The organism is Erwinia rhapontici, assembly GCF_020683125.1.
Classification (GTDB): Bacteria; Pseudomonadota; Gammaproteobacteria; order Enterobacterales; family Enterobacteriaceae; genus Erwinia; species Erwinia rhapontici.
Map to the genome: position 1 here is coordinate 1264369 of NZ_CP085627.1, position 57375 is coordinate 1321743.

The 57375-nt window shown below is 53.1% G+C and carries 57 protein-coding genes and 6 tRNA genes (2 of these 63 cut by a window edge); 22 read left to right on the forward strand and 41 right to left on the reverse strand.

Features of this window, described 5'->3' with window-relative positions; genetic code table 11:
- The 6 genes in view from arnD to fetB are tightly spaced (at most 40 nt apart) and all read left to right on the forward strand, a layout consistent with a single transcriptional unit that may run on beyond the window.
- A protein-coding gene (gene arnD, locus LJN55_RS05945) for a 4-deoxy-4-formamido-L-arabinose-phosphoundecaprenol deformylase (RefSeq protein ID WP_227535851.1) crosses the window boundary here: on the forward strand, nt 1–63 show its end. The gene continues 831 nt to the left of window position 1, outside the view; the window shows 63 of its 894 coding nt (coding positions 832–894); its start codon lies off the left edge, out of view; it ends in the stop codon at nt 61–63.
- Between the two features lie 6 nt (nt 64–69).
- On the forward strand, nt 70–1731 hold the full coding sequence (gene arnT / locus LJN55_RS05950) for a lipid IV(A) 4-amino-4-deoxy-L-arabinosyltransferase (protein ID WP_227535852.1): 1662 nt from the start codon (nt 70–72) through the stop codon (nt 1729–1731).
- Nucleotides 1728–2051 (forward strand): 4-amino-4-deoxy-L-arabinose-phosphoundecaprenol flippase subunit ArnE, encoded by a 324-nt coding sequence (gene arnE / locus LJN55_RS05955; protein ID WP_227535853.1) that lies wholly within the window; start codon nt 1728–1730, stop codon nt 2049–2051. The genes arnT and arnE overlap by 4 nt, the downstream gene beginning before the upstream one ends.
- Entirely contained in the window at nt 2051–2437 is a 387-nt protein-coding gene (gene arnF, locus LJN55_RS05960; RefSeq protein WP_227535854.1) for a 4-amino-4-deoxy-L-arabinose-phosphoundecaprenol flippase subunit ArnF, read from the forward strand. The genes arnE and arnF overlap by 1 nt, the downstream gene beginning before the upstream one ends.
- A 40-nt stretch (nt 2438–2477) precedes the next feature.
- The gene (gene fetA / locus LJN55_RS05965; protein WP_227535855.1) at nt 2478–3143 is read left to right on the forward strand and encodes an iron efflux ABC transporter ATP-binding subunit FetA; all 666 of its coding nucleotides are present in this window, start codon (nt 2478–2480) and stop codon (nt 3141–3143) included.
- Nucleotides 3130–3888, forward strand: coding sequence for an iron efflux ABC transporter permease subunit FetB (fetB, locus tag LJN55_RS05970; protein WP_227535856.1), 759 nt, complete (start codon nt 3130–3132; stop codon nt 3886–3888). Before fetA ends, fetB begins: the two co-directional genes overlap by 14 nt.
- Before the next feature lie 113 nt (nt 3889–4001).
- On the opposite strand, the gene LJN55_RS05975 is transcribed toward fetB, so the two are convergent.
- From LJN55_RS05975 to LJN55_RS05995, 5 genes are all read right to left on the reverse strand, one after another.
- Nucleotides 4002–5345: a carbohydrate porin gene (locus tag LJN55_RS05975; RefSeq protein WP_407647784.1), complete on the reverse strand. Its 1344-nt coding sequence runs from the start codon at nt 5343–5345 to the stop codon at nt 4002–4004.
- Between the two features lie 296 nt (nt 5346–5641).
- A complete protein-coding gene (locus LJN55_RS05980) occupies nt 5642–5995 on the reverse strand; it encodes a carbohydrate porin (protein WP_227535857.1) in 354 nt (117 codons plus the stop codon).
- A gap of 160 nt (nt 5996–6155) precedes the next feature.
- A complete protein-coding gene (locus LJN55_RS05985) occupies nt 6156–6410 on the reverse strand; it encodes a CsbD family protein (protein ID WP_133845634.1) in 255 nt (84 codons plus the stop codon).
- A 205-nt stretch (nt 6411–6615) separates the two neighbouring features.
- Nucleotides 6616–7623 (reverse strand): cytochrome d ubiquinol oxidase subunit II, encoded by a 1008-nt coding sequence (gene cydB, locus LJN55_RS05990; RefSeq protein WP_133845632.1) that lies wholly within the window; start codon nt 7621–7623, stop codon nt 6616–6618.
- 1 nt (nt 7624) lies between these two features.
- Nucleotides 7625–9049, reverse strand: a complete 1425-nt coding sequence (locus LJN55_RS05995; protein WP_133845630.1) for a cytochrome ubiquinol oxidase subunit I — start codon at nt 9047–9049, stop codon at nt 7625–7627.
- A gap of 754 nt (nt 9050–9803) precedes the next feature.
- On the opposite strand from LJN55_RS05995, the gene LJN55_RS06000 reads away from it, so the two are divergent.
- Nucleotides 9804–10427: a LysE family translocator gene (locus LJN55_RS06000; protein ID WP_197931286.1), complete on the forward strand. Its 624-nt coding sequence runs from the start codon at nt 9804–9806 to the stop codon at nt 10425–10427.
- Between the two features lie 25 nt (nt 10428–10452).
- Here the strand turns inward: LJN55_RS06000 and LJN55_RS06005 are convergent, their stop codons facing one another.
- Nucleotides 10453–11541 carry a malate/lactate/ureidoglycolate dehydrogenase gene (locus tag LJN55_RS06005; RefSeq protein WP_227535858.1) on the reverse strand — a complete coding sequence of 363 codons (1089 nt, stop codon included), beginning with the start codon at nt 11539–11541 and terminating at the stop codon, nt 10453–10455.
- 239 nt (nt 11542–11780) lie between these two features.
- Between LJN55_RS06005 and LJN55_RS06010 the strand changes: the two genes are divergently transcribed.
- Nucleotides 11781–12890, forward strand: coding sequence for a hypothetical protein (locus tag LJN55_RS06010; protein WP_227535859.1), 1110 nt, complete (start codon nt 11781–11783; stop codon nt 12888–12890).
- A 223-nt stretch (nt 12891–13113) separates the two neighbouring features.
- Here LJN55_RS06010 and LJN55_RS06015 read toward each other — a convergent pair whose 3' ends face one another.
- On the reverse strand, nt 13114–13359 hold the full coding sequence (locus LJN55_RS06015) for a hypothetical protein (protein WP_133845626.1): 246 nt from the start codon (nt 13357–13359) through the stop codon (nt 13114–13116).
- A 175-nt stretch (nt 13360–13534) separates the two neighbouring features.
- Nucleotides 13535–14296, reverse strand: a complete 762-nt coding sequence (ygbI, locus tag LJN55_RS06020) for a DNA-binding transcriptional repressor YgbI (RefSeq protein ID WP_167864164.1) — start codon at nt 14294–14296, stop codon at nt 13535–13537.
- A 314-nt stretch (nt 14297–14610) separates the two neighbouring features.
- On the opposite strand from ygbI, the gene ltnD reads away from it, so the two are divergent.
- From ltnD to tatE, 11 genes are all read left to right on the forward strand, one after another.
- Nucleotides 14611–15525 (forward strand): L-threonate dehydrogenase, encoded by a 915-nt coding sequence (gene ltnD / locus LJN55_RS06025; protein WP_133845624.1) that lies wholly within the window; start codon nt 14611–14613, stop codon nt 15523–15525.
- On the forward strand, nt 15525–16787 hold the full coding sequence (gene otnK / locus LJN55_RS06030; RefSeq protein WP_320443517.1) for a 3-oxo-tetronate kinase: 1263 nt from the start codon (nt 15525–15527) through the stop codon (nt 16785–16787). Before ltnD ends, otnK begins: the two co-directional genes overlap by 1 nt.
- Nucleotides 16784–17407, forward strand: a complete 624-nt coding sequence (otnC, locus tag LJN55_RS06035) for a 3-oxo-tetronate 4-phosphate decarboxylase (RefSeq protein WP_227535860.1) — start codon at nt 16784–16786, stop codon at nt 17405–17407. Before otnK ends, otnC begins: the two co-directional genes overlap by 4 nt.
- 2 nt (nt 17408–17409) lie before the next feature.
- Nucleotides 17410–18186 (forward strand): HPr family phosphocarrier protein, encoded by a 777-nt coding sequence (locus tag LJN55_RS06040; RefSeq protein ID WP_133845618.1) that lies wholly within the window; start codon nt 17410–17412, stop codon nt 18184–18186.
- 146 nt (nt 18187–18332) lie between these two features.
- Entirely contained in the window at nt 18333–19688 is a 1356-nt protein-coding gene (locus LJN55_RS06045; protein WP_133845616.1) for a GntP family transporter, read from the forward strand.
- Nucleotides 19689–19785: 97 nt separating this feature from the next.
- Nucleotides 19786–19869, forward strand: a complete 84-nt coding sequence (locus LJN55_RS24115; RefSeq protein ID WP_017346848.1) for a small membrane protein YohP — start codon at nt 19786–19788, stop codon at nt 19867–19869.
- Between the two features lie 836 nt (nt 19870–20705).
- Nucleotides 20706–21275: a lipid IV(A) palmitoyltransferase PagP gene (gene pagP, locus LJN55_RS06050; RefSeq protein ID WP_133845614.1), complete on the forward strand. Its 570-nt coding sequence runs from the start codon at nt 20706–20708 to the stop codon at nt 21273–21275.
- 150 nt (nt 21276–21425) lie between these two features.
- Nucleotides 21426–21635, forward strand: a complete 210-nt coding sequence (cspE, locus tag LJN55_RS06055) for a transcription antiterminator/RNA stability regulator CspE (protein WP_004156612.1) — start codon at nt 21426–21428, stop codon at nt 21633–21635.
- Between the two features lie 401 nt (nt 21636–22036).
- Nucleotides 22037–22462: a GNAT family N-acetyltransferase gene (locus LJN55_RS06060; protein WP_133845612.1), complete on the forward strand. Its 426-nt coding sequence runs from the start codon at nt 22037–22039 to the stop codon at nt 22460–22462.
- 25 nt (nt 22463–22487) lie between these two features.
- A complete protein-coding gene (locus tag LJN55_RS06065; protein WP_227536354.1) occupies nt 22488–23291 on the forward strand; it encodes a deaminated glutathione amidase in 804 nt (267 codons plus the stop codon).
- 173 nt (nt 23292–23464) lie between these two features.
- The gene (gene tatE, locus LJN55_RS06070; protein WP_133845610.1) at nt 23465–23668 is read left to right on the forward strand and encodes a twin-arginine translocase subunit TatE; all 204 of its coding nucleotides are present in this window, start codon (nt 23465–23467) and stop codon (nt 23666–23668) included.
- 59 nt (nt 23669–23727) lie between these two features.
- On the opposite strand, the gene lipA is transcribed toward tatE, so the two are convergent.
- The 13 genes from lipA to leuS all read right to left on the reverse strand — a co-directional run bounded on the left by lipA (nt 23728) and on the right by leuS (nt 37362).
- Nucleotides 23728–24693, reverse strand: coding sequence for a lipoyl synthase (gene lipA / locus LJN55_RS06075; RefSeq protein WP_227535861.1), 966 nt, complete (start codon nt 24691–24693; stop codon nt 23728–23730).
- 190 nt (nt 24694–24883) lie between these two features.
- Nucleotides 24884–25507, reverse strand: a complete 624-nt coding sequence (gene lipB, locus LJN55_RS06080) for a lipoyl(octanoyl) transferase LipB (protein WP_238337079.1) — start codon at nt 25505–25507, stop codon at nt 24884–24886.
- Nucleotides 25508–25627: 120 nt separating this feature from the next.
- Complete coding sequence (gene ybeD, locus LJN55_RS06085) at nt 25628–25891, reverse strand: DUF493 family protein YbeD (protein ID WP_062745316.1); 264 nt, start codon at nt 25889–25891, stop codon at nt 25628–25630.
- 137 nt (nt 25892–26028) lie between these two features.
- Entirely contained in the window at nt 26029–27240 is a 1212-nt protein-coding gene (gene dacA / locus LJN55_RS06090) for a D-alanyl-D-alanine carboxypeptidase DacA (RefSeq protein WP_133845604.1), read from the reverse strand.
- A gap of 100 nt (nt 27241–27340) precedes the next feature.
- Nucleotides 27341–28495 (reverse strand): endolytic peptidoglycan transglycosylase RlpA, encoded by a 1155-nt coding sequence (gene rlpA, locus LJN55_RS06095; RefSeq protein ID WP_133845602.1) that lies wholly within the window; start codon nt 28493–28495, stop codon nt 27341–27343.
- A gap of 11 nt (nt 28496–28506) precedes the next feature.
- Complete coding sequence (mrdB, locus tag LJN55_RS06100) at nt 28507–29619, reverse strand: peptidoglycan glycosyltransferase MrdB (RefSeq protein WP_133845600.1); 1113 nt, start codon at nt 29617–29619, stop codon at nt 28507–28509.
- 6 nt (nt 29620–29625) lie between these two features.
- Nucleotides 29626–31530, reverse strand: a complete 1905-nt coding sequence (gene mrdA, locus LJN55_RS06105) for a peptidoglycan DD-transpeptidase MrdA (RefSeq protein WP_133845598.1) — start codon at nt 31528–31530, stop codon at nt 29626–29628.
- Between the two features lie 33 nt (nt 31531–31563).
- Nucleotides 31564–32034: a 23S rRNA (pseudouridine(1915)-N(3))-methyltransferase RlmH gene (rlmH, locus tag LJN55_RS06110; RefSeq protein ID WP_056240011.1), complete on the reverse strand. Its 471-nt coding sequence runs from the start codon at nt 32032–32034 to the stop codon at nt 31564–31566.
- A gap of 3 nt (nt 32035–32037) precedes the next feature.
- Nucleotides 32038–32355, reverse strand: coding sequence for a ribosome silencing factor (rsfS, locus tag LJN55_RS06115; RefSeq protein WP_062745328.1), 318 nt, complete (start codon nt 32353–32355; stop codon nt 32038–32040).
- 133 nt (nt 32356–32488) lie between these two features.
- Nucleotides 32489–33145 (reverse strand): nicotinate-nucleotide adenylyltransferase, encoded by a 657-nt coding sequence (gene nadD, locus LJN55_RS06120; protein ID WP_227535862.1) that lies wholly within the window; start codon nt 33143–33145, stop codon nt 32489–32491.
- Complete coding sequence (gene holA / locus LJN55_RS06125; RefSeq protein ID WP_133845593.1) at nt 33138–34169, reverse strand: DNA polymerase III subunit delta; 1032 nt, start codon at nt 34167–34169, stop codon at nt 33138–33140. Before holA ends, nadD begins: the two co-directional genes overlap by 8 nt.
- Nucleotides 34166–34765 carry an LPS assembly lipoprotein LptE gene (lptE, locus tag LJN55_RS06130; RefSeq protein WP_133845591.1) on the reverse strand — a complete coding sequence of 200 codons (600 nt, stop codon included), beginning with the start codon at nt 34763–34765 and terminating at the stop codon, nt 34166–34168. The genes holA and lptE overlap by 4 nt, the downstream gene beginning before the upstream one ends.
- A gap of 14 nt (nt 34766–34779) precedes the next feature.
- On the reverse strand, nt 34780–37362 hold the full coding sequence (gene leuS, locus LJN55_RS06135; protein ID WP_133845589.1) for a leucine--tRNA ligase: 2583 nt from the start codon (nt 37360–37362) through the stop codon (nt 34780–34782).
- A gap of 216 nt (nt 37363–37578) precedes the next feature.
- Here leuS and LJN55_RS06140 point away from each other — a divergent pair, with 216 nt between their 5' ends.
- Complete coding sequence (locus LJN55_RS06140; RefSeq protein WP_133845588.1) at nt 37579–38061, forward strand: zinc ribbon-containing protein; 483 nt, start codon at nt 37579–37581, stop codon at nt 38059–38061.
- 85 nt (nt 38062–38146) lie between these two features.
- Here the strand turns inward: LJN55_RS06140 and LJN55_RS06145 are convergent, their stop codons facing one another.
- The 9 genes from LJN55_RS06145 to miaB all read right to left on the reverse strand — a co-directional run bounded on the left by LJN55_RS06145 (nt 38147) and on the right by miaB (nt 47555).
- On the reverse strand, nt 38147–38872 hold the full coding sequence (locus LJN55_RS06145; RefSeq protein ID WP_133845586.1) for an amino acid ABC transporter ATP-binding protein: 726 nt from the start codon (nt 38870–38872) through the stop codon (nt 38147–38149).
- Nucleotides 38873–39550, reverse strand: coding sequence for a glutamate/aspartate ABC transporter permease GltK (gene gltK, locus LJN55_RS06150; protein ID WP_227535863.1), 678 nt, complete (start codon nt 39548–39550; stop codon nt 38873–38875).
- Nucleotides 39551–39553: 3 nt separating this feature from the next.
- Nucleotides 39554–40285 carry an amino acid ABC transporter permease gene (locus tag LJN55_RS06155; RefSeq protein WP_133845584.1) on the reverse strand — a complete coding sequence of 244 codons (732 nt, stop codon included), beginning with the start codon at nt 40283–40285 and terminating at the stop codon, nt 39554–39556.
- A gap of 243 nt (nt 40286–40528) precedes the next feature.
- Nucleotides 40529–41458: an amino acid ABC transporter substrate-binding protein gene (locus LJN55_RS06160; RefSeq protein ID WP_133845582.1), complete on the reverse strand. Its 930-nt coding sequence runs from the start codon at nt 41456–41458 to the stop codon at nt 40529–40531.
- Nucleotides 41459–41858: 400 nt separating this feature from the next.
- Entirely contained in the window at nt 41859–43394 is a 1536-nt protein-coding gene (lnt, locus tag LJN55_RS06165) for an apolipoprotein N-acyltransferase (RefSeq protein ID WP_133845580.1), read from the reverse strand.
- Between the two features lie 7 nt (nt 43395–43401).
- Nucleotides 43402–44280 carry a CNNM family magnesium/cobalt transport protein CorC gene (gene corC, locus LJN55_RS06170; RefSeq protein ID WP_133845578.1) on the reverse strand — a complete coding sequence of 293 codons (879 nt, stop codon included), beginning with the start codon at nt 44278–44280 and terminating at the stop codon, nt 43402–43404.
- A gap of 128 nt (nt 44281–44408) precedes the next feature.
- A complete protein-coding gene (ybeY, locus tag LJN55_RS06175; RefSeq protein WP_133845576.1) occupies nt 44409–44876 on the reverse strand; it encodes an rRNA maturation RNase YbeY in 468 nt (155 codons plus the stop codon).
- Nucleotides 44873–45934 carry a PhoH family protein gene (locus tag LJN55_RS06180; RefSeq protein WP_133845574.1) on the reverse strand — a complete coding sequence of 354 codons (1062 nt, stop codon included), beginning with the start codon at nt 45932–45934 and terminating at the stop codon, nt 44873–44875. Before LJN55_RS06180 ends, ybeY begins: the two co-directional genes overlap by 4 nt.
- A gap of 196 nt (nt 45935–46130) precedes the next feature.
- Nucleotides 46131–47555, reverse strand: coding sequence for a tRNA (N6-isopentenyl adenosine(37)-C2)-methylthiotransferase MiaB (gene miaB, locus LJN55_RS06185; RefSeq protein ID WP_227535864.1), 1425 nt, complete (start codon nt 47553–47555; stop codon nt 46131–46133).
- A 184-nt stretch (nt 47556–47739) separates the two neighbouring features.
- Between miaB and ubiF the strand changes: the two genes are divergently transcribed.
- Nucleotides 47740–48918, forward strand: a complete 1179-nt coding sequence (ubiF, locus tag LJN55_RS06190; protein WP_227535865.1) for a 3-demethoxyubiquinol 3-hydroxylase — start codon at nt 47740–47742, stop codon at nt 48916–48918.
- 102 nt (nt 48919–49020) lie between these two features.
- Here ubiF and LJN55_RS06195 read toward each other — a convergent pair.
- The 11 genes from LJN55_RS06195 to nagB form a co-directional block, all read right to left on the reverse strand.
- Nucleotides 49021–49095 (reverse strand) — tRNA-Gln (locus tag LJN55_RS06195).
- A gap of 67 nt (nt 49096–49162) precedes the next feature.
- Nucleotides 49163–49237 (reverse strand) — tRNA-Gln (locus LJN55_RS06200).
- A 7-nt stretch (nt 49238–49244) separates the two neighbouring features.
- Nucleotides 49245–49321: transfer RNA gene (locus LJN55_RS06205), tRNA-Met, on the reverse strand.
- 41 nt (nt 49322–49362) lie between these two features.
- Nucleotides 49363–49437, reverse strand: a tRNA-Gln gene (locus tag LJN55_RS06210).
- 24 nt (nt 49438–49461) lie between these two features.
- Nucleotides 49462–49546 (reverse strand) — tRNA-Leu (locus LJN55_RS06215).
- Nucleotides 49547–49556: 10 nt separating this feature from the next.
- Nucleotides 49557–49633, reverse strand: a tRNA-Met gene (locus LJN55_RS06220).
- Between the two features lie 220 nt (nt 49634–49853).
- The gene (gene asnB, locus LJN55_RS06225; protein WP_133845568.1) at nt 49854–51518 is read right to left on the reverse strand and encodes an asparagine synthase B; all 1665 of its coding nucleotides are present in this window, start codon (nt 51516–51518) and stop codon (nt 49854–49856) included.
- A 262-nt stretch (nt 51519–51780) separates the two neighbouring features.
- Entirely contained in the window at nt 51781–52533 is a 753-nt protein-coding gene (locus LJN55_RS06230) for an HAD-IIA family hydrolase (protein ID WP_133845775.1), read from the reverse strand.
- 22 nt (nt 52534–52555) lie between these two features.
- Nucleotides 52556–53776 (reverse strand): DNA-binding transcriptional regulator NagC, encoded by a 1221-nt coding sequence (nagC, locus tag LJN55_RS06235; RefSeq protein ID WP_133845566.1) that lies wholly within the window; start codon nt 53774–53776, stop codon nt 52556–52558.
- A gap of 7 nt (nt 53777–53783) precedes the next feature.
- Entirely contained in the window at nt 53784–54932 is a 1149-nt protein-coding gene (gene nagA / locus LJN55_RS06240; protein ID WP_133845564.1) for an N-acetylglucosamine-6-phosphate deacetylase, read from the reverse strand.
- Between the two features lie 99 nt (nt 54933–55031).
- Complete coding sequence (gene nagB / locus LJN55_RS06245) at nt 55032–55832, reverse strand: glucosamine-6-phosphate deaminase (RefSeq protein WP_227535866.1); 801 nt, start codon at nt 55830–55832, stop codon at nt 55032–55034.
- A gap of 336 nt (nt 55833–56168) precedes the next feature.
- On the opposite strand from nagB, the gene nagE reads away from it, so the two are divergent.
- Nucleotides 56169–57375, forward strand: partial view of a PTS N-acetyl glucosamine transporter subunit IIABC gene (gene nagE / locus LJN55_RS06250; protein WP_133845774.1) — the 5' portion only. The gene runs 740 nt beyond the window's last position; the window shows 1207 of its 1947 coding nt (coding positions 1–1207); it begins with the start codon at nt 56169–56171; its stop codon lies beyond the right edge, outside the window.

Sequence of the window (57375 nt, forward strand, 5' to 3'; positions counted from 1 at the left end):
GTGATTCGGGGTAGCTTCCCCGGCCGTGAAGGTTGGCTGGGATGCCAGCAACTCGCTGAGTGATTGTGGATGAAATACACCCGTTATGCATTATTACTGCCCCTGTTGTATGCACTCTATTACCTGCTCCCTCTTGAGTTCCGGGCGCTGTGGCAGCCGGATGAAGTTCGCTATGCGGAGATCAGCCGTGAAATGCTGGTCAGCGGAAACTGGGTGGTGCCGCACTTTCTTGACCTGCGCTATTTTGAGAAGCCGATAGCCGGGTACTGGATCAATAATCTCAGTCAGTGGATCTTTGGCGGCAACAACTTCGCCGTGCGTTTTGGCTCAGTGCTTTCTGTGTCACTCAGTGCATTGCTGATTTACTGGCTGGCATTCTGTCTGTGGCGTAAGCGTGCGACGGCGCTGTTGTCTGCGGTGATCTTCCTCACCTGCATGTTGGTCTATTGCATCGGGACTTATGCGGTGCTGGACCCGATGATCACGCTATGGCTGACGGCATCGATGTGCAGCTTCTGGCTGGTCGGGCAAGGGGGAAGCCGGCGGCAGAAAACAGCGGGTTGGTTACTGCTGGGGCTTGCCTGTGGTATGGGTTTTATGACCAAAGGCTTTCTGGCGCTGGCGGTGCCGGTGGTGGCGATTGTGCCGTGGATGATCTGGCAGCGCCGTGTGAAAGAGCTGATGTTATGCGGACCGCTGGCCTTACTCAGTGCGGCGCTGATCTCGGCCCCCTGGGCCATCAGCATTGCCCGACAGGAACCGGACTTTTGGCATTATTTCTTCTGGGTGGAGCATATCCAGCGCTTTGCTGAGAATGATGCTCAACACAAAGCGCCGTTCTGGTATTACATTCCGGTAATGATTGTCGGGGCACTGCCGTGGCTTGGGCTACTGCCGGGCGCGCTGCATCGGGCCTGGCGGGAACGGCAGCGGGCTGCTGATTCAGCCTATTTACTCGGTTGGGTGGTGATGCCGCTGCTGTTTTTCAGTGTGGCGAAAGGCAAACTGCCGACCTATATCCTGCCGTGTTTTGCGCCGCTGGCGATGCTGCTGGCCCATCATGCGATGGCACTCTCCGCAGTGGGGCGGCGCGGGCTGAAAGCCAACGGCGTGATCAATCTGGTGGTGGGGCTCGTGCTGCTGCTGGCGATGGTGTTGGTCGTGGCACCCTGGGGCCTGCTCAGGCAACCGGTGTATGCCCGCCATGAGCTGATTAAAGTAGTGCTGGGAGGGATGGCATTTCTCTTTTGGGCACTGGTGGGCGCGGCCAGTCTGGTGGGGGGCGCGAAGCACTGGCGGCTGGCGGCGCTGTGTCCGTTGGGGTTGGCTCTGGTGGTGGGTGCCGCGATCCCCGATAAGGTGATGAACTCCAAACAGCCGCAGCCGTTTATTGCCAATGTGAGCCGGGATTTGCAGCAGAGCCGCTTTGTGCTGTCGAACAATATTGGTATGGCCTCGGCACTGGCCTGGGAACTGAAGCGCAGCGACATTTTATTATTAGAACAACCGGGTGAGCTGGCCTACGGTTTGAGCTATGCCGATGGTGCCGATCGTCTTATCTCTACTGCGGATTTTCCACAGTGGCTGAGCGCGCATCGGCGTGAAGGTAATGTGTCGTTGATGATGAAGTTAACCTCTGAGGACAACAAGGTGGATGAGCGTATCCCGGCACCTGACCGTCTCTATCAGCAAGGGCGGATGCTGTTGTATCTCTATCGGCAGCAGCCGTGAATATGTTGCTGATTGTCCTGGCCAGCCTGCTGAGCTGTGGCGGGCAGTTGTGCCAGAAGCAGGCGACGGTGCGTGAGGGGCGCCGTCATTTTCTGGTGTGGCTGACGGCAAGCCTATTGCTGCTGGGGATGGCGCTGCTGGTGTGGCTGCGTGTGTTGCAGACTGTGCCGGTAGGGGTAGCTTACCCCATGCTGAGTCTTAACTTTATTTTTGTGACCTTAGCCGCGCGCTGGCTGTGGCACGAAGCGATTTCATGGCGTCACGGGCTGGGCATTGTGCTGATTGTGGCTGGCGTGGCGGTGATGGGGAGCTATACCTGATGGGCCTGCTCTATGCTTTTTGCAGCGTGCTGCTGATCAGTGCCGCGCAGTTAATGATGAAGTGGGCGATGGTACAGCTCCCCGCTATCGATCAGCTCGCGCTGTTCAGCGCGGCGCTGCTCAGCCTCTCCTTACCCACGCTGGTGCTGTCGGGCGGGCTACTGGCCTACGCTTTGTCGATGATGTGCTGGTTGCTGGCCCTACAGCGCCTGCCCCTGAGCCGGGTTTACCCGCTGTTGAGTCTGAGTTATCTGCTGGTGTGGACGGCGGCACTGTGGTTGCCAGGGATGAATGAAGTCTTTCTCTGGGGCAAGCTGGTGGGCGCGGTACTGATCCTCGCCGGGTTGTTACTGATATTCTGGCCGGGGAAAAAGGCCCACAGATAATGCTATCATCGCGCGATTCATTACACAGAGTCTGTTAAACATGATCCCTTCACTTCCCCTCCTGCAGGTCAGGGAGGTCTCGTTTGTGCGTCAGGGTAAAACGCTGTTGTCGCCCGTTTCCTTTGAGCTTCATAAGGGGGAATTCCTCTGGCTAACGGGGCCATCCGGGGCGGGTAAAAGTACCCTGCTAAAAATTATTGCCTCCCTGCTTGATGCGTCCGGCGGTGAAGTGAGCTTGAAAGGTCAGCCGATTATTGAGTTGAAACCCGAACAGTATCGCCAGCGGGTATCCTACGTGTTTCAGACCCCCCAGCTGTTTGGCTGTACGGTGTATGACAATCTCTCTCTGCCCTATGAGATCCGCCAGCAGCCCGTAGATCGCCAGCATCTCGGCGATGAGCTGGAGCGATTGGGGCTGCCACCCGCGATGCTGGATACCTCAATTGATCAACTCTCCGGCGGAGAAAAACAGCGCGTGGCGCTGCTGCGCAATGTACAGTTTCCCCCGGATATCCTGCTGCTGGATGAAATCAGTAGCGCGCTGGATGACGCGAATAAACGGAGGGTGACACAGTTGATCGACCAGCAGGTCGCGCAAGGAAGTGCGGCGATCTGGATCAGTCACGACAGCGTAGAAACAGATGATGGCAGACGGCGGCTCCGGCTGTCGCCTGCAGCAACGGAGGGCCAGTATGAACCAGCATAATATTACCAATGAATCACTGGCGCTGGCCTTAATGCTGGTGGTGATTGCACTGCTGGTCAGCGGCAAGGAGCGGCTGGGGCTGGAAAAAGACATCATCTGGAGCGTGGCGCGCGCCATTGTGCAGTTGGTGATTGTTGGCTATGTGCTCAAATACATTTTCGATATTAACAATCAGTGGCTGACTGTGTTGATGGTGCTGTTTATCTGCGTGAATGCCGCGTTGAATGCCAAAAAGCGCAGTCGCGCCATCGACAGAGGTTTTCTGATTTCGTTTATTGCTATCACCTCCGGTACGACGTTGACGCTGACCATTTTGCTGCTCAGTGGCGCGATTGAATTTATGCCCATGCAGGTGATCCCTATCTCGGGAATGATTGCCGGTAATGCGATGGTGGCGGTCGGGTTGTGTTTCAGTAACCTGAATCAGCGGTTTAGTGATAATCGCCAGAAGATCGAGGAGATGCTGAGTCTGGGAGCCAGTGCAAAGCGGGCATCGACGTCTATCGTGCGCGACAGCATACGCGCAGCCATGATCCCTACGGTCGATGCAGCAAAAACGGTCGGTCTGGTGAGTTTACCGGGCATGATGTCCGGCCTTATTTTTGCCGGTATTGATCCGGTAAAAGCCATTAAGTATCAGATTATGGTGACCTTTATGTTGCTCGGCACCGCCAGCCTGTCGACCATCATTGCGGGTTATCTGGCGGCCCGCCGTTTTTATACAGCACGCGTGCAGTTGAAATAATCGTTGGGCCCCGTCGTGGCCGACCATGTGTTCCGGTCAGCCAGTGAAGGCGGCCAGGCCGACCGAAATAGAAGGTCGGCCATAACGCTTCTATGCTGGCAGAGTCGCTGACATCAGAAATTCACATTGGCGCTCAGGCCACCAATAAATGCGTCTTTAACCCCGGAGACCGCGCCGGGAGAGGCGACATATTGCAGATTAGGGCGCAGGTTCAGCCAGTTAGTGGCGTGGACGTTGTAGTAAACTTCGTAGTTCCACTCGGAGCCGTGCTGAACAGGCAGATACATCGGGCTGTTATTATTGTACTCGCCGTTGTATTGATTGGTTTCGCGCTGCATTTTTCCGTAGTCACTGTTGACGTGAATACGCGCGACCCCGACACCGATCTCATCCTGCGCACGGGCCGCAAAAGGTCCTTTCCAGGTGAGGGATACTGCCTGGTAATTATCCGTTTTCGAGGTTTTGTGATCGTTCATCACCGCCTGTACGGTTAAGCCCAGGCCCCGGTTGACATCACCGTCGGTAGCGGTTAACTGCTGTTGCAGCAGCACATACCCACCATACGCCTTCGCCTGACTGTCGTAGCCGCCATTGTGGTAGCTGGCGTATTTATCCCCGTTAACCGAGGAGTAGTAGCCACCGATACGGTAGTTTCCCGGCAGTTTGTTGGGGCCCAGCAGGGGTGTCCAGCCAAATTCAAAGGGGACCAGGTTACCCAGACTCGGGCTGCCGTCGAGGTAGAAGCCGTTACCACGGTCGTAGTTATTACGATTCTGGTTATAAAAGCCCACCTGGAAGAATATGTCGTCCGGCAGGTTCAGTTTCACGCGGCCGCCCCATTGTGAGACCGGCCAGTTAAACCAGCGGTCGCCGCGCCAGTTGCCTGGCTGACCGCTGCCAAAGGCCAGGTTCTGGAATTTGCTGTCGAATGCATCAAAGTCTTCACCCGTGGTCACACGACCGGCTTTGATTTCAACCCGATGGTCAAAGAAACCTTTGTTAACCCAGAACTGGGTCAGACGCCAGGTCTGGCCACGCCCCCAGACTTCTTCTACTGAAGACAAGCCACCGGTACGCGGATCGTTGATATGCTGGGTCAGGTCGCGCCCGTTCCGGCTGGTCATTGTGAACTGGAACTGTGTGTCATCCCAGTTGAGGAGTTTTTCCAGATCGAGGGTGGTGCCGAAGGCCCACTGATCGGTATAACGGGCAGTGGTGGAGGTGTTATACCCTCCGGCAAGATTACTGGCAGACTCCATGGTGTAATTGACCTGGAAATCGACACCTTCTTTTTTTAACTCACTACGGTAGCCACCCCAGTCGCCAAATAAGTAATCAGAATCTATGCCAAGAGGAGCCATATCGGCATTTGCCATCGTGGAGGCCAGCATCAGAGCGCTGCCGCACAGGATAAGGGTTGGGGTAAGTGTTCGTTGGAATACGCAATTATTTTTCATCTGTTATCGCCTTTTTATTATCAATCTGTGCACATCCGGTAGCGTTCTCCTTCATGAGAATGCTGTACAGATTGTTTGAGGTAGAATGCTTTATCACTCCCGGGCGCACTTATTAAATGGCCGGGCGGCTATAACACCATGTAAGGGAATTAACAGGAGTGTATTTTTGTGCTGAAATTAATTAATGGCATTATCTATTTGTATGAAATTAATAACATGGATAAATAAATATTTCCACAAGGGGATTCAGTGAAAAATACCCCTTTATTTCCCTGCCTAAACGGGTATCTCCAGCGTCAGAAGTTAATACCTGCGCTCAGTCCCCCCACAAACAGGTGTGAATTATCGCTCACTGAGCCTGGTTTCGTGGTTTGTTGCAGGTTTGGCCGCAGAATAACGTGAGGCGTTAAGCGGTAGTTGTAATAAAGGTTGTAATTAAATCCATCGCCACGCATAAGCGGCTGCGGTTTATCATTCCGGTATTCTTCGGGAATGGTGGCCGTTTTTTCATCAGGCGTAATAATGTTGGCAGGCGCTGAGCGGTAATGAGGAAACTGATGTGATTGAGCCGCCAGAATTCCAGGCGTAATGAACAGGGCGGCTATGCTGGCGGCATACAGGACTCTTTTCAGACGTGATATTCTTTCCATGATCTCACCTCGTACTGTGATTAACTTTCAGGGTTTTTTATTGACCCGATCAGTACATCACAACTTGCCTTCGCTGTTTCAATGTTTAATGCGAAGGAGGGCATCCCTGTTATTCAGCGAAAAAAAACGCCCACGAGGGGCGTTCAGAGTGAGATCACGTTTAGCGGCGGCCAAAAATCTTGGCGGCCAGGAAGCCTACCCCGGCGGCAATCGCCAGTGAAACCAGGGGGGAATCCTGGGTTTTGCTTTTCACGCAGTCCAGCGCATCATCCACGGCGTAAGAGGCTTTTGCTGCCTGCTGACGTACTTTTCCTCTGAATTCATGCTCCGGCGAGTCCACGGCTTTACCAAACTCTTCCTGCCCTTTGCCGACGGCTTCTTGCGCTTTATCGTTCGCTTTATCAAACAGACTCATTGTGCCTCCTTTTGATGGCATGATTTCCTGAAACGACTTTAAGCGTAGTTCATCTGTCGCGCTTTGCCGGAGCACTTATGTGTAAAAATATGAATGAAGGTGCCAGATACTGACAAAAAAGAGGGCAGATCAACGATCTGCCCTCTTTTGTCGGGAGCGTTAAGCTCCCGTGCTGCCAGTGATATTCTGCATAAGACTCAGGGTATCAATGGTAGCCTTCGTCCGGCTTGATCTTGCCGCGGAACACATAGTAGCTCCAGAAGGTATAGACCAGAATCACCGGAATAATCAGCAGACCACCGACTAACATAAAGCCCTGACTCTGCGGCGGGGAGGCGGCATCCCAGATGGTGATGGAAGGGGGAATGATATACGGCCAGATACTGATACCCAGTCCGGTAAAGCCCAGGAATACCAGCGCCAGGGTCAGCAGGAATGGCGTGTAGTGCGCGTGGCGTTGCAGTGCGCGCCACAGTGCCCAGGATGCCGCCATAACCAGTAAAGGAACCGGTAAAAACCAGAACAGGTTAGGCAGGGTGAACCAGCGTTGCATAATGCTGGTATGTGCCAGCGGTGTCCAGATGCTGACGATGGCCATCACGACCAGCAGGCCGATCAGCAGCGGTTTGGTCAGCGCCGTCATTTTCCTGTGCAGTTCATTCTCGGTCTTCATGATAAGCCATGTGCTACCCAGCAGGGCATAGGCCAGAACCAGACCAACACCGCAGAACAGCGTAAACGGCGTCAACCATGCCAGTGCCGGACCGCTGTACGTACGGTTGGTCACTTCAAAGCCGTTGATAAACGCGCCCAACACCACACCCTGACTGAAGGTTGCCACATAAGAACCGCCGATAAACGCTTTATCCCAGAACGGACGGTGTTCTTCCGTTGCTTTAAAACGGAACTCAAACGCCACGCCACGGAAAATAAGACCGATCAGCATGATGGTGAGCGGGGCCGCCAGGGCGCTGGTGATCACCGCGTAGGCCAGCGGGAAAGCACCGAACAGTGCAGCCCCCCCGAGGATCAGCCAGGTTTCGTTGCCATCCCATACCGGGGCAACGGTGTTAACCATCATATCGCGCTCAATCGGATCTTTATTGAACGGGAACAGGATACCGATACCCAGATCGAAACCATCCATGATGATATACATCAGGGTGGCGAAGATGATGATAGTAAACCAGATAATTGAGAGATCGATGCCCACCTTACTTCTCCTCCTGCGGCGAATGTAATTTTTCCTGCACCGCAGACAGCGGGCGAGACGGAGTATGTGATGTGCCTGGGCCGCCTTCTGGCGTATGGTCACCTTCACCGGCCTGCGGGCCTTTCTTAATCAGGTTCGCCAGATAGCTGTAGCCGACGCCAAAGACGGCGCAGTACACCAGCAGGAACGCGATCAGGCTGATGCTCATTTGCAGCGTGCTGTGCAGCGATACGGCATCACGCGTGCGCAGCAGGCCATAAATAACCCACGGCTGACGGCCAATTTCGGTGGTAATCCAACCCGCCACCAGAGCAATCAGACCGGAAGGCCCCATCAACAGGACAAACCACAGGAAAGGACGAGAAGTATACAGGCGCTGACCGCGACGCATCCACAGGCTGACAACACCCAGCAAAATCATCAGCATACCCAGCGCAACCATCACGCGAAACGACCAGAACACCACGGTGGAGTTAGGACGATCTTCTTTCGGGAAGCTTTTCAGTGCCGGTACCTGTTTATCCAGGCTGTGGGTCAGGATCAGGCTACCGAGGTAAGGAATCTCCAGCGCGTACTTGGTACGCTCTTCTTTCATATCCGGGATGCCGAACAGGATCAGCGGGGTCGCTTCTCCCGGAGGATTCTCCCAGTGACCTTCAATCGCCGCGATTTTTGCAGGCTGATGTTCCAGCGTATTCAGGCCGTGGGCATCGCCAATCATTGCCTGAATCGGCGAGACGATCAGTGCCATCCACAGAGACATCGACAGCATTTTACGCACCGCTGGCGTATCGTTTTTACGCAGCAGATGCCATGCGGCAGAGGCACCCACAAAGAAGGCAGTCACCAGGAAAGCGGCGACGGACATATGCAGCAGGCGATAAGGGAAGGACGGGTTGAAGATAATTTTGAACCAGTCCACCGGTATCACAATGCCGTTTTCCAGCGCGTAACCTTGCGGCGTCTGCATCCAGCTATTGGAGGCCAGGATCCAGAAGGTGGAGATAATCGTGCCCAGCGCGACCATACAGGTCGCGAAGAAGTGCAGGCCACGGCTGACACGGTTCCAGCCAAACAGCATCACCCCGAGGAAGCCAGCTTCAAGGAAGAATGCGGTAAGCACTTCGTAGGTCAGGAGCGGGCCGGTAATACTGCCTGCAAACTGCGAAAATCCTGCCCAGTTGGTCCCAAACTGATAGGCCATCACCAGACCCGATACCACCCCCATACCGAAGTTAACGGCAAAGATTTTTGACCAAAAATGATAAAGGTCGCGATAGACCTCATTTTTGCTTTTCAGCCACAGACCTTCGAGCACGGCGAGAAAACTGGCCAGGCCAATGGTGATGGCGGGAAAGAGAATGTGGAAGGCTACGGTGAAACCAAACTGTATCCTCGCCAGATGGAACGCATCTAATCCGAACATTGCTTACCTCGATCTAACATGAACAACTGCCTTTTATTTTTTTACCCACGGTTAACAAATAGGTGACATATAGCAAAAAAGAAAATGTGTCAGCCGGGGGACTTCTCATCGGAGATTTGATCCTAAGACCAAAGCAGGTGAAGAAGTAGCAACAGTAATAGTGAACTGGCCTATAACAGTAACGATTATTACGAGTAATTGTTTCGTCAACAGGTTAAATCAACGGAAGATAATGTTAATGCAGGATAGAAGAATGATGCTCATATGTGAAAATGCTGTATCTTTCTGTCGTAAAAGCATTTTTTTCGTTGGTGTGTCGGCGGGGTTCGTCAGGTGACTATCGTTATTCTGCGTTGAAAATCTCTGGTGAGGCGTACATCCAATATAGCTAACAGGGCTATAAAAAAGGATGTTTACGCATCATTATTATAATAACCCTATAGTTTTTCATGACTTATGAATAATATGTAGATTTAATGTTATTATTTGGTTCTATTAATTTTAAATGACCTTTTCCCACTATTTGGATTGGCTTATCAATCCCTCTGCGTGACCAATCGTCTCTCTCCTCCCTGTAAATGTTAAGGGTGTAATACACATAAATATGTAAATTGAATTATTTAGTTACAAATTTCTGGCGTTTTTATCGCCGATCGTTGCGGCGAATCAAGAAATCGTCTGAATAATGATGCTTGTGGTGAGTGGGTGCAGTGCGTGCTATAACCAAAAAAACGTTGTCAGCCTCGGGAGTCAAATGGATACCTTTATGATGTTGTTACCCGTATATGTTGCCTATCTGCTGGGCACGGCCAGCCCTGGCCCGAGCAATATGGCGATTATGGGTGTCGCGATGCGCCAGGGGCGCCGTCCGGCATTGATGCTGGCGGCGGGTGTGATCACGGGGTCACTGTGCTGGGCGCTGCTGGTTGCGACCGGTTTATCCACGCTGCTGCTGGCTTACGCTCAGGCTATTGTGGTGATCAAAGTGGTGGGGGGCTTCTATTTGCTTTTGCTGGCGTGGAAAGCGGCACGGAGTGCTGCCCGTCGTGGGGAAGACAGCGTTGTACCGCTGGCGGCAGGGGGGGCAGCCGCTTCCCTCTACCGCCGTGGTTTGCTGCTGCATCTGGGAAATCCAAAGGCGATTCTGGTGTGGACGGCGATAATGTCATTGGGGATTCACCCGGATGCGGCCCCTTCCGTACTGCCGTTGATTGTCGGTGGTTGTGCGTTACTGGGGATAATGGTGTTCAGCAGCTACGCGCTGTTGTTCTCCACCCCGGCGATGAGCCGGGGGTATCAGAAATGCCGCCGCAGTATTGAAGGCATTTTCGCGCTGTTTTTCACGGCGGCGGGCGTGAAGCTGCTGTTTTCACGTTAACCGTACGCCGGGCCTCCGGCGTGCCTTATGCCTGAGGCTGATAACCGGCCAGTTCACTGTCCGGCATTCCGGCATCACGCGCCGCCTGACAAATCTGCTGCCAGCTATTGCCATCAATCGGAATACCGTGCAGGCGGCGTTCGGCGCGCTGTGCTTCCTCCCACTCACCCGGGATCAGGATTGCATTGTCACCCGCCTGCGGTGAGGCTTTCGTCCAGGCAATAAAGGCTTCCGCTTCCTGCTGCATGTCCGGTGCGTCAAATGCTGCCGGGTCAAGTACTACGGTGGTCATGCAGTTAAAGATAGCGTCACTGGTATTTTTCAGTGACTGTGGGTGGGTCGTTTGGCCACCGGAAAGCGCCCCGCCGAGGATTTCGCACATCACCGCCAGCGCATAGCCTTTATGCAGGCCAAAGGCCAGAAGGGAACCAAATGGCGCTTCATGCATCACCGCAGGGTCAATGTCCGGCTTCCCTTGATGATCGATCAGATAGCCAGGCGGGACGTTGACACCTTTATTCCAGGCAACGCGGGTTTTACCGTAAGCAATGCCGCTGGTGGCGAAATCAAGCAGCAGCGGTGGCTGGCCGGGGCGCGGGAAGATGGCGCAAAATGGGTTGGTCCCGAAGCGGCGGTCACTGCCGTTAAACGGCGCAACCATCGGATCGCCAACAACGTTGACGAAATGAAAGGAGATAAAACCGGCGCGTGCGCACTGCTCCGCCCAGTGACCAATGCGCCCAATATGGTGCGAGTTCCGCAATGCGATGGCACACATTCCCAGCTTCTGGGTACGTGCAATCGCCAGATCCATCGCTTCAGCGGCCATCACCTGGCCAAAGCCCTGGCCGCCGTCGACGGTGAGCACCGCCCCGGCGTCTTTAGCGATCCTGAGCTGCTGGTTCTGCTGCAGATGACCCTGGGATTTTGAGAGCATATAACTTGGGATCATCCCAACGCCGTGAGAATCATGCCCGGCAAGATTCGCTGCCACCAAATGCTCGGCGACGCGTTGCGCTTCCTGCTTGCTGCTGCCTGCGTGCTGCCACAGACTCTGCACCATCTGCTGTAAAATGGTGTGATTAATGTAAATGTCACCCTGAATCTGGTTCATTTTTTTTCCTTAAAATAATGAAGGTTACTGCTTATTTTTAAACGAATAATTGGTTTTTGTCCGTTTAATTTTTCTGCACGCCAGGCTTCTTTTTCGATGAATATCGCGACATCCCTGTTCGATATATTGCTAATTTCATCTGTTGCTAAGTATACTATTGCATTGATATGTATTGACTTTTTTAACTAAAGCCAAATTTTCTTTGCTCGGACAGACGCCGCCTGGGGTAAAACAGCCGTATGGAAAGTGAACACACAGAACCCACCAGCACTAACAGTATTCCTTTACTGGATCTGTCTGCGATTTCGCGCGAGATGCTGCTGCTGGGTAAACGGCTGGCAGATACCAAATATAAGATTGATATGCTGGGGAAAGTCGGCTGGGGTGAGCTGACGGCTAACCTGCACGGTCTGGAAGCTAGCGGCGAATGGAATGGCCCGGACGATGCGCTGACTTTTTTCAGTAAGATTTTTCCCTTTGCGATCCTGCCTTCAGAAACTGAGCCGATGGGGATCTATCAGGTGCCGACCGAGCGGGTGATTGGCCGAAGCTGGCGCTGGTGGCCCGACCACCTTAGCGGTAACAGCGAAGAGAAATTGCGTGAGCATCTGAACGGCCCCAATGCTGCCGAGAGTACCTCTTACTATTTTATTTCCGCACTGGCTGTGCTGTTGGCGGTGCAGGGACAGAGCAGGGTGAATTATTGCCGACAACGGCATATTCCGCTTATTACGGCGCGGGTAACGTATCTTTCCTACCCCCCCGCCGACCGTTTCAAGCTCTACCATGTTAGCCGTGGCAACACCCGGCAGAGCTGGATAGTGCTGAATGATCGCTATTTACAGGCGATTCAGTGGCCGCGTATTACGCTGCCGGCACTGAGCAGTTATGGAGTGCATAGCGCCGTCTGGCCTCAGACGTTTCCCTCCACGGAACGAATTTTCGACGAGTTACATCATCCTCAACCCGCCGAGGATTTTGTCGCACCCTGCGTGGATTTACAGGCGCTGCAACAGAAAATAGAAGTGGAAGAACAGGAAGCGTTGCTGGCGGCTAAGCCGGTGAAAATGGCGCTGAGCGATATGGATATCGTGAATCTCTGGCCGGTGACGATGACCCTGACGTTCTTTTTCCTGCTCTCACTGGTGGCAGCAGGCGTGACGGCGGGCGGGGGTTGGTTAGGTCTGATTAGTCTGGTGATCTGCGGGATGTCCGGCGCGCTGCTGCTGCTGCTCGCTGCACCTGTTTTCCTTGTGCGACAGAGTTTACGCAGCCGCAACAAAAAGGAGAGGGAAGAGTCGGCCACTTCTGTGCCAAAAGAGAACCCGGCATCCCCGCCAGCCGTATAAAAAAAGCCCACGTAAAGTGGGCAACTAAAGCTATTCATCTGACTTTGCCATAATAATTACGGCAATAAATCATCGCACTAATCCCACAATAAAAATAAGTGATTATACAGATCGATCTTTAGTGATCGATCGGAAAAACCGATTGATAGTCAAAATGTGAAGCAGGCGATACAAAGATAGAGAGAAATCGCACAATGCGCTTCTAAGTGGCGTCAATAACAGCCTAATGCGGTTGTTCAAATCCTGCTTTAACCATCTGTTCGCGCAGGGCACTGGTGATCACCCGGTTGCCCCCCGTGACCGGAAAGATCACGTTATTGATCACATCATCCAGATAGTGCTCATTAAATTCATGTGCGGTCAGCTGACCACCACCTTCATCGTTGATCGCTATCGATCCTTTAATATGATCGCCCGCATTCTTCGCGGTCAAACTGTAACGACCCATGCTGGTATTTATCGTGCTCATAAGATCTCCTTGTAACATTTTCAGGGGGAAAGGGTAGCAAGTGAGTCCATAAAATGACCTGAATAAGTCTAGCCAGGCTGCGCGCGATCCTCTAAGTCCTGAGCGTAAAGAAATGAAATATCGTGAGCGCGGTCGCTAAATTTTCTGCATGTTGCAGGGCATTATCTGTCCGTCGTTAACCCGCGAGGGTGACGTCAAGTTCAAGCGTAGCCAGTTCCTGACGTGCGGCGGCAGGCAGGTGTGGGTCAGTGATGATGCTGTCAAACTGTGTCAGTGGCAGAGCAAGAAAGGTGGCAATTTTGTTGTACTTTGAGCTATCGGCCAGCAGTACTCGCTTGCGGCTGACTTCACTGACGGCGCGTTTAACGGCGATTTTTTCTTCATCCGGGGTAAAGGTGCCACGCATTCCCCAGCATGAGGCGGAGATAAATGCGATGTCTACGGACAGGCCACGCAGCGCCTGAGCAGCAGCATCCCCTACGCAGGAGCGGTTGTCGCGGCACAGTGTACCGCCAGTGTGGATCATCCGGCACTGGCTGGTGTCGATCAGGAAATTGGCAATCACAAAATCGTTGGTGATGATCAGCAGGTCGTCACGGATGCCCAATTCGCGTGCCAGGGCCAGCGTGGTGGTGCCGGCATCCAGGTAGATACAGCTGTTACGCGGAATATGGCGGGCGGCGGCGGCACCAATGGTCTGTTTTTCAAGGCTGAACATACTGGTTTTATCCAGATGCGTCGGCTCGCTGGAGAGGCGTTCTGTGGAACGGACACCGCCTGACACCAGTAACACGGCTCCCTGTTCTTCCAGCTTTTGCAGATCGCGGCGAATGGTCATGTGCGATACGGCCAGACGTTCAGTCAGTTCAGCAATACTCACGACTCCCCGCTCCTGTACCAGCGTTAATATTTGTTGATGTCGTTCTACCGGGATCATCATTATTCCTGTTGAGAGGGGAGTTGGCTTGACCAGAGTGTAAAGGAGCGTACCCGGCGTCTGCACCACAATTTTTATCAATTTATCACGGAAAGAAGACGTTTTCCTTCCCATATATCGATGGTTTTGTTTTTATCTTTATGAATTTAAATGAGTATTTTTATATCACGGTTATCGTGCTGCGGTGTTAATTCTTGTTATTCCTTCCTTTTTTACGGTTAATTGTTGTGATGCACGTCACCAAAAGTGCCGATAAAAGCGCCTATACTTCACATATCAAAACAAATAATCACCAAAATTAACACGGAGTGCGTATGTCTAAGGCAACATCAATGTCGGTTTGTGTCGTCGGCCTCGGTTCTATGGGGATGGGAGCTGCGCAGTCCTGTATCAAAGCGGGCCTGAAAACCTGGGGCGTGGATCTTAACCCACAGGCTCTGCAAACACTGCGCGACAGCGGTGCGCAGGCGGCGGAGAACTCGGCCAATGACTTTGCAGCCCAGCTTGATGCGGTGCTGCTGCTGGTGGTGAATGCCGCCCAGGTGAAACAGATTTTGTTTGCGGAGCACGGACTGGCGTCACGCTTAACACCCGGCACCGTGGTGATGGTTTCTTCGACGATCTCTGCGCAGGATGCACAGGCGATTGAACAGCAGCTGGCCGCACACCAGTTAATTATGCTCGATGCACCGGTATCCGGTGGGGCAGCGAAAGCGGCAACCGGTGAAATGACCGTGATGGCCTCCGGTAGTGATGAGGCATTTGATCGGTTACAGCCCGTGCTGGACGCGGTAGCGGGAAAAGTGTATCGCATTGGCAGCGAGATTGGTCTTGGTTCGACAGTGAAGATCATTCACCAGTTGCTCGCCGGTGTTCATATTGCCGCAGGCGCAGAAGCGATGGCACTGGCCGCCCGCGCCGGTATTCCACTGGATACCATGTATGACGTGGTGACCAACGCCGCGGGCAACTCCTGGATGTTTGAAAACCGTATGCGTCATGTGGTTGACGGCGATTATTCACCGAAATCGGCGGTCGATATTTTTGTTAAAGATCTCGGCCTGGTTGCTGACACGGCGAAAGCGCTGCATTTCCCACTGCCGCTGGCGTCCACGGCATTCAATATGTTTACCTCCGCCAGTAACGCGGGCTTTGGCCGCGAAGATGACAGCGCAGTGATTAAGATTTTCAGCGGCATTACGCTGCCCGTAAAACAGGAGCAGAAATAATGCGTCTGGGGGTGATTGCGGATGATTTTACCGGGGCGACGGATATTGCCAGTTTCCTGGTACAGAACGGCATGTCTACCGTGCAGGTCAATGGCGTGCCAGCAGGGCCACTGTCGTCGCAGGCTGATGCCATTGTTGTCAGTCTGAAGTCGCGCTCCTGTGCAGCGGAGAAAGCGGTGGCTGATTCGTTACAGGCGCTGGCCTGGTTACAGCAGCAGGGGTGCGAACGTTTTTATTTTAAATACTGCTCCACTTTTGACAGTACCGCACAGGGGAATATTGGCCCGGTCACCGATGCGCTGCTGGCGGCACTGGGTGAGTCACAAACCATTATCTCTCCGTCACTGCCGGTGAATGGTCGCACGGTGTATCAGGGGCATCTTTTTGTCATGGATCAGCTGCTGTCAGATTCCGGTATGCGTCATCACCCTGTAACGCCGATGACCGACAGCAATCTGTTAAGGCTGATGGAAGCGCAGGCCAGCGGTAAGGCGGGATTGATTAACAGTCAGACGCTGGATCAGGGCGCCGATGCAGTGCGTCAGGCGCTGGAGGAACTGGCACAGCAGGGCGTGCAGTATGTAGTGCTGGATGCGCTGAATGAGCAGCATCTGCTGACCCAGGGAGAAGCGCTGCGCGATCGCCGCCTGGTGACGGGCGGCTCAGGGCTGGCAATCGGCCTGGCGCGCCAGTGGGCCAGTGCCGGGCACGATAGTGCGCGTGCTCAGGCCGCGGGTGCGCCGCAGGGCCAGCGCGCAGTGGTGCTGTCTGGTTCCTGCTCGACCATGACCAACCGCCAGGTGGCGCGTTATCGCCAGCAGGCTGCAGCCGCGGCGATTGATGTGGAATGTGCGCTGCATGAGCGCGACCGTTACGCCAGCGAACTGTGCGACTGGGTGGTGCAGCACGAATCGGATGCACTGGCCCCGTTGTTGTTCGCGACCTCAGACCCGGAAACCCTGCAACGTATTCAGCAGCAGTATGGCGCCGCGCACAGCAGTGAAGCCGTTGAGCAGTTGTTTGCCGCTGTGGTGCGTGAGCTGCAACAGCGTGGCTGGCAGCGTTTTATCGTGGCAGGAGGGGAAACCTCCGGCGTAGTAGCGCAGACGTTAGGCATTGATGCATTTCATATCGGCCCGGTGATTTCGCCAGGCGTGCCCTGGGTGCGCGCCCTCGGGCAGCCCGTTTCGCTGGCGCTGAAATCCGGTAATTTCGGTGATGAAAACTTTTTTGCCCGCGCACAAACGGAGTTCGTAGTATGACTGAACAACAAGCACGTGAAGAGATGGTCCGGCTGGGCGCTTCGTTTTTCCAGCGTGGCTATGCCACGGGCTCAGCCGGGAATCTGTCTATGCGACTGGAAGATGGTACGTTGCTGGCGACGCCCACCGGCTCCTGCCTGGGTGAGCTGGTCGCAGAAAGGCTATCGAAAGTGACCCCGAAAGGAGAGTGGATTGGCGGTGATAAACCGTCGAAAGAGATCAGCTTTCATCGCGCTATTTATCTGAATAATCCGGCATGTGGGGCGATTGTTCACCTGCACTGCCTGTATCTTACTGCGCTCTCCTGCCTGGAAGGGCTGGACACGAAAAACTGTATTCGCCCATTCACGCCGTATGTGGTGATGCGCGTGGGCGATGTCCCCGTGGTGCCTTATTATCGCCCGGGCGATGAGCGCCTGGGAGAGGACCTGGCGAAACTGGCCCCGCACTACAAGGCGTTTCTGCTGGCGAATCATGGTCCGGTGGTGGTGGGGAAAACCCTGCGTGAAGCCGCTGATAATACCGAAGAACTGGAAGAGACTGCCCGACTGATCTTTACGCTGGGCGACCGCCCGATTCGTTATCTTAATGATGACGAAGTGGCTGAATTACGGAGCTGAACATGCCTAAATTTGCTGCCAATCTGTCCACCCTGTTTAACGAACTGCCATTTTTGGCGCGTTTTGATGCCGCAGCTGAAGCTGGTTTTCATGGGGTAGAGTTTCTTTTTCCCTATGATTACGACGCCGATACGTTAAAGCAGGCGTTAACCCGCAATCATCTGGAACTGGTGCTGTTCAATACGGCGCCCGGTAATACAGCGGCGGGTGAGTGGGGTGTTTCTGCAATCCCCGGCCGTGAAGTGGATGCCCGCAAAGATATCGATCGGGCGCTGGAGTATGCGCTGGCGCTGAACTGCCGCCAGGTTCATATCATGGCGTCAGTGGTGCCGGAAGGGGCTGACCGTGAGGCTTACTGCCGCACTTTCATCGATAACGTGCGCTATGCCGCAGAGCGCTTTGCTCCGCATGGCGTGCGTGTTTTGCTGGAAGCGTTGAATCCAAAGACGAAACCCAATTATCTCTATTCCAGCCAGTATCAGGTGCTGGATATCATCAAACGTATCGACCGCCCAGGCGTGTTCAGCCAGCTCGATCTGTTCCATGCGCAGTTGGTAGATGGCAACCTGAGCCATCTGATTACTGACTATATCGGGCAGTATCAGCATATCCAGATTGCTTCCGCACCGGATCGTCATGAACCGGACGAGGGTGAAATTAACTATCCGTGGCTGTTCGATCTGCTCGATCGTAGCGGATATAGCGGCTGGATTGGCTGCGAGTATTTCCCGCGCACCACCACGCTGGAAGGACTGGGCTGGTTTAACGCCTTTAAATAACAGGACCTGTTGTGATGAACGCTGCGTGTTCTGGCGCGCAGCGCTGGCTTTTTGCTGCCTGAATCAGGCGGTAAAGCCGGGGAAAATGAAATAAAACGGTGCTGTAGAGCACTGCGTAAAAAATAAAACCCTACGAGGCTGCAAAGATGTCTACTGCCCTGTTATTAACCATTGCTGTTGCCAGCGTGCTGATCCTGCTGCTGCTGGTGATTAAAGCCAAAGTTCATCCGTTTGTTGCTCTGCTGGTCGTCAGCCTGTTAGTGGCGATCTCGACCGGTATACCTGCCGATAACATTATGAAGGTGATTGTTTCCGGTATGGGCGGGCTGCTCGGCTCGATTACCATTATTATCGTGCTGGGCGCCATGCTGGGTGCGATCATTGAATCGTCCGGCGGAGCGGAGTCGCTGGCACAGCGCTTTACCCATACGCTGGGAGTCAAACGCACCGTCGCTGCACTGACTATGGCGGCGTTTATCCTCGGGATTCCAGTCTTCTTCGAAGTCGGGTTCATTATTGTTATCCCGCTGATTTACGGTTTCACCAAAGTGGCGCGTGTCTCTCCGCTAAAATATGGTTTGCCGATGGCGGGCGTGATGTTAACCGTGCACGTCGCATTGCCTACTCATCCGGGGGCGGCGGCAGCGGCGGGGTTGTTAGGGTCTGATATGGGCTGGTTGATGTTGCTGGGTATCGCGGTATCGATTCCGGTCGGTGTGGTGGGTTATTTTGTCGCGAAAGTGATGAACCGCCGTCAGTATCATTTATCGCTGGACGTCCTGGAGCAGCTTCAACTGGCGAAACCGGAAAGTAGCCCGCGTCAGAATCAGGAATTGCCACCGGGTGCCTGGATGATTTCATCGCTCATTGTGGTGCCGATTGTCCTGATTGTGGTGGGTACACTGGCACATAGCGTGCTGCCGGAAGGCAACAGCCTGCGCCAGTTCCTGACGCTGGTGGGGACGCCGGCCATTGCATTACTGATCGCACTGGCGCTTTCTGCCTGGTTGCTCGGTCTGCGCCGTGGCTGGAGCAAAGAAAAGCTCAGCGAATTGCTGGACCGCGCTATTCCGAGTTCAGCAGGGGTGATTCTGGTAGCAGGTGCAGGGGGCGCGTTTGGTAAGGTGTTGGTGGAATCAGGCGTCGGTAAAGCATTGGCACTGTCGCTGGAAACTATCCATCTGCCGTTGATTCCGGCTGCTTTTATTCTGTCGCTGGCACTGCGTGCCTCGCAGGGATCGGCGACCGTTGCCATTCTGACGACCAGTGGCCTGCTGACGCAGGCGGTCACCGGGTTAAGTGATACACAACTGGTGCTGGTCACCCTGTCTGCCTGCTTCGGTGGCCTGGGGCTGTCGCATGTGAATGATGCCGGATTCTGGGTGGTGACGCGTTATCTTGGCCTGTCGGTCGCCGACGGTCTGAGAACCTGGACCGTGCTGACAACGGCGATGGGATTGACCGGTTTTGCGCTGGTATGGATGCTGTCTCTGGTGCTGTAGTGTTTGTCTGATCGGTTTCACCACGCGAAGAATCAATCTTCTTCTATACTTAAGTCACTACGTTGTAGTGACTTTTTTTATGAGAAGAGGGCATGGAATGAAAATTATTCTCTGGATTATTGCGATCATCTTTATTGTCGGTCTGCTGACTATTACCGGTGTATTCAAGCTTATTTTCTAACGGTATGTGGATAAGCATTATTCCGTTTTAACACGGCGGTCAGCAGTTTGCTGGCCCCGTACTCAACGTCATTCCGTCAACATCAGCCGCGTAAGGGTTTATCCGTAAAGTAGCATACGGCATGCTTATCGCCTTTTTTCGCTGGCCATACTGAAACCGATTCCGCAGAACGGATGCAGACATCATGTGGATTCAGACGCTTATGACAGACTGCACAAGCAGCCCCGTGATATTCAGTACTATCATTACGCGTCGTGAATATAAATTTTGAACTTCCGCACCTGCCACACCTTAGCATTTTCACAACCTCTACTCTTCCTGAGTGCTATTCAATGAGAATTATCTTATCAAAAATTCCGAGGAGATCTATAAATAATATTCATTAATTAGCTTTGTGAATTAACGGCTAATAGTATGATTTTTGTAGTGTTTACGGTTTTTTTATCAGTTTTTTCGAATTATTGAGGATAAAAACAGTCATTTCATTCACTGTACAATGATTTTCATCAAGTAAACTTCACCGAATTTTTACTGATTGATTAGCGTTGTGAAGGTTTTTTTTCACTTTTTGGAAAGATTACTGCTGAAGTTTACGAGTTTTCCTGGTGTGATATTTTCTCAGCTGAATTATATTTTTTCTTACCTACACCGATGTTTTATAATGTGAAATAACGGGAATGCTCTTTTTACTGATGGGATATATTTCGGTGATTAATGGAGTGTTTAAGTGCTTTGTTTATAATTATTACCAGAACGGGTAATACATTTGGTCAGGGTTTCTGACTAACGTTGAGGATGTTGCATACAGCGATCATCCAGGGAGCAGTGAATTTATCGTGAACACAAAACCGGCCTTATTACTTTCAACCCTGCTCGGTGGGCTGACTCTGAGCAGCGCGCATGCGGCAACTCTCGGAGATGGGATTGCTGATACCTGGCATTCCTTCAGTGATAACGTTAGCCAGACATGGAATGAACCACAAACTGTCGATCTCTATGTCCCTGCTATTACCTGGCATAACCGCTGGACTTACGACAAAGAGAAAACGGACCGCTACAATGAACGTCCCTGGGGCGCGGGTGGCGGTGTTTCACGTTATGACGAAAAGGGTAACTGGAATGGCATCTATCTGATGGTGTTTAAGGACTCTTATAATAAGTGGGAACCGATTGGCGGTTATGGCTGGGAGAAAACCTGGCGACCGCTTAATGACCCTGACTTCCGCCTTGGCCTGGGGTATACCGCTGGGGTAACAATGCGTGATAACTGGAACTACATCCCGATCCCACTGGTGCTGCCGCTGGCCTCAGTCGGCTATGGGCCTGCAACTTTCCAGATGACTTACATTCCAGGAACTTACAATAACGGCAATGTTTTCTTCGCCTGGCTGCGCTGGCAGTTTTAATCTCCGGGGTTTGTCGTAAAAATGATGTCGGGTAAAAAAAGGCGATATTTATCACTTTTTCGTCCTCGGCTACTGGACAAAAGCCTTGGCAATTGCTGTACTAACCCCCGACACAGTTTAGTGTCCATTTTTCATGTAAAGGTAATATAGATGTCTAAGATCAAAGGTAGCGTTAAGTGGTTTAATGAGTCCAAAGGATTCGGTTTCATTACTCCTGAAGATGGTAGCAAAGACGTGTTCGTACACTTCTCTGCCATCCAGAGCAATGGTTTCAAAACTCTGGCTGAAGGTCAGCGCGTAGAGTTCGAAATCACCAACGGTGCCAAAGGCCCATCTGCTGCTAACGTTGCCGCTATTTAAGTTATCAGACAGAATTTTTAAAAACCCGCCAATGGCGGGTTTTTTTTCGCCTGCGATCCGGGGGCACAGTATGTCTCTACGTGTTGAAATACTGCATTAGCCAGGCAACAGTCGCAGTACAGGCCAGCAGCACGGCAAGATACTCATTTTTGTGGCGGGGAAGAAGGTTCATGGCGATCATCTCTGTTGGCTGAATGATGACCAGTGTGCCGTGCGATTATTAAGGAAACATTAAAATAGGGGGTTGCACGCCATAATTAAGGGGATCCTTACACGAATTAGCTTTTGTAACATTACCCTGTGATCTGGCTCCTTGCAGGGACTGCCTTGCTACAGCTATAAACATAGGCAGAAGTTTTCACCTGTTCACCCGGCTAGTTGGCATATTGCGGAGAATGACCATGAATATTCGTCTGGCTGAATCGAAAGATGCTTTTGCCCTCAGCGCATTGTTAACAGAACTGGGCTATGCGGATACCGCGCCTTTTATTGAACGCAGGCTGGCTCAACTGATGATCGACGAGACTGAACAACTTCTTATTGCCGAACAGGGAAATACGGTATTGGGGTTTCTGTCGTTGCATTTTATTCCACAGCTTGCGTTGGCAGGGGATTTTGCCCGTATCAGCTATTTCTGCATTGCCGAAGGTGAGCGCAGCAAAGGGGCCGGGCAGCAGCTGTTACAACATGCTGAGCAGTTGGCAATGGAGCGTGGCTGTGACCGGGTCGAGGTACACTGCCATGAGCGTCGTGAAAAGGCGAATGCGTTTTACGCGCGCGAGGGTTACCAGGAATCACCACGCTACCACATCAAAGATTTGACCTGACCGCCCCAGGAGCATAACGATGACGATGAAAGTGGCATTAGGACAGTTCGCGGTGAGCCGTGAGTGGCAAGATAACGCCGATATCTGCATCGGCTTAATGGCTCAGGCAGAGCAGCAGGGAGCAAGACTGCTGGTGCTGCCAGAAGGGGTGCTGGCGCGTGATATTACCGACCCGGACCTGGTGCTAAAAGCGGCGCAGCCGCTTGATGGCCCGTTCCTCAGCCAGGTCCTGGCCGCCAGTCGGGCGAATACGCTGACGACGATGATGACGGTGCACGTACCGACGGCGGATGGACGGGCGCTGAATGTGCTGGTGGCGATCCGTAACGGTGAGATTATTGCCCGTTACGACAAACTGCATCTGTATGACGCCTTTGCGATGCAGGAGTCGCGCAATGTCACGGCGGGCAATAATGTCCCTTCGCTGGTGGATGTGGACGGGTTGAAGGTCGGGTTGATGACCTGTTATGACGTCCGCTTCCCTGAGCTGGCACGTCGCCTGGTGCTGGACGGTGCTGACCTGTTGGTACTGCCTGCTGCCTGGGTGAAAGGGCCGCTGAAAGAGATGCACTGGGAGGTGCTGGTGACCGCCCGAGCGCTGGAGAATACCTGTTATGTGGTCGCGGTGGGTGAGTGCGGCCCGCGTAATATCGGCAATAGCCTGGTGGTTGACCCGCTCGGTGTGGCGATTGCCAAAGCCGCAGAAGGCCCTGCACTGGTGTTTGCCGAGGTCGACCCACAGCGTATTGCCGATGCACGCCGTGCATTGCCGGTATTAGAGAATCGTCGCTTTGCCCGCCCTGAACTTGATTGTGGGAAGACTCAGTAATGAAATAACACGCTATTGCGCTGATGCTGGGGACGTTAAATCTGGTCAGCCACGCTGCGCCAATACAGCGCATATTCTGTTACAGATTGCAGTTGTAATTTCACGCCATCAGCGCGTTAATACTCGCCTGTTACCGACCGTTGTGACGGTCAGATAAATGAAAGAAGGTAAGTATGGAAGGTCTCAGTCTTGGCAAATTGCTGATCGTTGGCGCGTTAATCGTCCTGTTATTCGGAACCAAAAAACTGCGCACCCTGGGAGGGGATTTAGGTTCGGCCATAAAGGGATTTAAGAAGGCGATGAATGACGATGATTCTTCTGCGCAGAAAGCCTCGTCAGAAGAGAAAAACGCCGGACAGATCTCTCACAAAGAGTAATTCTGCTCAAAAAAAACGGATGACATTGTCATCCGTTTTTTTTGCTCCGGGCAGAAGGATTACTTCACTTCCAACCCTTTCGCCTGCAGATCAGCATGGTATGACGAACGTACGAACGGGCCACAGGCTGCATGGGTGAAGCCCATATCCATTGCGGCTTCTTTCATTTCGTCGAACTCACCAGGGCTCACATAGCGCTGTACGGGTAAATGGTGGCGGCTTGGCGACAGATATTGCCCGAGGGTCAGCATGGTCACGCCATGGCGACGCAGATCACGCATCACTTCAACGATTTCTGCATTAGTTTCACCTAATCCCACCATCAGGCCTGACTTGGTTGGAACGTCCGGGTGAGCTTCTTTAAAGCGCTCCAGCAATTTCAGTGACCAGTCATAGTTAGCACCCGGACGTACCTGGCGGTAAACGCGCGGCACGTTTTCCAGGTTGTGGTTAAACACATCCGGTGGTGTATCAATCAGAATTTCCAGTGCGCGGTCCATACGACCACGGAAATCAGGCACCAGCGTTTCGATTTTAATCGCAGGGCTTTTTTCACGGATAGCACGGATACAGTCAGCAAAGTGCTGTGCTCCGCCATCGCGCAGGTCATCACGGTCAACCGAGGTGATCACCACGTAGCGCAGTGCCATATCCGCGATGGTCTGTGCCAGTTTGCCGGGTTCATTGGCATCAGGTGTTACCGGGCGGCCGTGGGCCACATCGCAGAACGGGCAGCGGCGTGTACAGATGGCGCCCAGAATCATAAAGGTGGCCGTGCCGTGGTTAAAACATTCAGACAGGTTAGGGCAGGAAGCCTCTTCGCAAACGGAGTGCAGACCATTTTTACGCATCGCGGCTTTGATGCCCTGAATACGGCTGGAATCGGCAGGAAGTTTAATACGCATCCAGTCTGGCTTACGTAAAATCTCCGTACGCTCGGTCATCACGGTTTTCACCGGGATCAATGCCATTTTGTCTGCGTCGCGGTATTTTACACCGCGTTCCATCACGATCGGTTTACTCATATTCTTGCAGGTTCCAGGTTGGATTGCGGCAATCTATTCGTATACAAAACAGCCGCTAACACTCAATGAGTTGGTGATTTTCAACTTTTTTTGATAAAGCGCAAAAATTATATCATCTCCTCGCAGCAGATTCAGCCTGCCTGTGCGAGAAAGCGTTGCAGAATTGTAAAGCAACATACGTATTTGCCCCCTATCTTAGCGGGAGTTCCGTACTTTCGCTCCAGGAAACGTCAGTTATTGCCAGTTGAAGAGCAAAATTTTTGATCAGCAACGGCTGGATATCGGCAGGTGTCGCAGAGGCAGTGAGTGCCGCCAGCTGTGTCATCTCCATTCCGGCATAGCCGCAGGGGTTAATGCGCAGGAAAGGGGTTAAATCCATATCAATATTCAGCGCAAGGCCGTGAAAGGAGCAGCCATTGCGGATCCGCAGCCCTAATGAGCAGATTTTTTTGCCGTCAACATAGACACCCGGGGCATCGGGGCGCGCATTGGCGGTCACGGAAAAATGCGCCAGTGTATCGATCACCGTTTGTTCAAGGGCGGTAACCAGCTGGCGTACGCCCGTTTTACGACGCTTCAGATTCACCATCACATACATGATCTGCTGACCGGGGCCATGATAAGTCACCTGGCCGCCACGATCGCTCTGCATGACTGGAATGTCGCCGGGCATTAACAGGTGTTCACTTTTTCCTGCCTGCCCCTGAGTAAACACCGGGGGGTGTTCCACCAGCCAGATCTCGTCCGGCGTATTATCGTCACGCTGGTCGGTGAACTGATGCATGGCGAGAGAAACAGGCGCCCATGGCTGCATGCCGAGTTGGCGGATAATCAGGCTAGTGTGAGGCAAAACGGACAATCCGGTTGGGTAACGAGGGGAACAGTATAACGTTGGCACAGGGCAAGAGCCAGCTTGCCCCCGCCAACGTCAGGGTTACAGCACCATGCGGACAATTTCAATCTTACCCAACTCGTCATACAGGGTTTCGACCTGTTCGATGTGGGTGGCGGTGATGGTAATCGACACCGAATGATAATTGCCTTTGCTGCTTGGTTTAACATCCGGAGAGTAGTCACCTGGTGCATGACGCTGCACCACTTCAACCACTTGATCGACCAGCTCCGGCTGTGCCAGACCCATCACTTTATAGGTAAAAGAGGTGGGGAATTCGAGCAGTTCTTTAAGATTGGTTTTCATATGGACTCCGGTGACACCAACAAGGACTCCCGCCGCAGCGGGAGTAAACAGATACTCACAATATGGGGATATTAGAGATTAATTTCAAGATGTGAGCGATCGCGTAGGGGTCGGGCATGCCCAACCCGGATCTGTGGTTAACCGAACCAGTGGTGGAACATCAGTTTGATATAATCAATGATGCGGCCAAAGAAGCCACCTTCCGGCATATCATTCAGCACCACCAGTGGGTGCTGTTCAATGGTTTTGCCGTCCAACTGGAAGTTGATGCTGCCGACGACCTGGTTTTTCTGCAAGGGAGCATGCAGCTCGGTATTGCTCAGGGTATAGCTGGCTTTCAGGTCTTTCATGCGGCCACGAGGGATGGTAAGGAACACATCTTTTTCCACGCCCAGCTGCACACGATCGCTGTTACCGAACCATACAGGCTCAGAGGCAAACTCTTTCCCGGCTTTCAGTGGTGCCACCGTTTCGAAGAAGCGGAAGCCCCAGGTCAGCAATTTCTTGCTCTCGGTTTCACGCCCTTTGTAGGTGTGGCCGCCCATCACGGTGGAGATCAAACGCATCTGGCCTTCGGTCGCAGAGGCCACCAGGTTGTAACCTGCCGCATCGGTGTGGCCGGTTTTAATACCGTCAACGTTGAGGCTGGTATCCCACAACAAACCGTTACGGTTGGTCTGGCGAATATTATTAAAGGTGAACTCTTTCTCGTGATAAACAGCGTATTCGTCCGGCACATCACGGATCAGTGAGCGGCCAATCAGCGCCATATCGCGCGCAGAGCTGTACTGCCCTTCAGCGTCCAGACCGTGGACCGTCTGGAAGTGAGTGTTTTGCAGGCCCAGCGCTTTCACGTAGTTGTTCATCAGGCCCACGAACGCATCCTGACTGCCGGCAACATAATCGGCCATGGCCACACAGGCATCATTACCTGATTGCAGTACGATACCGCGCGTCAGCTGGGAGACCGGTACGCGGTCGCCAGGCTTCAGAAACATCAGAGACGAACCTTTGAACACCGGGTTGCCGGTGGCCCAGGCATCTTTCCCGACGGTGACGATATCATCCTGATGGATTTTACCGGCTTTGACCGCCTGGCCGATGACATAGCTGGTCATCATTTTTGTCAGACTCGCCGGGTCACGGCGCGCATCGGCATTCTTCTCAGCCAGGACTTTCCCTGAGTTGTAATCGATCAGGACATAGGCTTCAGCATCAATTTCCGGTACGCCGGGGATCATGGTCTTGATGTTCAGGTCGTCAGCATAAGCGACAACATTGAGGCTGAGGGCGATAAGCGTGCCTGTAGTCAGGCGTTTGAGCAGTCGGGATGGCTTCAGAGTGTTCATGTAAGGACAACAACATCCATGGGCTAGGTTAAAAAAAGTGACTCACTATAGCAAAATCATCCTGCCACGACCCGCCTAAATCTGGCGGATCGGTGGAGAATTACATTGCGTCAGGTGCGACAGTAATAAACGATTGTTGCTGTGCTTCACTCGCCAGGCGCTGCTGTAATGCGGCGGCCTGCTGACGCGAAGTGAAACGGCCAAGCTGGACGCGATACACATTGCCACGGCTGTCTACTGAGCCGGGAACGCCGAACTGTTTACCCAAACTGGTTGCCAGCTGGCGTGCACGTGGACCATCGCTCAGTGCGCCAACCTGCACCACATAATTGCCGGTGGCACCCGTTGCAGGGAGTGAAGCTGCTGCTGCCGTTGGGGCCGCGACAGCAGCAGGGGCTGAAGAAGCGGAAGGTGTTACCGCGACCGGTTCACTGCTTTCCAGTACGCCGCCCGGTAAGGGTTGTGCCGCGCCAAGGAAACCACTGCTGCGCACGGGAGCGCCCATGGTGTTATCACTGTTCAGCGAGCCGTTATCCACCGGACGTGACTGTTGTTCCATTTCCTGTGGCTGCGGACTGGAGTACTGTGCGGGCTGTGATGGTGATGATGACATCACGGGTGTCGAAGCAGCACCGCCGCCCATTGTCATACCGCCACCAATTTCCGGGCGCGAGGGCAGTGCATAGCTCTGTTTCGCCACGGTAGTGCCAACCGTCCCCGGGCCTGACAGGCTGCCATCCGGTGCGACAGCAATGTAATCGACGCGGACTTTGCTGTTATTGGAGATATTAAGGCGGTCGCCTGCCGCACGAGACAGATCAATAATACGGCCTGGCGTGTAAGGGCCGCGATCGTTGACGCGCACCACAATCATACGGCCATTGGCAATATTGGTCACACGGACGTAGCTGGGCAGAGGCAGCGTGGGGTGTGCGGCCGTCATGGCGTTCGGATCGAAGGTTTCGCCCGTTGCGGTACGGTTGCCGTTGGCTTCTTCGCCATACCATGCAGCCAGGCCAACCTGACTGAAGTTCGATGGATCTTTGACAATTTTATAATTTTTGCCGTTGACCGAGTAATCCTGGCTGGTGCCGGGATTAATCGGTTCATAGCGAGGCTCCGCACCGCCAATCTCGACCACCGGGCCGTTATAGGTCGCTTGCTGTTGGGTGACGGGCGCCTGCTGGTCGCTGTCAGTAGTACAGGCTGCCAGCAATGCTGAAGCCAGGGCAATCCAAAGCCAATCCTTACGCATGTTTATGCCTCTTAAACGCTCTTCGACAACAGTTTTCGATGGGTGTGAATCGACATAATGATCCCGAACCCGGCCATCAGGACGATCAGCGCGGAACCCCCGTAGCTCACCAGCGGTAACGGTACCCCAACAACGGGCAGAATGCCGCTCACCATGCCAATGTTAACAAAAACATAAACAAAGAAGATCAGCATCATTCCACCAGCCATCACGCGACCAAAGGTTGTCTGCGCGCGGGCGGCCATCATCAGGCCGCGCATAATCAGCAGCACGTAGAGTATCAGCAGAACCAGCACCCCGACTAATCCTAATTCTTCGGCCAGTACGGCGAAAATAAAGTCCGTGTGACGCTCCGGTAAAAACTCCAGCTGTGACTGGGTTCCATGCAGCCACCCCTTCCCGCGCAGGCCACCAGAGCCGATGGCTATCTTCGATTGAATAATATGGTAACCCGCCCCCAGCGGATCACTTTCCGGATCCAGCAACATCATCACGCGATCGCGCTGATAGTCGTGCATCAGGAAGAACCACAGGATCGGGATAAACGCGGCGACCAGCAGCACCGCAACAGCGATCAGTTTCCAGCTCATGCCAGACAGGAAAAGGACAAAAAGCCCGGAAGCGGCAATCAGGATCGACGTTCCCAGATCGGGCTGTGCAGCCACCAGCAGGGTTGGCATAAAGATCAGTACCAGCGCGATAGCGGTATTTTTCAGCGTAGGCGGGCAGACATCACGGTTAATAAAGCGCGCCACCATCAGTGGTACGGCTATTTTAGCGATTTCCGATGGTTGGAATCGTACCACGCCGAGATCCAGCCAGCGCTGTGCGCCTTTACTGATATGACCGAACGCATCGACCGCAATCAGCAGGATCACGCAGACAATATACAGATAGGGTGCCCACCCTTCGTAGACGCGTGGTGGGATCTGCGCCATCACCAGCATGACAATCACGCCCATGGCGATTTGACCGAGCTTGCGCTCCATCATGCCGGGATCCTGGCCGCTGGCACTCCACATCACCAGCGCACTGTAGATCAGCAGCGCGGTAATGATGAGGCAAAATAGAGGATCAACGTGGATGCGAGTCCAGATTGTCCGTTTTTGATGGCTATCATTCATAACCGGTTATTCGCCTTCATAGCCTGGCGGCGTTGGTGCAGCGTCAGGCAGGTTGGTATTGTTATCGCCAAGAATAATATGGTCGAGTATCTGGCGCATGATCGTACCGACTGCCGGGCCTGCGCCGCCGTTTTCGAGAATAATACTGACGGCCACGCGTGGGTGATCATAAGGCGCAAACGCGGTCATCAGTTTATGGTCACGCAGGCGCTCAGTCAGTTTGTGGGCGTTGTAGGTTTCGTTCGCTTTCAGGCCAAATACCTGCGCGGTACCGGACTTGGCGGCAATTTTATAGGGCGCATCGTCAAAGCTTTTACGCGCCGTACCGTTTGGACGGTTCGCCACGCCATACATCCCGTCTTTCGCAATTTCCCAGTATCCGGTGTGAATATCCGCGATAGGCGCAGCCGGGGGTTGACGCCACGGCACTTTCACCGAGCCTTGCATGGTGTCCATCATCAGGTGTGGCGTTTTAATCACACCGTCGTTAATCAGGATCATCAGCGCTTTGTTCATCTGCACCGGTGTCGCGGTCCAGTAACCCTGGCCGATGCCCACCGGGATGGTATCACCCTGGTACCAGGGTTTCTTAAAGCGCTTCATTTTCCATTCGCGCGTGGGCATGTTACCCGGGGTTTCTTCGATCAGATCGATGCCCGAAAGATGACCGTAACCGAATTTGCTCATCCATTCGCCCAGACGGTCAATGCCCATATCATAGGCGACCTGATAGAAGAAGGTATCGGCAGATTCTTCCAGCGATTTGGTGACATTCAGACGACCATGACCCCAGCGTTTCCAGTCACGAAAGCGCTTCTCAGAACCGGGCAGCTGCCACCAGCCGGGGTCAAACAAACTGGTATTGCGGGTGATAACACCTGCCGTCAGGGCGGAGACCGCAATATACGGTTTCACCGTCGAGGCGGGAGGGTAGGCACCCTGGGTGGCACGGTTAATCAATGGGCGGTTTTCGTCATGCAGCAGGCCGTTGTAATCTTTACTCGAGATACCATCGACAAACAGATTTGGATCATAGCTTGGCATGGAAACCATCGACAGGATTTCGCCATTCCGCGGATCCGTTACCACCACTGCCGCACGGCTACCCGCCAGCAAGGTTTCGATATATTGCTGAAGTTTAAGATCAATGGTCAGGTAGATATCACGCCCGGCCTGAGGGGATTGCTCATGCAACTGGCGGATCACGCGGCCACGATTGTTAACTTCTACTTCTTCGTAGCCGGTTTTACCGTGCAGAACATCTTCATAGTAGCGTTCAATACCCAGTTTGCCGATGTCATGAGTGGCAGCATAGTTCGGCCATTTACCCTCTTTGTCCAGGCGCTCGACGTCACGATCGTTAATTTTCGACACGTAACCCAGCACATGGGTCAGGGCAGATCCGTAGGGATAATAGCGACGCTGGTAGCCTTTGACTTCAGCGCCGGGGAAGCGATATTGGTTCACGGCGAAACGCGCCACCTGGACATCGTTCAGGCTGGTTTTCACCGCGATAGACGTAAAGCGGCGCGAGCGTTTGCGCTCTTTTTGAAAGGCTTCGATATCGTCATCGGTGAGATCGATAATCGGTTTAAGTTCCTGCAACGTCTGCTGCAGGTTCTCCACTTTTTCGGGCATCAGCTCAAGCTGATAAATGGTGCGATTAAGCGCCAGCGGGACGCCATTACGATCGTAAATAATACCGCGACTCGGTGCGACAGGAACCAGCTTGATGCGGTTTTCATTGGAGCGCGTGCTGTAGTCATCAAAGCGGATGATTTGCAGGTGGTAAAGATTGGCCACCAGAACACCGGAAAGTGTGATAATGCCAAAAAATGCAATCAGAGCCCTGCGAACAAACAGAGTCTGCTCGGCGGTGTAGTCACGAAAGGAGTTACGTTGTAATTTCATCCGCTGCTTTGTCAGTCCGGTTAGCCTTATTCGCTATTCGCGATGATAAGGATGATTCGCAGTAATGCTCCATGCACGATATAAACTCTCTGCAACCAATACGCGTACCAGCGGATGGGGCAGGGTTAGCGCCGAGAGTGACCAGCTTTGTTCCGCCGCAGCCTTGCAGGCGGGTGACAAGCCTTCCGGTCCGCCAATAAACAGGCTGACATCACGGCCATCCTGCTTCCAGCGCTCCAGCTGGCTGGCAAGCTGCGGGGTTTCCCACGGCTGGCCGGGTATATCCAGCGTGACGATGCGGTTGCCTTTTCCTGCGGCGGCCAGCATCAGTTCGCCTTCTTTTTCCAGAATGCGTTTGATATCCGCATTTTTACCGCGCTTTCCGGCGGGCACTTCAACCAGTTCAAAGGGCATATCTTTGGGAAAACGCCGCAGATATTCCATAAAACCAGTTTGTACCCAGTCAGGCATTTTGGTGCCGACGGCGACCAGTTGAAGCTTCACGGTTTAACTCCAGAGCTTTTCCAGTTCGTAGAGCTTACGGCTCTCAGCTTCCATCACATGAACAATGACTTCACCGAGATCAACCACTACCCAGTCACTTGGGGCACGGCTGTTCACGCGAAATGCATCCAGACCGATCAGCTTGGCTTCCTGTACCACGTGTTCTGCGATTGAAACCAGATGACGTGTAGATGTACCGGTGCAGATAACCATGCAGCTGGTGATGCTTGATTTGCCCTGAACGTCGATAGCAATGATGTCCTGAGCTTTTAAATCGTCACATTTATCAATGACGAAGTCTTGGAGTGCTTGACCTTGCAAAAGGTTCCCCCTTGGGATTTTAAGTCTGATGGGTTATCTCATATAAGCTATGTCAGCCGAAATGATAACCGTAACATTGTGTGTTTGCGGGGCTTACGCCCTGAAAATTTGAGCGGCGCAGTATATCACGCTGTTAGAGGTTACGATATAAACCCTCGCGATCGATGTAGTCGCTGACTGCCGGGGGCAGCAGGTCGACATCCGACTGGCCCCGATGGCGGCGAGCGCGGATTTCCGTGGCGGAAATATCAATCAACGGTGTTTCAGCCAGAAGAATATTACCGGCGGGCGATTGTTGTAGCACCTGTGGCTGTGTTGTCAGATGACAGTCAAGCCAGCGTTGCAGCTCTGGTGTCTCCATTTCACTGCGATAGCCGGGGCGTTGACAGACCAGCAGGTGGCAAAGTGACAGTAAATCCTGCCAGCGATGCCATTTGTGTAAGGTGAGCAGGGAATCCTGACCAATGATAAAGGCGAGTGGCTGTCGGTCACCGCGTTCAAGGCGCAGGGCTGCCAGCGTGTCGATAGTATAAGACGGCGTGTCGCGCTGCATTTCCCGCAGATCAAGGTCAAACAGCGGGTTATCGCTAATCGCCAGTTTTACCATCGCCACACGCTGTTCTGGTGTGGCTTCCGGCTGTGGACGATGTGGCGGGACGTTGTTCGGCAATAATGTCACTTTTTCCAGCCCGGTGAGATGGGCCAGTGCTTCTGCTGGTTTCAGGTGACCGTAATGAATCGGGTCAAATGTGCCACCGAACAGCGCATGGAGCGCGTAGTGATCAGACATCACAAAAACTCGCCGGGAATGATGGATGGCATAACATCAGCGCCAGGGTTTCCAGCTCAGACCAAACAGACTGGCCGTAATCCTGTTTTAGTGTTAACTCAATCTGCGTTAGCAGCCTTACCGCCTGGGCGAGTTGCATGGCACTCAGTCGCTGTAATGCATCGCTGAATAGCGTACGGCGGTTCTGCCAGACGCGATGCTGATCGAACAGCGTGCGGAGCGGCGTCTGTGCCATTTGTCGCTGTAACGTCACCAGCAGCAGCAGGTCGCGTTGCAGGGTTCGCATCAGGATCACCGGCTCGCTATCTTCGGAATGCATCTGGTGCAGGATGTGCAGGGCGCGTTTGCTTTTACCTGCCAGCAGGGCATCTACCCAGTGGAAAGGGGTAAAGTGCGCAGCATCGTTTACCGCCTGCTCAACGCGGGGTAGCGTCAGCTTTCCGTCCGGCCACAGCAGCGAAAGCCGCTCCAGCGCTTGCGACAAAGCCAGCAGGTTGCCTTCGTAGCAGTAACACAACAGCTGATTAGCGGCATCATCCAGCGTGAGTTGGTGCTTTTTGGCGCGTGCAGAAACCCAGCGCGGCAGTTGCGCCTGTTCCGGCGTCTGGCAGGGAACCACAACACCTTGTGCACTGAGCGCTTTATACCAGGCGCTATTTTCCTGCGCCTTGGTCAGTTTGGCGGCTCGCAGCACCAGCAGAATATCGCTGTGCAGCAGTGTCGACAGGGTGAGCAGTTGTTCACCTGTCGCTGCATTGGGGCCATTTTCTGGCAAAGTCAGTTGCAGTGTCTGGCGGCTGGAAAACAGACTGAGCGCCTGACAGATGGCAAAAATATCCTGCCAGTCGGTGCTCGCTTCCAGTGTGACACTGAAGTGTTCGGTAAAGCCCTGCTGCTGGGCGGCGGCACGAATGTCATCTTGCGCTTCCTGCAGCAGCAGCGGTTCATTACCACTCAATAAATAACAGGCGCGCAGCCCCTCACGGAGTTGCGCGCCTAGCTGTTCAGGGTAAATCCTGATCATCGTGTGTAAGAACTGTCCGACATACTGCCCGGATCAGTCGGTAAACGGTCGACCGCTGAGGGGGTATTGCCAAGCGTGTTGATTGACGCATCGTTCTCAGCCGCATGCACGGTGAGAAGCTTGCGCACCAGCTGCTGCACGGCCTGAGTTCGCATTTCATTGACAATGATCTGCTGTTCAGAGTCTTTCGCCAACGCTGCCAGTGGGTTATCAAAGAATGAACGATACACCGTGGCGCTGATTGGATAGATGCCCTTATTGGGTACCAGTACCTGAGCATTAACAGTCATCACCATTGAATACTCCGCCGTTTTACCGTCCTGGAAAATCGAGGCGGTATCACGACCCCGAGTTTCGCCCATCAGACGCAGGGAAGGGACATCGGTGCGCTCTTGCGGATTATCAATAATGTTAACATCGTTCAGTCTTAACTGTTCACGCACCTCGCGAGTCAGTGGACCGTACGGGTCAGCGGTATCGAGAATCAGGGTTTTCATTTCCGGCGGCACCGATGTGGTGCCGCGCAGATGGTAACCACAACCGGCGGTGATCAACACCGCCAGGCTGAGTAACAGAGAGACTATAGGATGTCGCACAATTCCTCCAGACATCAACCAACGACCAGGTTAAGCAGCTTGCCCGGTACGTAAATCACTTTACGAATGGTGACGCCATCGAGATATTTGGCCACCAGATGCTCCTGCGCAGCGCGAGCCTGCACCTGTTCTTGATTAGCGTCAGCGGCTACGGTGATTTTACCGCGCACCTTGCCGTTAACCTGTACCACAACCAGCAGTGAATCTTCTACCATTGCAGCGTCGTCTGCCTGCGGCCACGGTGCGTTGTCAATATCCCCAGCGCCACCCAGCGCCTGCCACAGCACGAAGCTGGCGTGCGGGGTAAACGGGTTGAGCATGCGTACAACGGCCAGCAGCGCTTCCTGCATCAGCGCACGATCCTGTTCGCTCTCCTGTGGGGCGCGTGCCAGTTTGTTCATCAGCTCCATAATTGCCGCAATCGCGGTGTTAAAGGTCTGACGACGGCCGATATCATCAGACACTTTACTGATGGTTTTATGCAAGTCACGACGCAGGCTTTTTTGATCGTCGTTGAGTTCATCAACGTTCAGGGCAACCGTTGCGCCTTTTTCTGTATGTTCAAACGCCAGCTTCCAGACACGTTTCAGGAAGCGGTTAGCCCCTTCCACGCCGGATTCCTGCCATTCCAGCGTCATTTCTGCTGGTGAAGCAAACATCATAAACAGACGAACAGTATCTGCACCGTAACGCTCAACCATGATCTGTGGGTCGATGCCGTTGTTTTTCGACTTCGACATTTTGCTCATGCCGGCATACACCAGCTCATGGCCTTCGGCATCGCTGGCTTTGGTGATACGGCCCTTCTCATCACGCTCAACGGTCACGTCAACCGGTGAAACCCAGTTACGTTCTCCGCTGGTACCAAGATAGTAGAAGGCATCTGCCAGTACCATTCCCTGACACAGCAGGCGTTTTGCGGGTTCATCCGAGTTCACCAGGCCTGCATCACGCAGCAGTTTATGGAAGAAACGGAAGTAAAGCAGGTGCATGATGGCGTGTTCGATGCCGCCAACATATTGGTCCACTGGCAGCCAGTAGTTGGCGGCAGCCGGGTCCAGCATGCCTTTATCGTAATCCGGGCAGGTGTAACGCGCGTAATACCATGAGGATTCCATAAAGGTGTCAAAGGTGTCGGTTTCACGCAACGCAGGCTGGCCGTTGACGGTGGTCTTTGCCCATTCAGGATCGGCTTTAATCGGGCTGGTAATGCCATCCATCACCACGTCTTCTGGCAGGATCACCGGCAGCTGGTCTTCCGGGGTTGGCATAACGGTACCGTCTTCCAGGGTGACCATTGGGATTGGGGCGCCCCAGTAACGCTGACGAGACACACCCCAGTCGCGCAGGCGGTAGTTCACTTTACGCTCACCGACGCCGTTATCGGCCAGTTTCGTCGCGATGGCGTTGAAGCCTTCTTCATAAGACAAACCGTCAAACTCACCGGAGTTAAACAGCGTGCCTTTTTCGGTCATTGCCGCTTCGCTCAGATCCGGTGCGCTGCCGTCTGCAGCCAGGATAACCGGTTTGATCTGCAGGTCGTATTTAGTGGCGAACTCCCAGTCGCGCTGGTCGTGGCCAGGAACGGCCATCACAGCACCTGTGCCGTATTCCATCAGCACGAAGTTAGCGACCCATACCGGCACGTCCTCACCCGTCAGCGGGTGTTGTGCGTACAGGCCGGTGGCCATGCCTTTTTTCTCCATGGTTGCCATTTCTGCTTCAGCAACTTTGGTGTTACGGCATTCAGCGATAAAGTCAGCCAGCGCAGGGTTGCTTGCTGCTGCTTGTGCAGCCAGAGGATGGCCTGCAGCCACAGCGAGGTAAGTCACACCCATGAACGTGTCAGGACGTGTGGTATATACGCGCAGCTTTTCCGGGCTGTTGCTGACATTAAACTCGATTTCCACGCCTTCAGAACGGCCAATCCAGTTACGCTGCATGGTTTTAACCTGTTCAGGCCAGCTTTCCAGCGTGTCGAGGTCATTCAGCAGTTCGTCAGCATAATCCGTGATTTTTACAAACCACTGCGGGATCTCTTTACGCTCAACTTTGGTATCACAACGCCAGCAGCAGCCATCGATGACCTGCTCGTTAGCCAGAACGGTCAGATCGTGTGGACACCAGTTAACCGCAGAGGTCTTTTTATAGACCAGGCCTTTTTCATACAGCTTGGTAAAGAACCACTGTTCCCAGCGATAGTATTCTGGCTGACAGGTCGCCAGTTCACGGTTCCAGTCGTAGCCGAAGCCCAGCAGTTTAAGCTGGTTCTTCATGTAGTCGATGTTGGAGTAAGTCCATGGCGCAGGCGCAGTGTTGTTTTTAACTGCGGCTCCTTCAGCGGGCAGGCCGAATGCATCCCAGCCGATAGGCTGTAAGACGTTTTTACCCAGCATGCGCTGATAGCGGGAGATCACATCGCCAATGGTATAGTTGCGTACGTGGCCCATGTGCAGGCGGCCAGAAGGATAGGGCAGCATGGAGAGGCAGTAGTACTTCTCTTTACCTTCTTCTTCGGTCACTTTGAACGTTTGCTTGTTATCCCATTGCTGCTGAACATGGGATTCTATCTCTTCCGGGCGATATTGCTCTTGCATAGTAGCCAGTAGTCCTTTGTATCAATTTTTTCGTGTTCGTTCAGATCCGCATAGCATAGCTGATTCGGCCCCGAGGCAACAACAGTAAGCGTCCTGCCGCGGGGCATTTCTCTACAAGCTGGAAGCGCGGCGGCAAATTTCAGTGCGAAAATGTGGATATTTGCCATCAGCAACTAGAATGAGGAGAAACGCTTTCGTTATCAATAAGGAGTGTCTATGAACAAGGTTGCTCAGTATTATCGCGAGCTGGTGTCCTCGCTGACCCAACGCCTGGAGCGCGGTGAACGTGACATCGATACCCTGGTGGAGAGTGCCCGACAGCGCATGCAAAACCGGGGTGAGTTGACCCGTAGCGAAATTGATGAAGTCAGTCGTGCCGTTCGTCGTGATCTCGAAGAGTTTGCCCGCAGCTATGCGGAGAACCAGGAAGAATTAAGCGATAGCGTGTTTATGCGGGTTATCCGTCAGAGCCTGTGGAAGGAGCTGGCTGATATTACGGATAAGAGTCAGCTTGAGTGGCGCGAGGTCTTCCAGGACCTCAACCATCATGGTGTCTATCAAAGTGGTGAAGTGGTGGGGTTGGGCAATCTGGTGTGTGAGAACTGTCAGTATACGCGGGCGATTTACACACCCGAGGTTCTGAAACGTTGCCCGGAGTGCAGTCATGACCAGTTTGTACGTCAGCCCTTTGAGCCATAAATGAACGCAGAACAATGGCACAACGGATTAATGTAGGGGTCGGGCATGCCCGACCCAGAGCCAGGCATACCTGGCTCCCTACGGATTAATGCAGAATCTTCGCCAGGAAGTCTTTAGCACGCTCAGACTGTGGATTGTTGAAGAACTCATCCTTCGGTGAATCTTCGACAATCTTTCCTTCATCCATAAAGATCACCCGGTTGGCCACTTTACGGGCGAAGCCCATTTCGTGCGTCACCACCATCATTGTCATGCCTTCATTCGCCAGTTCGACCATGACGTCCAGCACTTCATTGATCATTTCTGGGTCCAGCGCTGAAGTGGGTTCGTCGAACAACATGGCGATAGGATCCATACACAGCGCGCGGGCAATTGCTACACGCTGTTGCTGACCACCGGAGAGCTGTCCAGGGAACTTATTGGCATGGGCGGACAGTCCAACGCGTTCGAGTAGCTTAAGCCCTTTCTGACGCGCTTCTTCTTTATTACGTTTCAGGACTTTTACCTGTGCCAGCGTCAGGTTCTCGACGATCGACAGATGTGGGAACAGCTCAAAATGCTGAAACACCATGCCAACTTTAGAACGCAGTTGGGCAAGGTTGGTCTTCTTGTCGTTGACGGGGGTGCCATTCACTTCAATCAGCCCTTTTTGGATAGGCTCAAGACCGTTCACCGTTTTGATCAGCGTCGACTTCCCTGAGCCTGAAGGACCACACACCACCACCACTTCACCTTTTTTGACTTCGGTTGAGCAGTCGGTCAGCACCTGAAAGTGACCATACCATTTAGAAACATTTTTCAGGGTAATCATTTACACAGTCCTTTTTTTCTTTAAATAGCTGACCAACAGCGAAGCGCTAAGGCTGATAACGAAGTAAATCGCACCGGCAAACAGCACCATTTCAATCTCAGTACCATTATTCACACCGATGGTATCGGCAGTACGGAAGAAGTCCGCCAGGCTCAGAACATAGACCAGCGAGGTGTCCTGGAATAAAACAATGCCCTGGGTAAGCAGCAGCGGCACCATGGCGCGAAACGCCTGAGGCAGGATGATCAACCGCATCGATTGCCACTGCGTCATACCCAGTGCCAGTGCAGCGCTACCCTGACCACGAGCAATACTCAAAATACCCGCACGGATGATTTCTGAGTAATACGCGGCTTCGAATAGCGAGAAGGCCACCATCGCAGAGATCAGGCGGATATCTGTCTTCGGCGACAGCCCCAGTACCTGCTGCAGGAAACTTGGCACCACCAGATAGAACCACAGCAACACCATCACCAGCGGAACGGAGCGGAACAGGTTGACGTAGATCTTGGCGAACCAACTGATAGGTTTGAAGGATGACAGGCGCATGACCGCCAGCAGGGTGCCCCAGATGATGCCAAAAATTACCGCCGTCACGGTGATTTTCAGCGTAACAACCATCCCTGCCCAGAGGTAAGGAAGATTGGGGACGATGGTACTCCAGTCAAATTCATACATTGTTTATTTGCCCCCCGGTAAGCGGACTTTACGTTCAACCAGCCCCATCAGCAGCATGATCACCGCGTTGATAGCGATGTAGGCGAGGGTAATTGCGGTGAAAGATTCATAGGCGTGTGCGGAGTAGTCCAGCAGTTTTCCCGCCTGAGCCGCCATATCAACCAGCCCGATGGTGGAAGCAATGGCTGAGTTTTTGACCAGATTGAGCATCTCCGAGGTCATCGGCGGCACAATCACGCGATAGGCGTTAGGCAGCAGCACATAGCGGTAGGTTTGTGGCAGCGTCAGCCCCATGGCCAGTCCGGCATTTTTTTGGCCGCTGGGCAGTGACTGAATAGCGGCACGAACCTGTTCACAAACACGGGCGGCGGTGAACAGACCCAGGCACAGCACGGAGCAGGTGAAGAACTGGATGTTCGGATCGATTTCCGATTTAAACCACATGCCAAGACCTTCCGGCAGCAGCTCCGGCACCACCAGATACCAGATAAAGAATTGCACGATCAGCGGCACGTTACGGAATAACTCAACGTAGCAGGTGCCAAGACCGGACAGTAAACGGTTAGGAACGGTTCGCAAAATACCGAACAGGGAACCGACTAACAGGGCGATGATCCAGGCACAAACGGAGACGGCGATGGTGACCTGAAAACCGGACCACAGCCAACCAAGATAGGTTGTATTACCGAATGGGGCCTCTTGCAGGAATATTCCCCAGTTCCAATCAATAGACATAAAATACTCCGGAAAAAAAGGGTAGCGACCGCTACCCTGAAGATTGATGAGAGGCTCAAATACTCTCCCTGCTTCGGGAGAATATTTTGATATGCGCACCGGGGAACGACCGGTTTGCATCTTCGTCAGGCGCCAGAACGTAAGCCCTGTCCGCCTGACTGTGTCTGTCCGAGCCTGTGTTCAACAATCGTAGGGCAGCGTACCGCCCTGTTGACACGCGAATCAGTGCGTGTTTTTTCTTTATTAATTCATTGCCTTGTCGTTAGGCGCTTTGAACAATGCTTTCATGTCGTCAGACAGGTCAAAGTCCATCGTCATATTTTTTGGTGGGATAGGCTGTTTGAACCATTTGTCGAACCACTTAGTGGCTTCGCCAGACGTCTGTGCCTGGGCAATTGTGTCGTCCATCAGCTTTTTAAACTCGCCATCACCTTTTCTCAGCATACAGCCGTAAGCTTCGTGAGACTGTGGAGTGCCAAGAATTTCCCAGTTAGCCGGTTTTTTTGCCTTAGCTCGTTCACCTGCCAGCAGAGCATCATCCATCATAAATGCGACAGCGCGGCCGCTTTCCAGGGTGCGGAAAGAGTCACCGTGATCTTTTGCACTGATGATACGCATGTCGAGTTTCTTCTCGTCGTTCAGCTTGTTCAGCAGAATTTCTGACGTGGTACCTGAAGTCACAACAACACTTTTGCCTTTCAGATCGGCGAAGTCTTTAATCGCGCCGCCTTTCTTCACCAGCAGACGCGTACCGACGACGAAGATGCTGTCGGAGAAGCTGGCCTGTTTCTGGCGCTCAAGGTTATTGGTGGTAGAGCCACATTCAAAATCGTAGGTGCCGTTTTGCAACAGCGGAATACGGTTCTGCGAGGTAATCGGTAGCATTTTTACTTGCAGGTCAGGTTTGTTCAGCTTTTTCTTGATAGCTTCAACAATCGCGTTGGAATAATCCTGAGAGTAACCCACAACTTTTTGCTGGTTGTCGTAGTAGGAGAACGGGACGGAGGATTCACGGTGGCCAACGACGATCACGCCGTTTTTAGCAATCTTTTCCAGAGTAGATGCTTGCTGTTGTGCATCAGCTGCTGCCTGTGGTTTTGCGTCCTCAGCGTGAGCGATACCAGAGGCGAATCCTGCCAGTGCAAGGCAAAGCCCCAGTTTCCGTAATTTCATGTTCCAACTCCTTTGCAGTTGTGGCGCGAAATAAACCCACGCCGACGTGATGTGATGTGTGTATTTCCTGCTAGTTATCTGTTTTATCCATAGCGAAAACGGTGTCATTCCTCCATAACATAGCTGAATGTTAATGAAGTGATACGGAAAAGTTTCTTTTTTGCGATGCAACCCGCACCAATTAAGTGCGATTCTTTCGACAATGCTTCGCATGGGTGCAATATCTGCGCCATGACGGTGCGCGAACGATTTCGTAGCGACTTGATATCGGGCTGACACACGTTTCACGGAAATATTTTGCAATCATCGTGCCAACGGCGGTTTTTTAACAGAAATGCAGCATAAGCTGTTGGGGATGGGGGAAAAAGATAGGGGCGAGGCATGCCTCGCCCGGAGAGAGTTATGAACGGCGTGAACGCCAAGCGCAGAGGACGCCAGCAAGGGCAAACAGTAATGTCACAGCCCAGATACCCCAGTTGCCGATTCGGGCATAAGGTGTCAGCCCGGTCGTCGGTGTGACCTTGGCTGCCAGTACTTCCGCTTTGAACTGTGGAATAATCTGTGCAATCTCACCCTCAGCATTCACCACTGCTGTCACTCCGTTATTGGTGCTGCGAAGCAGTGGGCGGCCGAGTTCCAGTGCACGCATACGCGCCATTTGCAGATGCTGCCACGGACCAATGGAGTGACCAAACCAGGCATCGTTCGAGATTGTCAGAAGGAAGTTGGTATCGGGCCTGAAGTTGTCACGCACCTGCTGGCCCAGTACGATTTCGTAGCAGATGGCGGCTGTCAGGTTGTAACCCGCAACCTGGAGCTGTGGCTGCACGTAGTCACCCCGACTGAAGGAAGACATTGGCAGGTCGAAGAACGGTGCCAGTGGACGCAGCAGGGTTTCCAGCGGAACGAACTCACCAAAAGGCACCAGATGATTCTTCTGGTAGCGGTTCTTGCTGAAATAGTTGTAAGGCTGCGGTCCGCCCAGCACGATGATGGTGTTGTAGTCGTGGTAGCGATTGCTTTCGAGGCGTGAATCAACAATGCCGGTCACCAGGCTACTGCCTCCAGCCCGCAGTTGTTCATCCACGGCTTTCAGGAACGGCTGCTGGCGAGTTTCCAGGTCAGGAATCGCCGACTCTGGCCAGATGATGATCGGCGCTTTCCCTACAAACGGACGGCTGAGCGCGGTATAGGTTTTCAGCGTATTCACCAGCTGATCCGGATCCCACTTCATCGATTGTTCAATATTGCCCTGAACCAGCGCCACATCCACTGCCCGCTCGGGCAAAGGCTGGAACCAGCTGATCTGACGCAGCGGCCAGGGGAGCAACAGTAATGCCAGGGCGGCGACACCAGCAGCCAGATGGCGTTTCAGTGCGGCATACACCGCCAGGCCGGCGATAATCATCAGCAGGAAGGTGATGCCTTCCACACCCAGTAATGGCGCCAGGCCTTTCAGCGGGCCATTAATCTGGCTGTAGCCAAACTGCAACCACGGGAAACCGGTCAGTACCCAGCCGCGCAGGAACTCCGTCATTTGCCACAGCACCGGAGCCGCCAGCGCCAGGCGCAGCAGCGTGGTTTTCGGGCTCAGGCGGTTGAGCAGGGCAGCAAACAGCAGGGGGTAGAGAGACAGCCAGGCTGCCAGCAGGATCACAAGGAAGACATTGACCGGGCCAGGCATTCCGCCGAAGGTGGCAATGCTGACGTAAACCCAGTTAATGCCGCTACCGAACAGTCCCATGCCCCAGACAAAGCCGATGGCACTGGCCTGACGCGTGCTGCGGTTTAACGTCAGGGCCTGTAAGCCGATCAGTGAAACCAGTGCCGCAGGCCAGAAATCATAGGGGGAGAAAGAAAGGGTGCCAATGGCACCCGTGATAAGCGCTAAAAGCAGGCGAACCTGCTGGCGCTGGCAGAATAAGGCAATTGCCATAAGTCGGTTACTCTTCCAGAGTCGGTTGCGGCGAATTTTCCGGGATTTTGACATGGACCTGAATAATACGGCGGCTGTCTGCCATCGCGACTTTAAACTGGTAACCATCGATCTCAATGCTTTCACCCCGTGCCGGCAGATGGCCAAAGCCCTGCATCACCAGGCCGCCGATGGTATCCACTTCTTCATCGCTGAAGTGGGTGTTGAAGACTTCGTTGAAATCTTCGATCGGCGTCAGGGCGCGAATGGTGTAAGTGTGGCGACTGAGCTGACGAATATCGCGATCTTCTTCATCGTCATACTCATCTTCAATTTCACCGACGATCAGCTCAAGGATATCCTCGATAGTCACCAGGCCGGACACGCCACCAAATTCATCAATCACAATAGCCATATGATAGCGCTGTGAACGGAACTCTTTCAGCATCCGGTCGACACGCTTACTTTCCGGCACCACCACCGCTGGGCGCAGTACCTTTTCCATACTGAACGGCTCAGACTCACTGCTCATAAATGGCAGCAGGTCCTTGGCCATCAGGATGCCTTCAACATGGTCCTTGTCTTCGCTGATCACCGGAAAACGTGAGTGGGCAGACTCAATAATCACCGCCAGGCACTCTTCCAGCGTCTGGTTACGCTTGAGCGTGACCATCTGAGAGCGAGGGATCATGATGTCGCGTACACGCTGTTCGGCGATATCCATCACACCTTCCAGCATGTCCCTGGTATCCGGGTCGATCAGGTCATTCTGTTCAGAATCACGGATCAACTCCAGCAGGTCATCGCGGTTTTTCGGCTCACCGTGGAACAATTGGTTGAGAATCAGCGTAAAAAATCCCTTTTTGGTACTGGGACTGTCATTGTTTTGTGAATGGTCATCGCTCATGGCGTTTTTGAGTTTGTCTCTCTATCAATAAAATCGGCTGCCCCAGGTGGGGCAGGCGTGATGGCTTGTACAAATCTGTCATCTGAAGCCGCAGTGGCCTTCATTTTCAGGCGATACAAGCCAGGTACTTATTCTTTCTCCGAAATGTACGGATCGGGATAGCCAAGAGCAAGCATTATCTCGGTCTCCAGCGATTCCATCTCTTCGGCTTCGTCATCTTCAATGTGATCATAACCCAACAGATGCAGGCTACCGTGGATCACCATGTGCGCCCAGTGGGCCTCAAGCGTTTTTTCCTGTTCGGTAGCTTCCGCTTCCACCACCTGGCGACAGATAATCAAATCGCCCAGCAGGGGCAGTTCGATGCCCGGAGGGGCTTCAAATGGGAAGGACAGCACATTAGTCGGTTTGTCTTTTGCGCGATAGGTGTGGTTTAACTCACGGCTTTCCGCTTCATCAACCAGACGGATAGTGACTTCGCTTTCTGGCTGGAACTGCGGCAGTACCGCCTCCAGCCAGCGTTGAAAATCGGCTTCAGCCGGCAGACCCTGCTCGCTTTCACAGGCGAGTTGCAGGTCCAGAATAACATTACTCATTTGTTCTCCTGTGAAGCCTGCTGGGCAGCCAGTGCTTCACGTTTACGTTCTTCTGCCTGGGCATCACGCCGTTTTTGGTCGGCAGCTTCCCAGGCTTCATAGGCAACGACAATGCGCGCAACGACAGGATGGCGCACCACGTCTTCACTGTGAAAGAAGTTAAAACTCAGTTCATCCACATCGGACAGCACCTCAATAGCATGGCGCAGGCCGGATTTCAGGTTACGTGGCAGGTCAATCTGCGTCACATCACCGGTGATCACCGCTTTCGAGTTAAATCCAATACGCGTCAGAAACATCTTCATCTGTTCGATGGTGGTGTTCTGGCTTTCATCGAGAATGATAAACGCATCGTTCAGTGTACGACCGCGCATATAGGCCAGCGGTGCCACTTCAATCACGTTACGCTCGATCAGCTTCTCCACGCGTTCAAAGCCCAGCATCTCGAACAGAGCGTCGTACAGAGGGCGCAGGTAGGGGTCCACCTTCTGGCTGAGGTCCCCCGGCAGGAAGCCGAGTTTTTCACCGGCTTCAACGGCAGGACGGGTTAGCATAATACGACGGATCTCCTGGCGCTCCAGGGCATCCACCGCGGCTGCGACCGCCAGATACGTTTTACCGGTTCCCGCAGGGCCAATACCAAACGTAACATCATGGTCGAGAATGTTGGCGACATACTGCGCCTGGTTTGGCGTACGCGGTTTGATCACGCCGCGTTTGGTTTTAATATGAATCGCTTTGCCGAACTCGGGCACACTGTCCGCGGTCTGTTCAAGCACGCCGCTCTCTTTGATAGCCAGATGAATCTGTTCCGGGTCGATATCCGGGATATGGCCTCGTACAGGGGCGGTATCCACATAAAGATGACGCAGAATGTCTACGCCAGCATGAACGCTCAGCGCACGTCCCACCAGCTTAAAGGCGTTTTCACGGCGGTTGATCTCAATACCCAGTCGGCGTTCCAACTGTTTGATATTGTCATCAAATGGGCCGCACAGGCTCAGCAGCCGCGCGTTATCAATAGGTTCCAGCGTTACTTCACGTGTTTCAATATTCAAACTAATCCTTTGGGTCACACAGGGCCAGGTTGAGAAATGGATGACTGTCTGGCTTCAGCGCCATAAATGAATTATTTATGGCAGCACATAAAGCTGCAAGCGTCCGAGTGGATATTTGGGCGCGTCTTTCAGAAAGCAAGTGTAACGCAATGAAATCATACGGCGAACCCGGAAGGCTCGCCGCATTATTGAGGGATTAAGGCTGGAAGGTGCCGACGCCCAGTTCGTTCTCTTTGCGCGTGCGCGCAATAACGGAGGCTGGGGTCTCGATGCTGCGCAGGTCCATTTGAGCTTCACCGCGGACAAAAATGCCGCGCAGTGAGTTGGCATAGACATCGACGATATTGACATCAACGAATTTGCCAATGTGTTCTGGCGTGCCTTCAAAATTCACCACGCGATTACATGCAGTACGGCCGGACAGCTCCATCACATTTTTACGTGAAGTGCCTTCGACCAGAATGCGTTGCACAGTGCCAAGCTTACGGCGACTCCAGGCCATCACCTGCTGATTAAGGCGATCCTGCAGAATATAAAGACGCTGTTTTTTCTCGTCGTCGGAGACATCATCCGGCAGGTCGGCAGCGGGGGTTCCCGGACGGGCTGAATAGATAAAGCTGTAGCTGATATCAAAATTGATTTCACCGACCAGCTTCATGGTCTGCTCGAAGTCTGCCTGCGTTTCGCCAGGAAAACCGATGATAAAGTCAGAGCTGATTTGAATATCCGGGCGTGCAGCAACCAGCTTGCGAATAATCGCTTTGTATTCCAGCGCCGTGTGCGCACGCTTCATTAGCGTCAGGATGCGGTCGGCACCGCTTTGTACCGGCAGGTGCAGGAAGCTCACCAGCTCTGGTGTGTCGCGGTAGACATCAATGATATCGTCGGTAAATTCGATAGGGTGGCTGGTGGTAAAGCGAATGCGGTCAATACCATCAATGGCGGCAACCAGGCGTAGTAGCTCAGCGAATGAGCAGATACCGCTGTCGAAGGTCTCACCGCGATACGCATTGACGTTCTGACCCAGCAGATTCACCTCACGCACGCCCTGTGCGGCCAGTTGGGCGATCTCGAACAGAATATCATCCGAAGGGCGGCTGACTTCCTCACCGCGCGTATAAGGCACCACGCAGAAGGTGCAGTATTTATTGCAGCCTTCCATGATCGAGACAAATGCGGTCGGCCCGTCAGCACGCGGCTCGGGCATGCGGTCAAATTTTTCGATTTCCGGGAAGCTGACATCCACGACCGGGCTTTTCGTGCCACGCACCGTATTAATCATCTCCGGCAAACGATGCAGGGTCTGCGGGCCAAAAACAATATCCACGCAGTTGGCACGTTGGCGCAGTTGATCGCCTTCCTGTGATGCCACACAGCCGCCGACGCCGATAATCACATCGGGATTAGACTCCTTCAGTTTTCTCCAACGGCCAAGCAAAGCAAAAACTTTTTCCTGGGCCTTTTCACGAATCGAACAGGTGTTGAGCAGCAGGACATCGGCATCTTCTGCCGCATCGGTCAGGGTATAACCATGAGTGCTGTTTAACAGGTCTGCCATTTTGGATGAGTCATACTCATTCATCTGACAGCCCCAGGTTTTAATATGCAGTTTTTTTGTCATCGACTTGCCATTTGTCATGCAGAAAGGAGAGCGGGGCGCGTATTGTAGTGCTTCGCTGCCAGTGAGGCCGGTGTTCTGAATGTCACAGAAAAATCCGGTACACTTACGAACGATCAGGATAACAGAATTCTGCCGGTGAGGTGTAGCTGCACAGCACGCGTGATACGGCCGGAGAAGGAAAAAAATGACGGAAAAAAAACATAAAGTAGATGTGGCCATCGTCGGTGGCGGCATGGTGGGTGCTGCGCTGGCAAGTGGGCTGGCACAGCAGGGTTTTCAGGTCGCGGTACTGGAGCAGGCGGCACCGGCCGCGTTTGATGCAGCCAGCCCCCCTGACGTGCGAATTTCGGCCATTGGTGCGGCCTCTGTTGCACTGCTGAAGCAGCTGGATGTCTGGCCTGCAGTGCTCGGTATGCGCTGCGTCCCTTATCTTAAGCTGGAGACCTGGGAGTGGCAGACCGCGCATGTCGGATTCGATGCTGAATCGCTCGGCTTACCTGAGCTCGGTTATATGGTTGAAAACAGCGTATTGCAGCGTGCGCTGTGGCAGCGTTTGCAACAACAGGAGGTGGCGCTGTTATGCCCGGCCCGCCTGCGCGATTTACAGCAAGTTAACGGTGGCTGGCAATTGGCGTTGGAGAGCGGTGAGACAGTCACAGCCAGGCTGGTCGTGGGGGCCGATGGTGCCAATTCGCAGGTACGTCAGTTAGCGGGCATTGGTATTCACGGCTGGAATTATGCTCAGTCCTGTATGTTAATCAGCGTTCGCTGTGAACAGGATGCCGGGGATACCACCTGGCAGCAGTTTACCCCGGAGGGGCCACGTGCTTTCCTGCCGCTGTTTGACCGCTGGGCTTCACTGGTGTGGTACGACAGCCCGGCGCGTATTCGCCAACTGCAAGCAATGACGATGCCACAGCTGCAAAAAGAGATTCAGGCGCATTTCCCGGCACGTCTCGGCCAGGTTACGCCGTTTGCGGCTGGATCATTCCCGTTGGTTCGTCGTCACGCCACGCGTTATGTCCTCCCTGGCCTGGCGCTGGTGGGTGATGCTGCGCACACCATTAATCCGCTGGCCGGACAGGGTGTAAATCTGGGCTATCGTGATGTTGATGCATTAATCAGTGTATTAAGCGAGTCGCGTCTGCGGGCTGAGGATTGGGCGTCGACGGCGGTATTACAGCGTTATCAGCGTAAACGACAGAAAGATAATCTGCTGATGCAAAGTGGTATGGACCTGTTCTATTTCGCCTTCAGTAACCAGTCTGCGCCGCTTAAAGTGGTGCGTAATCTGGGGCTGATAGTGGCGCAGCATTCTGGCGTGTTAAAACGGCAGGCGCTGAAGTACGCACTGGGATTGTGAGATTGCGGGTTGACCGAAACAGAAGGCCAACCCCTGCATGATCGTTAGTTTGGATTTACTACAGACGTAAAAAAGCCCGCTTGCGCAGGCTTTTATACTTTATGGCTGGGGTGCAGGGATTCGAACCCCGGAATGCTGGTATCAGAAACCAGTGCCTTACCGCTTGGCGACACCCCAATTTTTTATGCGACTGGCGAACCAGGCGTCTTCTTCTTTGCGACTCGTACTACCAGCCGTCTTTATATGGCTGGGGTGCAGGGATTCGAACCCCGGAATGCTGGTATCAGAAACCAGAGCCTTACCACTTGGCGACACCCCAATAAAATTGGTGGCTACTACGGGAATCGAACCTGTGACCCCAGCATTATGAGTGCTGTGCTCTAACCAGCTGAGCTAAGTAGCCTAATTTTACTGCTTTACAATACTAACATACTTCTAAAAAAATGGCTGGGGTACCTGGATTCGAACCAGGGAATGCCGGTATCAAAAACCGGTGCCTTACCGCTTGGCGATACCCCATCCGTGCAAAACCGCTTATGGAAATGGTGCGGGAGGCGAGACTTGAACTCGCACACCTTGCGGCGCCAGAACCTAAATCTGGTGCGTCTACCAATTTCGCCACTCCCGCGCAAAAAAGATGGTGGCTACTACGGGAATCGAACCTGTGACCCCAGCATTATGAGTGCTGTGCTCTAACCAGCTGAGCTAAGTAGCCTTCTTTTTTCGCGTAACCTTCTGCGGCGTTGCGGGGCGCATTATGCGGAGTTGGCCTAAAAGCGTCAACAAGTTTTTTCCCGTTTTTTGTCACAATCGTGTTGTTTGACTGCCTTGTGAGCAGGATGACGATAAAATCAACGAATTCTGATGCTAACAGACGCAACGGCTAAATAAAAACGGGCCACAAGGGCCCGTTAGCGGTGATTCATCAGAACATATTAGTAAGCAGACTGGTGCACACCTACGGCGCGACCTGATGGATCGTCCATGTTTTTGAACGCTTCATCCCATTCTATGGCCTTAGCGGACGAACAGGCCACTGACGGGCCGCCAGGGACGCATTCTGCTGCGCTTGGCAGCGGGAACAGCTCTTCAAAGATTTCACGGTACAAATACGCTTCTTTAGACGTTGGCGTGTTGTACGCGAAACGGAAGTGGGCGGTTTGCAACTGCTGGTCGCTAATCTGCTCTGCAGCCACTTCTTTCAGGGTATCAATCCAGCTGTAGCCCACACCATCAGAGAACTGCTCTTTCTGGCGCCATGCGACGCTGGCTGGCAGGTAAGATTCAAAACACTCACGCAGGATGTGTTTTTCCATTTTACCGTTGCTACCACACATTTTATCCTGTGGGTTGATGCGCATTGCCACATCCAGGAATTTTTTATCCAGGAACGGTACACGCGCTTCCACGCCCCAGGCTGACATCGCCTTGTTAGCGCGAGCACAGTCAAACATATGCAGTGCATGCAATTTACGCACGTTCTCTTCGTGGAATTCACGGGCGTTCGGTGCTTTATGGAAGTAAAGGTAGCCGCCGAACACTTCGTCAGCACCTTCACCGGACAGTACCATCTTAATGCCCATTGCCTTGATTTTACGTGACATCAGGTACATCGGCGTAGACGCGCGGATGGTGGTCACATCATAGGTTTCGATGTGGTAAATCACATCGCGAATCGCATCGAGACCTTCCTGCACGGTGAAATGAATTTCGTGGTGCACGGTACCCAGATGTTCTGCCACGGCTTTCGCCGCGGTCAGGTCCGGCGATCCTTCCAGGCCAACGGCAAAGGAGTGCAGCTGTGGCCACCAGGCTTCGCTTTTATCCTGATCTTCTACGCGCTTCGCCGCAAAACGTTTGGTCACGGCAGAGATAATCGAAGAATCCAGACCACCGGACAGCAGGACACCGTAAGGCACATCTGACATCAGATGGCTTTTAACGGACTCTTCCAGTGCGTTTTTCAACGCCGCTGCATCAGTGACGTTTTCTTCTACTGCGGCATAGTCAAACCAGTCACGCTGCCAGTAGCGGCGGATCTCGCCATCGGTGCTGGACAGATAACTTCCCGGTGGGAATTCTTTAATGCTGCGGCATACAGGCACCAGCGCTTTCATTTCGGAAGCGACATACAGGTTACCGTGCTCGTCGTTGCCCATATACAGCGGGATAATCCCGATATGGTCACGGCCGATTAACCAGGTGTTTTTCACACTGTCATACAAAATGAAGGCAAACATGCCTTGCAGGTCATCGAGGAAATCGATGCCTTTTTCCTGATACAGCGCGAGAATCACTTCACAGTCAGACTCGGTCTGGAACTCATAGCGATCGCTCAGTTCAGCGCGCAGCGCCTGATGGTTGTAAATTTCACCGTTCACCGCAAGTACGTGGGTATGCGCTGCGTTGTACAGCGGCTGTGCGCCGTTGTTAACGTCAACGATCGACAGACGCTCATGGACGAGGATCGCTTTGTCATCGGCATACACGCCGGACCAGTCCGGGCCACGGTGACGCATCAGACGTGAAAGCTCCAGGGCTTTCTTGCGCAGTTCAACAGGATCGCTTTTCAGATCGAGTACACCAAAAATAGAACACATAAACAGCTCCCTAACGACTTACCTTGCGGTGATGATATTGGTTTAAAGCGACAGATATCGCGTGATGTATAAGAAAATGCGCTAACCAGTGAGGTGATGCAAGTAATTTAGTCATTAGGTGAAAAATAGCCTGTTGACCAGGGTGAATTCTTAGTGGATATGCAAATTAAATGGAGTTTTATTGACGAATCGATAATGAATGGTGAAAAGTGAACAAGAAGCGCACAGCGTGGGGGCGGTGCCCGGCGGACCGGGCAGAAAACTAGATAATGTCGATATCGGCAACGGAAGGGTAGATCCAGGTAGGACGGAACGGCATCGCGTCAACGTCACTCAGGCTGGAAACTCCCGACAGAACCAGAATGGTTTCCAACCCGGCCTGGAAGCCAGCAAGAATATCGGTGCGCAGGTTATCACCTACGATCACCGTTTCTTCGGAGTGCGCCTGAATCTTATTCAGTGCTGCACGCATAATCCACGGACTGGGTTTACCGACGTAAAAAGGCTGACGGCCGGATATTTTTTCGATACCTGCGCAAAGCGCGCCACAGGCTGGTGAGAAGCCATGTCCACGGCTGTCCGGGTTAGTTGCGATGAATCGTGCACCATTGGCCACGAAGAAAGCGGCTTTATGCATCATGTCCCAGTTAAAGGAACGGGTTTCTCCGACGATAACGAAATCAGGATTGATATCGGTAATCGTAAATCCGGCTTTGTACAGCTCATGGATCAACGCGCCTTCTCCAACCACATAGGCTTTTTTTCCTTCCTGACGCTTCAGGAAGTCCGCAGTGGCCATGGCAGAGGTATAGAACACGCTGTCCGGCAGTTCAATGCCGGCAGAGGCAAAGCGATTAGACAGGTCCATCGCGGTTTGGGAAGGGTAGTTTGTTAACACCACCAGCGGCATATTATTGCCGACGATGCGCTGTAAAAACTCACGCGCGCCGGGGACGGCAGTATTGTCGTGCATCAGCACGCCGTCGATATCACAGATTACGTTCTTTATCGTCATGCGTTCAGAGTCCATCATTCAATTAACCTTCCAGCAGGCGCTGAAGCAGAATTCCGTTGAGCATGGCGCGTTTCACCAGTGCAAAAGCACCAATGGCCGATCGGTGGTCGATCTCCGAGCGTACAACGGGTAAATTTTTACGGAAGGCTTTGAGTGCCTGAGTATTAATGCAGCCTTCAATTGCCGGCAGCAGCACTTTATCTGCTTCCGTAATTTCACCGGCAATGACAATTTTTTGTGGATTGAACAGATTAATGGCAATGGCGATTGCTTTGCCGAGGTGACGGCCAACATGTTCAATCACTTCACTTGATAGCGCATCTCCGCGATTGGCGGCACGGCAGATAAGTTGAATCTGACAATCATCAAGGGTGAGACTACTTGGATAACCCTGCGTGAGTAGATGGCGCACGCGATGTTCAATGGCGCTGTTGGCAGCGATAGTTTCAAGACAGCCAAAGTTGCCGCAGTGGCAACGCTCGCCTAACGGGTCCACCTGGATGTGCCCCAGCTCACCCACGTTGCCGTTGCTGCCGAGGAAAATCTGGCCGTTAGCAATAATCCCGGCACCTGTTCCCCGATGAACACGCACCAAAATGGAGTCAGCACAATCGCGCGATGCGCCAAAATAGTGCTCTGCCAGGGCCAGACTACGGATGTCATGGCCGACAAAACTGGTGACATTGAATCGTTTTTCCAGGTTGGCGACCAGCGGCCAGTGGCTGACGCTGATGTGTGGCATATAACGAATAATACCGTTTTTCGGGTCGACCAGACCTGGCAGAATGACGGAGATCGCAATCAGTTCGCGCAGTTTGCGCTGATGCAGTTCGCTAAAGTCAGCAATGGCCTTAAACAGCGCGTTTTCGAGGGTTTCCTGCGTGCGTTCTGGCAGTGGGTAGTGCTCTTCCGCCAGCGATTTTCCGCTTAAATCAAACAGGGTGACGGTGGCATCGTTGCGACCAAGGCGCACGCCAATGGTATTAAATCCGCGGGTTTCCGTAATGATAGAAATCGCCCGGCGCCCCCCGGTAGAAGCCTGTTGGTCAACTTCTTTAATCAGACCACGCTCAATGAGCTGACGCGTGATCTTGGTGACACTGGCGGGGGCGAGCTGACTATGCTCGGCAATCTGGATTCGTGAGATAGGGCCCTGCTGATCGATGAGCCGGTAGACGGCTGCACCATTAAGTTGTTTAACAAGATCAACATTTCCAATTTGAGCCTGGCCGCCAGTGGTCATTAAATATCTACTCGCTTAAGACCTCGTTACCATTAACGATAGTCCGGGTGATTTTGTAATCGCGGGTGAACACCGTCAGATTAGCCACTTTCCCGGCTTCAATTGACCCTAAATGCGTGTCTACCCCCATTGCGCGGGCCGGATAAAGTGTTGCCATACGCAGCGCCTCGTCAAGGGAAATGCCCACGTGTTCGACGCTGTTTGCCACAGCCTCAATCATAGTTAGCGCAGATCCGCTCAGAGTGCCGTTCTCATCAACACACAGCCCGTTGCGATAGTATATTGTTTTACCAGCAAAAATGAACCGATCAATAGAAGCACCCGCCGGTGCCGTGGCATCGGTAACGAGGATCAGTTTGTCGCCTTTGATTCGTTTAGCATTACGAATGTTAGCGTAATGGACATGTAAACCGTCGGCGATGATACCGCACCAGACATCCGGTGAATCAAACAACGCACCGATTAATCCAGGTTCACGACCGCTGGTGGTCGGCATAGCGTTATATAAATGCGTGGCAAAGGAGACCCCGGCATCAATCCCGGCAAGCGCTTCGTCATAAGTACCGTGGGAATGGCCCGCAGAGATGATAATTCCGGCATCACGCAGTTGACGAACAACCGCGGCGTCTACTTTTTCTGGCGCGAGGGTAATCTTACTGATGACATCGGCGTTGGCACACAGGAAATCGACCAGCGCGCTATCCGGAGCACGGATGAGGTCTGGATTGTGGGTGCCTTTTTTCAACGGATTGAGCCAGGGGCCTTCCAGATGCAGGCCGAGCGCCTGGTTGCTGTTCTGCGCCAGCCAGGCACGCATCACTTCAACGGCACGTTTCATCAGCTCATCGGTGCTGGTGATAAGCGTAGGCAGAAAGCTGGTACAACCTGACTTCTCATTGGCTTTCTGCATGATTTGCAGGGTTTCTACGCTGATCGCTGAAATATCATCGTTAAACTGCACGCCGCCGCAGCCATTCAGCTGCAGGTCAATAAAGCCAGGGGCAATAATCGCACCGCCAACCTGACGAGTTTCAATGCCAGCGGGCAGATCCTCCAGCGGGCAGATACGATCGATCAGGCCATTGGCAACCACTACCGCATGCCGATCGAGGATTTTATGGCCTGTGTAGATACGGCCCTGGGTTAATGCGTACATAGTTGTTCTCCTGACTTTCCTGATATTTCTTGTCCTGCCGGCAGGGCGCTAACCCTCCGGCAGGCACCGGTCTGAAATGACGACAGCGACCAGGGATGATCACAGATCTTTAATATTTCCAGCTTCCATCTCGCGGAAATACTTCACGGTTTTCATCTTCAGCTCCATCGTGGACGGTTCATCACACACCACGACCGCTTTCGCGTGCAGCTGCAAACAGCTGATGGTCCACATATGATTCACGTTGCCTTCTACTGCGGCTTGCAGCGCCTGAGCTTTCAGATGGCCCGTGACCAGAATCATCACCTCTTCTGCATCCAGTAATGTACCCACACCCACCGTCAGGGCATATTTTGGCACCTGGTCGACGTCGCCACCAAAGAAGCGTGAGTTGGCGATGCGGGTATCGTGAGTCAGCGTTTTAATACGGGTACGAGACGCCAGAGAGGAAGCGGGTTCGTTAAAGGCAATGTGTCCGTCATTTCCTACGCCACCCATGAACAGGTGAATTTTGCCGTAAGAACGGATTTTTTCCTCATATTGGCGACATTCTGCGTCAATATCCGGTGCATTACCATTGAGAAGGTTGATGTTTTCACTTGAAATATCAACATGATCAAAAAAGTTACGGAACATAAAACTGTGGTAACTTTCCGGGTGCTCTTTCGGCAGGCCGACATATTCATCCATATTGAAGGTCACAACATGCTTGAAGCTGACCTGGCCCGCTTTGTGCATATCAGTAAGATGTTTATAGGCTTCCAGCGGTGTGCCGCCAGTGGGTAAGCCCAGGACAAATGGACGATCGGCGGTAGGATTGAACGCATTGATGCGATTTACAATATGGCGTGCCGCCCATTTTCCGACCTGGGCTGGTGTTGCCAGAGGAATCAGTCTCATGTTGCACCTCGTATATAAGCAGAGTTAGGTATTAAGTTAAAACGGTGCTCTGTCGTTGTTCTGGTAAGCGTAACGCGATTACCATCATGCAACAGAGGGATTTGTCCGTTTTGATTTTTCGAATCATAAAATAAGTTTGTGCTGTTGACCAGCCATATGCTAAGAATAATGCGTTTTTAGGTGATTTTAATCACATATATGACGGTTTAATTTGCGAAGCGAATTAATTTTTTTTTACACTTCGTTTCGTGGTGTGTAGTGTCGGGCTGACAAAAAAAAACCGTGAAAAAAAACAGACGGTTTTTGCCGCCTTAACGGGTCTCATAGGGGGAAATGGTGAATATTTTAGGATTCTTTCAAAGATTAGGGCGGTCGTTACAGCTGCCAATAGCCGTGCTGCCTGTTGCTGCACTGATGCTGCGCTTCGGCCAGCCTGATTTACTCAATATGCCGTTTATTGCACAGGGCGGCGGGGCGATTTTTGACAACCTCGCACTGATTTTTGCTATCGGTGTGGCGTCGACCTGGTCTAAAGACAACGCCGGTGCTGCCGCGCTGGCTGGTGCTGTGGGTTACTTTATTCTGACCAAAGCGATGGTGACCATCAACCCAACGGTCAATATGGGTGTGCTGGCGGGGATTATTACGGGCCTGATAGCCGGTATGACCTACAACCGCTGGGCTGACATCAAACTGCCTGACTTCCTGAGCTTCTTTGGCGGTAAACGCTTCGTACCTATCGCGACGGGCTTTTTCTGTCTGGTGCTGGCGGCGGTGTTTGGTTATGTCTGGCCTCCGGTTCAGGCGGCAATTCATTCCGGCGGTGAGTGGATTGTCTCTGAGGGGGCTTTCGGTGCGGGTATCTTCGGTTTCGTTAACCGTCTGCTGATCCCAACCGGTTTGCATCAGGTGCTGAACACTATTGCCTGGTTCCAGATTGGTGAGTTCACCAATGCGGCCGGTGCTGTGGTCCACGGTGATATCAACCGCTTCTATGCGGGTGACGGCACGGCGGGGATGTTCATGTCCGGGTTCTTCCCGATCATGATGTTTGGTCTGCCGGGTGCTGCACTGGCGATGTATCTGGCTGCACCGAAAGCGCGCCGTCCAATGGTTGGCGGTATGCTGCTTTCTGTTGCGGTGACCGCATTCCTGACGGGTGTGACCGAGCCGCTGGAATTCCTGTTTATGTTCCTGGCGCCGATGCTGTATCTGATCCACGCCTTGCTGACGGGCATCAGTCTGTTTGTGGCGACAACGCTGGGCATTCATGCCGGGTTCTCTTTCTCTGCGGGCGCCATCGACTATGTATTGATGTATAAATTGCCTGCGGCCAGCCAGAATGTGTGGTTGCTGCTGGTGATGGGGCTGGTGGCCTTTGTAGTCTACTTCGTTCTGTTCAGCGCAGTGATCCGTATGCTCAATCTGAAAACGCCAGGCCGCGAAGATGAAGGCGACCTGCTGGTAAAAGATGAAGCGAACAGCAATACCGAAGAGGGCCTGGCAGACCTGTCCCGCCAGTATATTGGTGCGATTGGTGGCT

Coding starts and splice junctions, on each gene's coding strand:
- arnT (WP_227535852.1), top strand. CDS start 70: ATGAAATACACCCGTTATGCATTATTACTGCCCCTGTTGTATGCACTC.
- arnF (WP_227535854.1), top strand. CDS start 2,051: ATGGGCCTGCTCTATGCTTTTTGCAGCGTGCTGCTGATCAGTGCCGCG.
- fetA (WP_227535855.1), top strand. CDS start 2,478: ATGATCCCTTCACTTCCCCTCCTGCAGGTCAGGGAGGTCTCGTTTGTG.
- fetB (WP_227535856.1), top strand. CDS start 3,130: ATGAACCAGCATAATATTACCAATGAATCACTGGCGCTGGCCTTAATG.
- LJN55_RS05975 (WP_407647784.1), bottom strand. CDS start 5,345: ATGAAAAATAATTGCGTATTCCAACGAACACTTACCCCAACCCTTATC.
- LJN55_RS05980 (WP_227535857.1), bottom strand. CDS start 5,995: ATGGAAAGAATATCACGTCTGAAAAGAGTCCTGTATGCCGCCAGCATA.
- LJN55_RS05985 (WP_133845634.1), bottom strand. CDS start 6,410: ATGAGTCTGTTTGATAAAGCGAACGATAAAGCGCAAGAAGCCGTCGGC.
- LJN55_RS05995 (WP_133845630.1), bottom strand. CDS start 9,049: ATGTTCGGATTAGATGCGTTCCATCTGGCGAGGATACAGTTTGGTTTC.
- LJN55_RS06000 (WP_197931286.1), top strand. CDS start 9,804: ATGGATACCTTTATGATGTTGTTACCCGTATATGTTGCCTATCTGCTG.
- LJN55_RS06005 (WP_227535858.1), bottom strand. CDS start 11,541: ATGAACCAGATTCAGGGTGACATTTACATTAATCACACCATTTTACAG.
- LJN55_RS06010 (WP_227535859.1), top strand. CDS start 11,781: ATGGAAAGTGAACACACAGAACCCACCAGCACTAACAGTATTCCTTTA.
- LJN55_RS06015 (WP_133845626.1), bottom strand. CDS start 13,359: ATGAGCACGATAAATACCAGCATGGGTCGTTACAGTTTGACCGCGAAG.
- ygbI (WP_167864164.1), bottom strand. CDS start 14,296: ATGATCCCGGTAGAACGACATCAACAAATATTAACGCTGGTACAGGAG.
- ltnD (WP_133845624.1), top strand. CDS start 14,611: ATGTCTAAGGCAACATCAATGTCGGTTTGTGTCGTCGGCCTCGGTTCT.
- otnK (WP_320443517.1), top strand. CDS start 15,525: ATGCGTCTGGGGGTGATTGCGGATGATTTTACCGGGGCGACGGATATT.
- otnC (WP_227535860.1), top strand. CDS start 16,784: ATGACTGAACAACAAGCACGTGAAGAGATGGTCCGGCTGGGCGCTTCG.
- LJN55_RS06040 (WP_133845618.1), top strand. CDS start 17,410: ATGCCTAAATTTGCTGCCAATCTGTCCACCCTGTTTAACGAACTGCCA.
- LJN55_RS06045 (WP_133845616.1), top strand. CDS start 18,333: ATGTCTACTGCCCTGTTATTAACCATTGCTGTTGCCAGCGTGCTGATC.
- LJN55_RS24115 (WP_017346848.1), top strand. CDS start 19,786: ATGAAAATTATTCTCTGGATTATTGCGATCATCTTTATTGTCGGTCTG.
- cspE (WP_004156612.1), top strand. CDS start 21,426: ATGTCTAAGATCAAAGGTAGCGTTAAGTGGTTTAATGAGTCCAAAGGA.
- LJN55_RS06060 (WP_133845612.1), top strand. CDS start 22,037: ATGAATATTCGTCTGGCTGAATCGAAAGATGCTTTTGCCCTCAGCGCA.
- LJN55_RS06065 (WP_227536354.1), top strand. CDS start 22,488: ATGAAAGTGGCATTAGGACAGTTCGCGGTGAGCCGTGAGTGGCAAGAT.
- tatE (WP_133845610.1), top strand. CDS start 23,465: ATGGAAGGTCTCAGTCTTGGCAAATTGCTGATCGTTGGCGCGTTAATC.
- lipA (WP_227535861.1), bottom strand. CDS start 24,693: ATGAGTAAACCGATCGTGATGGAACGCGGTGTAAAATACCGCGACGCA.
- lipB (WP_238337079.1), bottom strand. CDS start 25,507: ATGCAGCCATGGGCGCCTGTTTCTCTCGCCATGCATCAGTTCACCGAC.
- ybeD (WP_062745316.1), bottom strand. CDS start 25,891: ATGAAAACCAATCTTAAAGAACTGCTCGAATTCCCCACCTCTTTTACC.
- dacA (WP_133845604.1), bottom strand. CDS start 27,240: ATGAACACTCTGAAGCCATCCCGACTGCTCAAACGCCTGACTACAGGC.
- rlpA (WP_133845602.1), bottom strand. CDS start 28,495: ATGCGTAAGGATTGGCTTTGGATTGCCCTGGCTTCAGCATTGCTGGCA.
- mrdB (WP_133845600.1), bottom strand. CDS start 29,619: ATGAATGATAGCCATCAAAAACGGACAATCTGGACTCGCATCCACGTT.
- mrdA (WP_133845598.1), bottom strand. CDS start 31,530: ATGAAATTACAACGTAACTCCTTTCGTGACTACACCGCCGAGCAGACT.
- nadD (WP_227535862.1), bottom strand. CDS start 33,145: ATGTCTGATCACTACGCGCTCCATGCGCTGTTCGGTGGCACATTTGAC.
- holA (WP_133845593.1), bottom strand. CDS start 34,169: ATGATCAGGATTTACCCTGAACAGCTAGGCGCGCAACTCCGTGAGGGG.
- leuS (WP_133845589.1), bottom strand. CDS start 37,362: ATGCAAGAGCAATATCGCCCGGAAGAGATAGAATCCCATGTTCAGCAG.
- LJN55_RS06140 (WP_133845588.1), top strand. CDS start 37,579: ATGAACAAGGTTGCTCAGTATTATCGCGAGCTGGTGTCCTCGCTGACC.
- LJN55_RS06145 (WP_133845586.1), bottom strand. CDS start 38,872: ATGATTACCCTGAAAAATGTTTCTAAATGGTATGGTCACTTTCAGGTG.
- gltK (WP_227535863.1), bottom strand. CDS start 39,550: ATGTATGAATTTGACTGGAGTACCATCGTCCCCAATCTTCCTTACCTC.
- LJN55_RS06155 (WP_133845584.1), bottom strand. CDS start 40,285: ATGTCTATTGATTGGAACTGGGGAATATTCCTGCAAGAGGCCCCATTC.
- LJN55_RS06160 (WP_133845582.1), bottom strand. CDS start 41,458: ATGAAATTACGGAAACTGGGGCTTTGCCTTGCACTGGCAGGATTCGCC.
- lnt (WP_133845580.1), bottom strand. CDS start 43,394: ATGGCAATTGCCTTATTCTGCCAGCGCCAGCAGGTTCGCCTGCTTTTA.
- corC (WP_133845578.1), bottom strand. CDS start 44,280: ATGAGCGATGACCATTCACAAAACAATGACAGTCCCAGTACCAAAAAG.
- ybeY (WP_133845576.1), bottom strand. CDS start 44,876: ATGAGTAATGTTATTCTGGACCTGCAACTCGCCTGTGAAAGCGAGCAG.
- miaB (WP_227535864.1), bottom strand. CDS start 47,555: ATGACAAAAAAACTGCATATTAAAACCTGGGGCTGTCAGATGAATGAG.
- ubiF (WP_227535865.1), top strand. CDS start 47,740: ATGACGGAAAAAAAACATAAAGTAGATGTGGCCATCGTCGGTGGCGGC.
- asnB (WP_133845568.1), bottom strand. CDS start 51,518: ATGTGTTCTATTTTTGGTGTACTCGATCTGAAAAGCGATCCTGTTGAA.
- LJN55_RS06230 (WP_133845775.1), bottom strand. CDS start 52,533: ATGACGATAAAGAACGTAATCTGTGATATCGACGGCGTGCTGATGCAC.
- nagC (WP_133845566.1), bottom strand. CDS start 53,776: ATGACCACTGGCGGCCAGGCTCAAATTGGAAATGTTGATCTTGTTAAA.
- nagA (WP_133845564.1), bottom strand. CDS start 54,932: ATGTACGCATTAACCCAGGGCCGTATCTACACAGGCCATAAAATCCTC.
- nagB (WP_227535866.1), bottom strand. CDS start 55,832: ATGAGACTGATTCCTCTGGCAACACCAGCCCAGGTCGGAAAATGGGCG.